Source organism: Ruegeria sp. CDSB022, assembly GCF_059611145.1.
The window spans coordinates 1-56090 of sequence record NZ_JBXWOZ010000018.1 but is presented as its reverse complement, the minus strand read 5'-3'; the positions used below and the strand labels follow the sequence as shown (position 1 = coordinate 56090).

Here is a 56090-nt window from a genome sequence, read left to right as displayed (position 1 = left end):
TGGGGCGCGAACGGCTGGCTGGTACCCCTGGACGGGCTGTCGGATGAATACGACGTAGGTGACATCCTGCCCGCCATGTCAGGCGGCCTTAGCCATGATGGAACGCTCTACGCGGCTCCGTTCTACGGCGAAAGCTCGATGATCATGTATCGCACTGACCTGATGGAAAAAGCGGGTATGGAAATGCCGGACGCTCCGACTTGGGAGTTCATCCGCGAAGCGGCTGCTGCGATGACCGATCGCGACGCTGATATCAACGGTATCTGCCTGCGCGGCAAGGCTGGTTGGGGCGAAGGCGGTGCTTTCATCACAGCGATGTCCAATTCCTTTGGTGCGCGCTGGTTTGATGAAGATTGGAAGCCACAGTTCGATCAGCCCGAATGGGCTGACACGTTGAACTTCTACGTAGGTATGATGAACGAGTCCGGCCCCGCAGGTTACGCCACTAACGGATTTAACGAAAACCTGTCGTTGTTCCAGCAGGGCAAATGCGGCATGTGGATCGACGCAACGGTCGCGGCTTCTTTCGTGACCAACCCGACAGACTCGACAGTCGCGGATAGCGTTGGCTTTGCACTTGCACCCGACACTGGGCTTGGCAAGCGCTCGAATTGGTTGTGGGCGTGGGCTCTGGCAATACCGGCTGGTACGGAACAGGCAGACTCGGCCAAACAGTTCATCGAGTGGGCGACATCCAAAGACTACATCGAACTCGTAGCCGAAAACGAAGGCTGGGCCAACGTGCCTCCGGGCGCACGTACGTCGCTGTACGAAAATCCGGATTATCAGGCGGTTCCGTTCGCCAAGATGACATTGGACTCGATCCTGTCGGCTGATCCGAACAATCCGACTGTAAAGCCAGTGCCTTACGTTGGTATTCAGTTTGCAGCGATCCCGGAATTCGCAGGTATCGCCACGCAGGTGAGCCAGGAGTTCTCGGCAGTTTATGCCGGGCAGCAAACGGTAGAAGAAGCTCTTGCCAAAGCGCAAGCCTTCACTGCCGAAGAAATGGAAGCCGCAGGCTACTAAGGCCTCCTTCCCAGCGGGTGGACAGAGGTCTGTCCCCCGCTTCACCCTTCCACAACTCGCGTTTTTCTCGCAGGCTGAGCTATGCCTGAACAGAGAGGTTTTGCGTCATGGCTACTCAACATTCCCGATCAGTTGCACGCCTGATGATGGCACCTGCAGTGATCCTGCTTCTTGGCTGGATGCTCGTGCCTCTGACGATGACGCTGTATTTTTCCTTCAAGAAATACCTGCCCCTGCGCGGCGGTGATCTGGGATGGGTCGGCTTGGACAACTACGTCCGTTTCGTCTCCTCCAGTTCCTTCTGGCCCGCGGTTCAGGCCACGCTGATGATCGTCGGCGGTGTGCTTGCCATCACGGTTGTTCTGGGCATCCTTCTGGCAATGCTGCTGGATCAGCCGATGTGGGGCCAAGGCGTTGTCCGCATCCTAGTGATCGCACCGTTCTTTGTGATGCCGACCGTTTCCGCATTGGTCTGGAAGAACATGTTCATGGACCCGGTCAATGGCCTGCTGGCCCATCTGTGGCGCTTTTTCGGGGCTGAGCCAGTTTCCTGGCTATCCGAGGCGTCGATGACGTCAATCATCATGATCGTATCGTGGCAATGGCTGCCGTTTGCGACACTGATCCTGCTGACCGCGATCCAGTCGCTGGACAGTGAACAGTTGGAGGCCGCGGAAATGGACGGCGCGCCACCGCTCAAGCGCTTTTACCATATCATCCTGCCACATCTAGGCCGCGCGATTACCATCGTGATCCTGATCCAGACGATTTTCCTGTTGTCGATCTTCGCCGAAATCTTCGTGACCACCGGCGGCGCCTTCGGCACCCGTACACTCACCTACCTGATCTTCCAGCGCGTGCTAGAGGGCCAGAACGTCGGCCTTGGATCAGCCGGAGGTGTCTATGCAATCATCCTTGCCAATATCGTTGCGATCTTCCTGATGCGCATCGTCGGCAAGAACCTGGACGCGTGAGGAGGTAACGATATGAGCCGCTCAGTTACACCCCGTCGCAAGTCGCTTAACACCGCCCTGGCATGGGCCGTTGGTCTGCTGATCTTTTTCCCGATCCTCTGGACCATCCTGACCAGCTTCAAGACCGAAGCACAGGCCATCGCCAGCCCGCCGCTGTTTCTGAACTTTGACTGGACGCTGGAAAACTATGCCATCGTTCAGGAACGCTCGGACTATATGCGGTTCCTGTGGAATTCGGTGATCATCGCGGGTGGTTCGACCATATTGGGCGTGATCATCGCGGTGCCCGCCGCCTGGGCGATGGCCTTTGTGCCATCAAAACGCACCAAGGACATCCTGCTGTGGATGCTGTCCACCAAGATGCTGCCTGCGGTCGGTGTTCTATACCCGATCTACCTGCTGTTCATCCGGCTTGGGCTTTTGGACAGTCGCGCAGGTCTGGTTGTGGTTCTGATGCTGATCAACCTGCCGATCATTGTATGGATGCTCTACACCTATTTCCGCGAAATCCCCGGTGAGATCCTGGAAGCCGCCCGCATGGACGGGGCAACGCTGAAGGAAGAAATCCTTTACGTGCTGACGCCGATGGCGGTGCCCGGTATCGCCTCGACCATCCTGTTGAACTTTATCCTCGCCTGGAACGAGGCGTTCTGGACCCTCAACCTGACCGCAGTTGACGCGGCACCGCTGACGGCCTTCATCGCCAGCTACTCCAGCCCCGAGGGCCTGTTCTTTGCCAAACTCAGCGCGGCATCGACCATGGCAATCGCACCAATCCTGATCCTTGGCTGGTTCAGCCAGAAACAACTTGTCCGCGGCCTGACCTTCGGCGCCGTGAAATAAGGAAAACTCCGCATGGGACGCATTCAACTCAAATCCGTGACCAAGAAATTTGGCGACGTTGAAGTCATTCCGCCGCTGGACCTGACCATTCAAGATGGCGAGTTCACTGTCTTCGTCGGCCCCTCGGGCTGTGGTAAATCCACCTTGTTGCGGCTGATTGCCGGGCTGGAGGATATCACCTCGGGCAATATCGACATTGACGGGGCGGACGCCACCGATGTCCCGCCCGCAAAGCGCGGTCTGGCCATGGTGTTCCAATCCTACGCGCTCTACCCGCATATGACGGTGCGCAAGAACATCGCCTTTCCGCTGCGTATGGCCAAACTGGATCAGGCCGAGATTGACCGCCGCGTCGAGGGCGCTGCCGATGTTCTGAACCTGACCGATTACCTGGATCGCCGACCTGGCCAACTGTCCGGCGGTCAACGCCAGCGCGTTGCCATTGGCCGCGCCATCGTACGTGAGCCTGCGGCGTTTCTGTTTGACGAGCCACTCTCGAACCTCGACGCCGCCTTGCGCGTTGGAATGCGGCTTGAAATCAGCGAGCTGCACAAGCGTCTTGCAACCACGATGATCTATGTGACCCATGATCAGGTCGAGGCGATGACGATGGCCGACAAGATCGTCGTGCTGCAGGCCGGTGTGATCGAACAAGTGGGCAGCCCGCTCGAGCTGTATAAGACTCCGCGAAACCTGTTTGTCGCGGGCTTTATCGGCTCACCCAAAATGAACTTCATTGCGGGCGAAGAGGCCGCGAAACATGACGCCCATACGATCGGGGTCCGCCCCGAGCATCTGGAGGTATCCGACAGTTCCGGCACCTGGTCCGGGGTGGTTGGGGTTTCCGAACATCTGGGCTCGGACACGTTCTTCCACATTCACGAAACCGGCCTTGCGGACACGATCACCGTACGAGCGGGGGGTGAAGTTGGCTTCAACCATGGCGACCGTATCTATCTGACGCCACGCGCGGATGTGATCCATCGGTTTGACGCAAAGGGCCTGCGGATCGAATGACACGTCTGGTCGGTAAAACCGCCCTGATTACCGGGGCCGCGCGTGGCATCGGACTGGCCTTTGCCAAAGCCTATGTTGCCGAAGGGGCCCGTGTCGCGCTGGCCGACATTGACGGCGCGCGCGTGCAAGCCGCGGCCGCCGAAATCGGTGAGGCCGCTTTGGCTATCGAGATGGATGTGACCAACCAGCAGAGCATCGATGCAGCGGTGGCAAAGACGGCTTCACATTTCGGTCCCATCGACATTCTGATCAATAACGCCGCCATCTTTACTGCAGCACCAATCGTTGAAATCGAGCGTGCCGACTACAACCGAGTTTTCGACATCAATGTCTCAGGCGCCTTGTTCACGATGCAGGCCGTCGCGCGCCACATGATCGAACACGGGACCAAAGGCCGGATCATCAACATGGCATCGCAAGCCGGACGACGGGGCGAGCCTCTGGTCGCCGTCTATTGCGCAAGCAAAGCCGCTATCATTTCGCTTACCCAATCTGCAGGGCTGAACCTGATCCAACACGGCATCAACGTAAATGCCATTGCTCCGGGGGTTGTCGATGGCGAACACTGGGATGGCGTGGACGCCTTTTTTGCAAAGCATGAGGGCAAAGAGCCCGGGCAGAAGAAACGCGAAGTAGCCGCAGCGGTGCCGCACGGTCGGATGGGCCGTGCCGAGGACCTGACCGGAATGGCCGTGTTTCTGGCCTCAGATGAGGCGCAGTATATTGTCGCGCAAACCTATAATGTCGACGGCGGGAACTGGATGAGCTGATGGATCCTCTGGCAAACGCAAATCCCCCGGTGCGGCTGCGGCGCGACAGCCTTGCAGATATGCCTGCGACTGTCAGGACACCGAATTACCTGCCCACAGACCTGAAACCCGGCATAGTCCATATCGGGCTGGGCAATTTTCACCGCGCGCATCAGGCCTGGTATATCCACCAGTTGATGCAACAGGGCCAAGCACTGGACTGGGCGATCATCGGGGCCGGTGTCCGCAGCTATGATGCCGAAATGCGAGAGAGGTTGCTGGCGCAGGACTGTCTGACAACACTGATCGAGCTGGACCCAAAGGGAATATCCGCCGAAATTGTCGGAGCCATGATCGACTACCTGCCAATCGAAGAGGGCAATGCGACGCTGATCCGGCAGATGGCCGATCCGTCCATCCGGATTGTGTCGCTTACAGTGACCGAGGGCGGCTATTTTCTGGACGCCAATACCGGCGCGTTCAACGCCGATCACGAAGACATTCGATACGATGCCGCACATCCCAACCAACCCCGAACCGCGTTTGGCGCCATTGTCGCAGCTCTTCGACAGCGCAAGAAGGAGGGTTTGAAACCCTTTACCACGCTCAGCTGCGACAACCTTCAGGGCAACGGGGTGATCCTGCGAAACTGCATTGTTGGTTTGGCGCGTATGTCTGACCCGGATCTAGCCAACTGGATCGACCAATATGGCGCATTTCCCAATTCGATGGTGGATTGCATTGTGCCTGCTACGACAGAGCAGGTTGTTTCGCAATGCCACGGACTTGGAATCGATGACCGCGTCCCTGTCTCACATGAAAACTTTCGCCAATGGGTGATCGAGGACAATTTTTGCGCAGGGCGTCCGCCGCTCGAACAAGTCGGTGTCACACTGACCCACGATGTTCATAGCTATGAGACGATGAAACTGCGTATTTTGAACGGCGGTCATCAGCTGCTTGCGAATGTCGGAGAAATCCTGAACGTCCCGACGATTTCACGATGCATGCAGGACTCTGATATCCTGGCGTTTTTCGCTAAAGTTCAGGCAGAAGAAATCCTCCCGCATGTCGCTGCTGTCCCCGGCGCTAAACCAAGTGAATATCTTGATCTGGTCGAAAAGCGATTTGCAAACACTGCCATCCATGACACCACGCGCCGTGTCGCGTTTGACGGATCCTCACGGCATCCCGGGTTCTTGCTGCCTTCGCTGCGTGACGCAGTTGCCTCGGACCCTGCCCCCAGCGGGCTGGCCCTGGCCGAGGCATTCTGGTGCCGGATGTGTGCAGGCAGGCGCGAGGATGGGTCTGAAATTGCGCCAAACGACCCCCATTGGGACACTCTTCAGCACATCGCGCTGGCGTCCAGAGATGATCCGAAACTGTGGATCGAGCAGGATCAATATTACGGCGAGATTGGCCGTGATACCCGCTTTGGTCAGGACTTTTCTTTTTGGCTGACCAAGATCTGGAGACATGGCAGCCGCGCTGCGATAGCAGACTACGTCGCGCAGACGTCCACGTCAGAGTAACCGGTCAAAACACATGGAGATCAGTCGCGGGCCAAGACCGCGCAGTTCCGTGACGTATCACGTGCAAACGCGGCGCAGGGGTTCTGACACTGCAAATTGGCGCGCACCCATAAAAACTGTAGGTGCTCTCATAACGCTGCATCGCCGCCATCGATTTTACTCACAAAAATTGAAGACTTTTGCGCATGAATTTGCACGATTTGCCCATAACATTGCGCGGTTCGAGAAACGCGCTCAATTGATGGTAGTCACCAAACATCTTCTTCAACTAAAGCCGGGCGTTTCTCAATCAAGAGTAAATTCTTATTGGAAATATTCGACCCTGATCATAGGGAAGCAGTTCTTTCGAGGGCTTGTGATAGATCCTCGCTTCGAGAATGGATATTTCCGTAATTGCCAAGTGAGCGCGCCCAAACCGACGCGCTCACTTTGCTTGGTATTGCTTGTCACTACGGAGTTAAGAGCGATGTATCACTCTGCTGCAACAGCTTCCTCTTCCAGTGCCGGGTAGTCGGTGTACCCTTTTTCATTGCCGCCGTAGAGCGTGGTTGGATCGAGCTCATTCAGAGCGGCGCCTTTCTCCAACCGGTTGACGAGATCAGGGTTGGAAATAAACGGCCGGCCAAAGGCCACCAGATCGACGGCTCCGGTTTCAACAGCTTCAACCGCCATTTCCCGGTCATAAGCGTTGTTGCCCATTTTCGCACCGTCAAACAACTCATAGAGCGCCTTCAGATCGCCACCTTCCGGAATTTCGCGGGGGCCGCCGGTCTGCCCCTCCACAAGATGGAGATAGGCCAGCCCATACCCATTCAGCAATTTGACCGCATGAGTGAATGTCGCCTGCGGGTCGCTGTCGGAGATGTTGTTGGCGTCCGAGAACGGGCTTAGGCGGACACCAACACGGTCGGCGCCCCACACGTCAACAACTGCGTCCATGACCTCTTTCAGAAACCGTGCTCTGTTCTCGACAGGACCGCCGTATTCGTCTTCACGCTTGTTGGATTCGTCCCGCAGGAACTGATCGATAAGGTATCCGTTGGCTGCATGGACCTCGACACCGTCGAAACCGGCCTCCTTGGCGTTTTCCGCGGCCCTCCGGTAGTCAGCAACAATGCCAGCAATTTCTTCGACGGCCAGAGCCCGCGGCTCGGATGTTTCGACGAACTGCTCACCATCAAAGGTCTTGGCCTTAGCGCCGATCGCAGATGGCGCAACAGGGGCACCGCCATCCGGCTGTAAGCTTGTATGCGAAATCCGGCCCACATGCCAAAGCTGGATCACAATCTTGCCACCCTCAGCATGGACGGCCTCAGTCACTTTTCTCCAGCCGTCGATCTGCGTTTCGGAATAAATGCCAGGTGTCCAGGCATAGCCTTTGCCTTGGGGCGAGATTTGCGAAGCTTCCGTGATGATCAATCCAGCACCCGCCCGTTGCACGTAGTACTTGGTCTGCAATTCATGGACGCTGTCATCTTCGGCTCTTGCCCGGTTGCGGGTCAGTGGCGCCATGACAACGCGGTTTTTCAGCTCGATTGCACCAGCTTTGATGCCGGAGAACAGTTTTTCATCAGCCATTGCTGCTTCCTTCTTTGGTAAACTTCGTTCAGATATTATTGGACCAATTAGTCCAATATTAGGGTCACTGTCTCTTGTTTGAGTTTGTGTTACGTTTCATACCCTTATTTTTAGGGGAGGCCTTATGGCGAAATCACCAACCGGGCTTGTTTCAGGGTTTGTGATATCTGATCCGCGGGAACACCCGCTTTGCGCAAGGCTAGTGTGCCGATTGCAAGGGAGGCAAAGGCGCGTGCCTTGTTGAGTACCTGTCCCGGATCCGAAGGCTCAAGCGCTCTTGCAATAATCTCGTCAATACTCTCCAAATGCTGTCGCCCGAGAGCCGCCACTTCATTGTCATGCGGGGCAAGTTCCGTAAGGCAATTGATCAGCATGCAGCCGTCACGACCGCCTTGCGGGTTCGCCAAAGCTTCCATAATCGCACCAACGGGGTCATTTCCGCCCGCATCTGCAACGTCACGCAGATTTTTCAAACCACGCCTTGAATAGTGCCTGAGGGCTTTGTGAAACAAAGTCTGCTTGTTGACGAACGTTCCATAGAAGCTGGACCGGCTCAAACCCATGGCCTTGGTCAGATCATCCACAGATGCGGTCTCGTAGCCCTTGTGCCAAAAAACGCACAAGGCTTTTTCCAAAGCCTCAGCTTCGTCAAAGGCGCGAGGCCTACCCGGGCCTGCGGGTGATTTGATGTCGCCAACTGCGAGAGTTTCTTTGCTCATGAGCAAGATGTGGAATGGTTGGCCCAGAAATTCAAGGTGGCGGTAGGGAATTTTTGGAATGGTCAGTCCGTATTGTGACCAGAGAAAGCAATTTAGGTCCGTGGAAATGCAAAACCTCCCCGGCGCGCTTTGTGTCACGCTAATCTTAGGATCAGGACTGTTAGTCTTCTTGCGGGAGTGTCAGATGAAGAGGATCGTGTTCGTAGAAAAGAGAGGCCACGCTCGGTACTCGTTTCCAACACTTGACAGAGTGACTGGCGGCTTTGTCCAATACGTAGATGTTGATCACTCACAAACCAGAGATTGGTTCGGTAGATCCATGGCCAATGCCCTCAAATTGTGAGGATTACTACCCCAATGAGTAACAAAGCCACGAATTCAGAACTGGTTTTATGAGCATCAGTACGGCGGGCCGTTGTAAGCAAACCAACAATAATTTCAGCGCGCTAGGTTAAAATAGCGAGGTTAGCTGAAGTTTAATTCGCCCAATGTGAACTTCTTAACTTTGGCTAGAACGATTTCTTGTCAGTATCGTTTAATGAGTTGTTAGTGAGTTCGGTGAGTAAGTAGATGTATTTGCATAGTTTCGAGGGACATTGTAGCGCAGTCAATGACATCCGGATGGATGATTTTGCGCTTGAGTATCCGTTGTTGGACGATGCCGGAGTGCACGCACAATGGCAAAATGGCTCCTGGCAAATCACGCGGATAGCCGATATCTGGACAAGAACCGGGAAGGTACTTTCTTTGCCTTACAAAGGGGCCAACGCCTATCCATCTTTCCAGTTTGCTGAGGATGGAACCCCGCTTCCTTTGATGGAAAAAGTGTTGAAAGCCCTGCCACGTGAAATGACGCCGTGGCAATGCGCGTTATGGTTAACCTTACCCAAATTGGAACTCGGAGGGGAAAGCCCGGCAATTCGCATTCAGACCGGCGATGACTGCATAGTCGATATCGCAGGCGAAGCTGGTTGTCTGATGGCAGCTTAGTTTTAGCTTTTGGTCACTCATACGTCGTACAACATCTGGCAAATTCGTGACTCCCCTGCTTTTTCTGCCACCGGCAAGAAAAGCAAGATCAGGGCACTCAACGCAGCACTCTTTAGCGTACTTAACTGAGTGTCTGACGTCAGCGCCAATGGGACAGTTTAGGTTGATTTGATAAGAGAGGGTTTCTGGCTCATCGTAACCGCCAAGGAGTGGAGATGGGAAAGAAACCCGGAACCAAGCAGAGCCACGGCGAGAAGATTGTTAAAGACATCCGCCGCGCGACGCACAAACAGTATTCTGCCGAAGAGAAGAACAGGTTCGTTCTGGATGGCCTGAAGGGCGAGGACAGCATTGCAGAACTATGTCGTCGCGAAGGCATTGCTCAGAGCCTGTATTTCAGCTGGTCCAAGGAGTTCCCGGAAGCCGGAAAGAAACGTTTGGCTGGCGACACGGCACGTGCTGCGACATCAACCGAGGTCAAGGATCTGCGCCGTGAGGCGCGCGATCTGAAGGGGGTTTTTGTTGAACAGGCCCTTGAGCTGCGGCTTCTCAAAAAAAGCATGATCGCGGATGGGGACGACGACGAATGAGATACCCCGCATCTGAGAAGCTGGAGATCATCCAGCTGGTCGAACAATCCCATCTGCCGACCAAACGCACTTTGGAAAAGCTGGGTATCCCGAAGACTACATTCTAACGCTGGTACGACCAATATCTTTCCGGTGGTCCTGAGGCGCTTGAAGACCGCTGCCCCCGGCCGTCACGGGTCTGGAACCGCATTCCCACGCCAGTGCGCGAGAAGATCAGGGATCTGGCCCTGAAGGAAAGTGAGCTTTCCCCGCGTGAGTTGGCTGTTCGCTTCGACGGGCCGCGCTGCACCATTCCGATAGAAGGGTGAATGTCCGGTAAGGGCCGAAACACCAGTTCGGCAGATTGCCACGAACCGCAGAAAAGTCCGCATCTCGGAAACTGCAAAGACTAGTTTTGGATGTCCGCTTCGGGCTAGTAGCGGCTATCCGAAAATCTTCCCCGGTACTACGATTATGCTGCGAAACCAGCCAAGAATGAGACCCGAAGATATCGAACCTCAAACCAAAAAAGTTGTAGGTTAATGCGCCCAATGTTTTGGGCGAGTTGCAAAGCTATGGGCGCACCAACAAAAATTGTAGGGACGCGCATAACGCTGCGCTTCTGCTATTGATTTCAATCATTAAATTCAGATGTTCTTGCCCATAACTTTGCGTGGTATTTGCGCATAATTTTGCACGATTTACCCAAAAGTTTGCACACTCTCCCTATCTGTGTCCAACTACATCCTTCCGAAAGCCTCTTTGAGTTCTGCGACTTGTTCTACATCCAACATCCGGGTTGACATACCCTGCAGTGCCACGAGCAGCTTGGCTGTTTCTTCCAACTCTTCCGCTGCACAGACTGCTGAAAAGAGATCCTTTCCTGATACGACGGGACCGTGGTTGGCCAGCAGAACAGCACTATACTTGCCGCCCAGTTCGCGGATCAAATCACCGGATTTTGGGTCACCCGGCTTAATGTATGGAACCAGTTTAACCGTGCCTACGCGCATGACCACGTATGGTGTAAGCGGCGGAATACATTCATTGGGATCGGTGTCTTCCAGACACGACAGCGCGGTCGCCCAGGTCGAGTGCAGATGAACCACGGCGCCCACTTCAGGTCGCGTCTCATAGAAGGCTTGGTGCAGAAAGATCTCCTTGGTCGGCTTGTCACCGGACAGGTGGTTGCCATCCAAATCAATCTTGGCAATTCGCTCGGGGTCAACATTGCCCAAAGTCGAATTCGTTGGCGTCATGAGAATCCCGTCCGGTAAACGCGCAGAGACATTGCCCGCAGTGCCAACGGAAAAGCCACGCACAAACAGCGAGGCGCACAGCTCGGACATCTGCCGTCGCAGTGCCTGTTCTTCAGAACTCATTTGCCTGCCTCCATCATTCTCAGTGCCTTCGAGAAGAAATCTGGAGCGCCAAAGTTGCCGGATTTCAAAGCCATTGCAATGGGTTCAGTTTTTCCAACGCTCAGGACAGGTACGCCCGGGTCAATCTCTGGCCCGATTGACATAGCCGGTGACCCCAGTGCCTCAGAGACAGCCTGGGCGACAGCTCCCGACGTCTCACCTCCAGCTACAACCAACCGCTTGTAGCCCTTTTGGACAAGTTCTCGCGCGGTATCTTCAAAGAGATTGTCCAGCTTTTCCGCTACGGCTTCCTGACCAAACTGACCTTGGATCGCACGCACATCAGCCGGGCTCCCCGATGAATACGCGAGCGGCGCCTGACCCGAATGCTCTTCAAAGAAATCCAGAAGCGTTTGCGTGGTCACATCCCCGAACATAACACCCGAAACATCAATTGCGAAAGTCGGATGGGACTTCGCGTGAATTTCAATCTGCCTGCGGGTCGCACCTGAACAAGAACCCGCAAGGATCGCGGCAGGCCCTGCGATACCAGTGAACACAGTGCCAGCACTTTTGGATGAAGTCTCTCTCAGGAAGTTTCTTGGTAGTCCCAGTGCTATACCCGATCCCCCAGTAATGAGCTTGGCATCCTTTAGAGCTTCTCCCCAGGCCAACAAATCTTCATCCGAAATCGCATCGCCAATTACAAATCGTTCGCCGGCCTTCTGCAAAGCATCAGCAATCGCCTCTGATCCTTGCTCCACGGCGTCAATTGACACCAACCCGACCGCTTCTTGGGTCTGATACTGCAACCATCGCCTGATGTTAGCATCCGTCATCGGAGTAAGAGGGTGATTTTCCATCCCAGACTCGTGCAACAGCTTACCGAGCACAAATAGGTGACCGTGATAGACGGTGCGCCCGGTTGTCGGAAAGGCCGGGCAGAAAACCACCTTTTGCGCGTCCAGCTCGTCGGCAAGCGCTTTCGCAACTGGGCCGATATTTCCTTCCGTCGTGGAATCGAAGGTCGAACAATACTTGAAGATGAACTGCTGGCATCCTTGATCCGCGAGCCACCGCAAAGCACTCAGACTGTCTGCAATGGCTTCTTCAACCGGTGCAGTGCGGCTTTTGAGTGAGATCACACCCGCTTCGATCTCTTCGTCGACCGGGATATTAGGAACACCCGGAAACTGCGCGGTTCGTATCCCACCTTCTGGATCCATGCCCTTCGCCAAGGTGTTCGCAATATCACTCGCACCAGTAAAATCATCCGCTATGACACCAATTTTCATAGTTCGATGTCCCTCGTCGGCCCTGGGTCTAGCCTATAGATATGCGGCGCTGCACCGACTGGAAAAACCTCACGCACAAGTGGATCATGGCCGGGCACGATAAGTCGAGGATGCGAGGCCAACCTCTCGAGCGTCTCGAAACCATCCATCATGTCCTGTAGGTCGACGACAATGGGAAAGGCTTTGCGCGCCATGAAATTCTCATAGTAATGCGAAGCATCAGAGGCGAGCACCATCCACCCGGCTTCCGTCCTTACGCGAACGCATTGCAACCCTCGCGAATGCCCACCAATGCAGTGCACCGTGACCCCATCTATAATCTCGGCTTCTCCATCGTAGAACACGACGTTCCCTGAATAGAGACGCTTTACGACCTCGCAAATATGGCTAGCCGTGAAAGGTGCGCGCAGATGGTCGTGGCACATGCAGGGGCCTGTGGCGAAGGCCATCTCCGCCGATTGCATATGCAACTTCGCGTTCGGGAACATATGCAGCCCCCCCGCGTGATCATAATGAAGATGGGTCACGATAACCTCGGTTACCGCTTCCGGCGCAATGCCTATGGGCTGCAAAGCCTCGCGCGGGTCCATCGCAATGGGACGACCACGGGCGACTGCCTCATCGGAATCGTAGCCGGTATCGACCAGAATGACTTCGTTCCCGCGCTTCAATACCCAGATGAAATAGTCCATCGCATGAGGTGCGTCATGATTGTCATCCAAGATGAAACTGTCCCGTCGGGTGCGGGCATTTCGATCCGCGTATTTCACGGCGTGGATTTCCCAATCGTTCATCGGATGACCTCGGAGTACTGGTGAACTACCTTGGTAGCGATCATATCAGCCACTGCCGTATCGAAGGCCTGAAAATGCGCGCTTTCCAGGTGGGCGGAGAACGCAGCGCTGTCATCATAAACCTCATAGAGAAAAACTGTATCGGGATTGCCGCCGAGGCAAACGTCAAACTGCTGGCATCCGGCTTCTTCACACAAAGAGGTCGAAGCGTTTTCGACCATCAGCGGCAAAAAGGTGTCTCTCGTACCGGGCTTGAGAGTGAAGGTGACAGTAACCACAAACATCAGACGGAAAGTCCTTTCAGACGTGAGAAAGCGCGCTTCGCAACGGGCAGTTGGCTGAGGATCAGGCCAATGTTGAGCACCAGCAGAATGGCCGCACCCGGGCGTGAAAAGAAGACCGAAAGATCCCCGTCCGACAAGAACAGCGACCGGCGGAAGGTTTCGTCAAACAGGCTGCCCAGAATAACCCCGATAACCAATGGCGCGATTGGGTATTTCATCAGGTTCATGAAATAGGCAACGGCTCCGACGCCAAGCATCAGGTAAAGATCATTGATGCCACCACCGACGCTGAAAGACCCAATTGTTGTTAGAACCATCACAACCGGCAAGAAGATAGTCTGCGGGATGGCGAGTATTCTGATGAAAACCCGAGCAGTGAACAGGCCCATCAGGAACATTGTCAGGGAGGCCAACACAAGTATTGCAACCACGCGCAGAATGATCTCGGGGTCTATCGTCGGACCTGGGATCACGTTGTTGATCTTGAAAGCCCCCATCAAAGCCGCGGCGGGTGGTGAACCGGGAATGCCCAACACCAAAAGCGGGATTAGTGCGCCCCCAATGCAGGCGTTGTTTGCCGTTTCAGAGCACAGCAGACCTTCCAATGACCCTTTTCCAAACTTATCGCCCTCAGCAGATACGGTCTTACCGACACCGTAGCTGACCCAACCGGCGACATCTTCGCCGACGCCGGGAAGTGCTCCTACCCCTGTCCCGATCACCCCTGACCGGCCAATGGTGGGCAGGTAGCGTCGGATGGAGCGTAGATTCGGAAGGATGCGACCTTTCAGGGCCAGAGCTTTCCCGGCCTCAACGTGCCTTAAACCGTCGATGATTTGGGGAATGGCAAATGCCCCCATCAAAACCGGCACGACCTGAAACCCGCTCATCAAGTAAGACCAGCCGAAGGTATAGCGCGGTTCAGACAACAGAGGGTCAAGCCCCACCATGGACATCGCAAGGCCGATCAGACCGGCGATCCATCCCTTGATCACCAGGTCTTCGCTCATCAAAGTGCCAGAAAGCAGAATGCCGAACAGGGCCAGCAGTGCTTTCTCCGGGCTTGCGATGTTTTTTGAAACCAAAAGCAACGCCCAGACAAAGATCAAAAGCGTGATGGTCCCGATAACTGTACCAATGAAACTGGCCGTTGTGGTCAGCCCTAGTGCTTCGCCCCCTCGACCCGCTTTAGCCAGAGGGTATCCATCCATGGCCGTCGCCGCACTGGCCGCCGTGCCCGGAATGTTCAGCAGGATTGACGGATAAGAGCCACCGTAAATCGCGCCGACATAAGCCCCGAGCAAAGCGATCAGCGAATAGTCCAATGGGATCTTGTTGCCGAAGAAACCCGTCAGGATCGTCACTGCCAGCGTTGCGGTCAGGCCGGGCAATGCGCCAAACGTTATACCCAGGAACACGGATGCAATCAAATACAGATAGGTCAGCGGGTCTACTGCCAGGCCCACGAATGTGGTCCCAAATCCAGCCAGTTGCGAAAGGATAAAGTCCATCCGGTCAATCTTTCCATAGCGGACGAAGCGTCACGTAGTAGTGGTACTCGATTTGCTTGAAGATCAGCCCGCCGCGCGCGGGCACGTTCTGTCGGAAAACAAAGGCCATCGCACAAACGAGGATGAGCGGGGCAAGTATTGCCACCAAAGGAACGAACCGCAAAACGTGTTCGGAAGCCGCCTTGCTCAACACCAAAAGTGTAAGCGAGACCCATAGAGCCAGTGTAAACCAATCATCACTGAGTGCGTTCCAGTCCGCCTGCGCGGGGAAAACAGCAAACGCAAATAGCCCGGCAGAGACAACCGCGCTACAGGCCACCAAAGCACGCCGCGCATGACCCCCGTAGTAGCCGTAAGTCAAAGCTGTAATCAGCAACCCAGAACACAGAATGAAGTCCACTCTGGGAACCAGTCCGACGACATATGCAAGAAGGATCAGGCCTATTGTAGAAGCTCGATAGGCTTCCGACTTATCCCATCCGATGCCCAAAGCACTAAGCGCGTTTTGGGCACCACCTGAGCGGATTGAAATAGCAAGCAAAACGAAGGACAAGCCAAGCAATCCACCGAAGATGAACAGCGGTACAATTGCGGCCGAGTTGTACCAATCCGATCCACTTACACCTGCGCGGTTTTCGCCCCAAAGTGGAATGTCCGATGTCTTCCAAAGAAAAAAGACGGACACTGTTATAAGAACAATTGCTGCCCAAAAGTCGCGCGACCGCATGACCAGTGTTTCGTCAGGTTTGTCCATTGCCTGCCTCCTGAGGGAAAGGGCGCGATCAAGCGCGCCCCTTCAAAATTGATCGGATTAGGGCTGCTCGATACCCAGCGAGGCCGGATCCACTGTGGCAGCGCCAAGGTCTTGCAAGGTATAGGCAAAAGTAGCCTCGAGGTTCGCAAACAGTTCTTGAGCTTCTTCACCGTGTTGACCACCGACATCATAATTGTTTGCAGAGGCCCATTCGGCGACGGTGTCGGAGGCAATAGCTTGCTCGAAGGCATCACCAAGCGCGGCCTTTACATCGTCCCCGGCTGAGCTGTGAACTGCAAACCCGATGGCCTGTTTGAGCGGCAAATACTGATCGAGACCGTCATAGATGCCGAAGGCAGAAGGCACTGTTGCCCCTGCAATCTGCGCATCTTCGGGCGTCAACATCGCGAGCGGTTTAAGTTGACCGCCTTCAATCAACGGAGCCTGTTCAGCTAGTGACGTCACAACCAACGCGACTTCGCCCGCTATCGCAGCTTCCTGACCGGGCGCTGAGCCTTTGTATGGAACAAACTTGAATTCTGCACCGGCCCCTTTTTCGATTGCCAGAAGATTCAAGTGGTGGATCGAACCTGCGCCGGAAGCCGCCGCAGGAATAGTGCCAGGAGCTGCTTTCGCAGCGTCGACTAGTTCTTCCAGAGTATTGTAAGGGCTGTCCGCCGGGACCGAGATCAGATCAGGTGATCCACCAACAATGAACGGATACCAAAAATCAAATTTCTTATCCCAACCACCCTGCACAGCAGCGGTGACGTTCGACTCTGACAAACCGACCAATGTATAGCCATCGTCTGGTTGGTTCATCACGTAAACCATACCGTTGGAGCCTGCGACACCACCTGTTTGATTGATCACATTGATCGAGACCGGAAGATGTTTTTCCATCTCGGCCATGATCATTCGGTTGATCGTGTCCGTGCCACCACCGGCCCCCCAGACCACAGCTGTGGTGATATCACGATAGGGATAATCCTGCGCAGCAGCTGCCCCTGTAATCCCGGTCGCCATCACGGCTGCGGCCGCCAACCGCCCTAGCTTTAGTTTCATTTCCAAGTCCTCCCAAACAACTTTGCGTTTATTATTGCATTTATTTGCGTATACATTAAAGAATGCGTTGTCAACGGACTGTAGTGAGAGCTGCAATCGCGCTATGAATGCGAAACGGGAAGGAAGCGGGCTAAGATGAAGAAAAGTTATGATGTGGCAGTGTTCCACGGGGACGGAATCGGCCCTGAAATTATGGCCCCTACGCTTGAAATCCTGCGCCAGCTTTCGGGCAACAATCCCAGCTACGAGCTGGCGTTTACATACGCACCAGCAGGCGCAGGCCACTACGCCAAAACTGGAGATTCGTTTCCGGCTGGATCACTCGAAACTGCACGCAATGCTGACGCAATTCTGCTGTCTGCAATGGGCTTGCCGGATGTTCGATATCCTGACGGAACCGAGATTTCACCTCAGATTGATCTGCGAAAGCAACTGGGACTTTTCGCTGGTGTACGACCAGTAAAGGTAAGCAGCGGACAAATGACCCCCTTGACGCTGCCCCCCGGAAAAGAGATCGACTTTGTCTTGATACGCGAAAGCACAGAAGGACTGTTCTTCACCCAAGGCGCTGGCGAAGTTACTGAACACGAAGCACGTGAAACTCTGCTGATCACTCGTGAGGTGTCCGAAAAACTGTTCCGTTTCGCGTTTGAACTCGCCAAGAACCGCAAGGCATCCGGTCGCGGCCAAGGACGGGTTACATGTGTCGACAAAGCCAATGTTTTCAGGGCCTTTGCATTCTTCAGATCTATCTTTGACATGGAGGCCGCACGCCATCCCGATTTGAAAGCTGACCATGCCTATGTTGATGCCACCGCTCTATGGATGGTTCAAAAGCCTTGGGAATTTGACGTTTTGGTCACTGAGAACATGTTCGGAGACATCCTCTCAGACCTTGGTGCGGGTCTCATGGGTGGTCTAGGACTGGCGCCATCAGCGGATATCGGGTTGAATCACGCTGTATTCCAACCCTGCCATGGTTCCGCCCCGGACATTGCGGGACAGGGTATTGCAAACCCTTTTGCGATGATCCTGTCCGCAGCAATGATGCTCGAATGGTTGGGGTTCACCCATGATCATCCAGACCTGTCCAGCGACGGCGAACGATTGCGTGAAGCCGTGGAAAAGGTGACGGCGAACGGACAGAACCTGACCCGTGACCTAGGTGGAACGGCCGGAACGAAGGGTGCCGCCGCATCGGTATTGGAAGCAATGCGGACATGAATACTCAACAAGCCATCAGTGTCGCGTGTGTGGGTGCGGGGTATTTCAGCAGGTTCCACTACGAAAGCTGGTCCCGAATGCCCGGAGCGGTTCCGATTGCATCCTGCAACCGTGATATCAACAAGGCGAAAGAAACAGGACTGGCCGCTTACGATGATCTGTCAAGAATGTTGGAGGCGGAAAAACCAGATCTCGTGGACATCATCCTTCCGCCTGTGGCGCAGGCCGAGGCAATCCGCTCGGCATTGCGGTTTGGTATCAAGTGGCTGATCTGCCAAAAGCCATTTTGCTTATCTCTGGATGAAGCTGAGAAGATTGTTTCAGAGGCTGAGGCGGTAGGTGCAACTATTGTCGTGCATGAGAATTTTCGCTTTCAGCCCTGGTATCGTGCGATCAAGGTGGCGATGACCGAGGGTCGAATTGGTACACCTCTCCAAGCTACTTTCCGGCTTCGGCCCGGCGACGGACAGGGACCACGAGCCTACCTTGACCGGCAGCCGTACTTTCAGGAAATGCCGCGTTTCCTGGTTCATGAAACAGCGGTTCACTGGGTAGACACGTTCCGGTTTCTATTCGATGCGCCAAGCGCCGTTTATGCGGACTTGCGCCAAATTAACCCCGTTATCACGGGCGAGGATGCAGGTTTCATCCTGTTTGACCACCCAAACGGTTTGAATGCTCTGTTCGATGGCAACAGATGCCTTGACCACAGCGCCAAAAACCTGCGTCAGACCATGGGCGAAGCGCTCATCGAAGGAACGGAAGGATCACTGGTTCTTAATGGCGATGGTTCAGTAGAACTCCGCGGTTTTGGAAAACAGGAGCGACAGCAGATTCTACCTCCAAGCGATCATGATGGATTTGGAGGAGACTGCGTCCACGCCTTGCAAAGTCACGTCATTTCGGGCCTTCTACGGGGCACGCCGCTGGAAAACACGGCCCGAGAATATTTGGATGTGATCCGCATTGAAGAGAATATCTATCTCTCAGCTGCGGAAGGACGAAAAATCAACCTGGAGACCCCGTGAAGGATCAGGACGCAAAAACTCTTTCTAATACACAACGCGCTGTCAGGGATTTGCGACAGATGATCCTGTCCGGCGAACTTGCGGCCGGAACTGATCATCTGGAATCGGAACTCGCCGAAACCCTTGGCATGTCCCGCACCCCGATACGGGAAGCTGCGCTGATGTTGGAAAGTAAAGGGTTGCTTGAAATGCGGCCCCGAAAGGGCGTTCGGATACTGCCTGTTTCATCAGATGATATGCGCGAAATCTACGACATCCTAACGGAACTCGAGAGTCTCGCAGCACAGCGCGCTGCCGAAGCGGGCTACTGCGAAGATGAACTGGCGGTACTTGCCGGATCAATTGCAAAGATGGACCAAGCCATCGAAGCCGAAGACCTTGAAGCCTGGGCCGAGGCCGACGAGTTGTTTCACCAGGAGCTCGTTCGGTTAGGCGGCAACAAACGAGTCGAAGCGATTGTCGCCATGATGAGCGACCAGGTACGTCGCGCGCGCGCAACGACGTTGTTCATCAGGCCCCTGCCCGTTAAATCTAATGAAGATCACCGGGTTGTTTTTCAAGCGATCAGTGAAGGTCGTCCAGATGCCGCCCGTGAACGTCATCGAGAACACAGGCTGCAAGCACAGGCTATGCTTTGCGGGATACTCGAAAAGCATCGGCTCAACAGCCTCTGATCTTCTCGTATCCGGTCGTTAATCACCTAAAATAACTGCCTATTTTCGGCATTAAAGGCGCTCCGAATACTTGTCTTCAACGGCAGTCCGCAGGTGCGTCCGGCTGCAGCCCTAAGGTATATGCTGATCTTGTGGCGTATTGCACGCGCGACACCTGGGCAATGGTCGCAATTCATCAGGAATTGCTGGCGATGTGAACTGTGGCGCGTATCCGCAGGAATTTGAAGCCTAATTTATTTGATCACGCGGGCTTTATCAGTGTTTCCAGATATTCTCGAGTATCGGCGTCCCACGAACTAGGATCTTCTCCATGGGCGACTACCGCGTGCAGTTCCATGAGTTTCCATACTTCGTCCTTAGTCGCTGCAACCACTTTGCCTGGGCAGGCCTCCATGCCCTCGCAATCCTTGCAGGCATATGAGTATGCAGTGATCATCGCTTTCTCCTCCGTGCGCTCGGAAAGTTGGTTAGAACTCAAGAAACGTCGGCAGACCGTCGTCGAGTTTTATCCATGGCTGCTGATGTGACACGAAGACGTGGGCCTTGGGTTTCGCAATCGATGGGTCGTCCAACGTTACAGCAGAAAACCAAGCGTCAGCGCTCCAGTCTTGGCCCTCAATTTCATTTAGGGCGGCATAGGTCAACGTCGTTCCACAGTCCCGACAAAACCCGCGGCGAATACCCGGAGTTTTCTCAATGTGTTGGATTTCGCCTTTGATAACGGCGAAGTCTTCGGCGGCTACCTTAGCCCAAGTTAAAAAGGCGCCGCCAAGGGCCATTTGGCATGAACGACAATGGCAATGTCCCGACCAGACAGGTGGTGTCGCGATCTGGTATCGAACCGCACCACAGTAGCATCCACCTTGAAGTTTTTCCATCGTATGAAGATCTCCTGGCATGCGGCTAGGCTGACATCCATGATGATGCCTATACCTATTTTTCTTGGAACTTATAAACAGATTTTGATATGAATATTGTCAAGAAAACCGATATCATGCGACTCAAATAGTTTAACCAAGCATTAGAAAATCTACAGTATGGATTGGTTGCACCTTCCCCCGATGAACGCTTTGCGCGCTTTCTCAGCAGTTGCGGAGGCAGGGAGTTACACCGTGGCAGCTGAACGCTTGAACGTGACCCAAGCGGCTGTCAGCCAGCAGGTGAAATCGTTGGAAAGACATTTGGGTGTAGCTCTCGTTGCCAGACGTGGGCGCAGCATTGAATTGACAGAGCCAGGCATCATTCTGGCACGTGAACTGGGTATCGGTTTTGAAATTATCGGAAGGGGTGTCGAACGACTGGCGGAACATGCAGGGCACCGCCCCGTTCAAGTGACCATGTCACCCGCATTCGCGGTAGAGTGGCTATTGCCGAGAATGGCAGAGTTTCAACGTCAACATCCAGAGATCACTTTGATGCTGAACCCAACCTCGGAGCTGGTTCAGATAAAGCCAGGTGGTATCGACGTCGCCATTCGGTATCACGATAGACGCATGCCAAGAAAAGAAGAGGATACCGTCCTTGTTTCCGACATGGTCGTGATCGGAGCACCTTCACTGGTGGAAGGCCAAGATCTGCGTGACCCGGCCTCTTTAACGAAGCTTCCCTGGTTGCAGGAACTGGGCACCAACGAGGCGGCCGACTGGTTCACCTATCATGGGGTCGTACCTCCCGAGCCATTGACCATAAATCACATGCCGGGGAACCTGATCATGACTGCGGTTCGCCGGGGTGACGGTATCACGTATTCTGCCAGAGCTTTTTTCGAGGACGATCTGTCATCTGGTCGAATGATTGAGTTGTTCTCTGAGCCACTCTTCGGCGTCTATTACATCCAGACTCAAGCAGAATTTCAGCGTCCCGAGGCTAAGGTGTTCGTCAATTGGCTTAAGTCTCAGTCGCAAGTCGTATCTAGACACAACTCTGGAAGCTGAGAAGTATCTATTTACTCGCCTGCTCTGTTTGCTCAAGACCGTTGGTTTCGCCGTTTTTTAAGGCTGCTTTGTGGAGGAGCCAGCTGCGATCAGAGCCGCCATCCCTCCATCGATGAACTGCACGTTTTGAAAACCCATTGCTGTTAATACATTTGCCGCTGCCGCGCCTCGGTAGCTCGGAGCTCCGCCACAAGTGGTGAAAATTCGCCTTCCACGATCCTGTAACTCTTGAGATCTGTATTCACTTTCAAGGTCTGCCATCCAAGCGACGGCGCGACCAGGAGCCGGAATTGCTCTAGGGTTGATACCTGTAGCCGCCATTTCAGCGCTATCCCTCACGTCCACTACAAGTGCGTTGGGGTCTTCGATCAGTACTGCCAGCGCGTCAGTTGCTGAAATCGGATTTGCTTTGGATATTTCCTGAGCTTCCATTTGCGCGAATGTTAAGACCATATTGCCCCCCGACTGCAAATCCTGCGCTATGCTACCATGCGGCTGATTTACCGCAAATCGGCACCGAAGCGATGCTTGGCAGTCTTGTCGTCGTCCAGACTGTTGCCATCAACGAAGTTAAATAAGTCCCGGTCAACGGCAGAAGCGGGCCTCGCAAATACCCCGGCCATTGCTGTTGATCAGTGATTACTGGGCGGCCAAAGCCTTCTGCCTGCAATAACACGATGCCTTTATCGGCACCTCGGCGCGGGCAGCGGCCTTGTCCAGTTGTAGCTTAATATGGGCGGCTTCGACCGTTTCACCGCGCCGGGTGAGACATTCGTGCAAGCCATGCAGGCTCCAGACGTTGCCCGGATGCTGACAGGCCCGGCTAAGCGTTGCATCCAGGCCAAGGTCTGCACGGTAAACAGCTTCGGCCTCCTCCATCTGGCCCTGCTCAAGAAGAAGAGCACCCAGCGCATGACGGGTGGGTTGCATCCAGCCCCAGGGCTCGTCGTATGGCAAGTTGTCGTCGATCTCGACTGACTTTCGCAGGTGGTCAAAGGCCGTTTCGTGCTCTCCTGCGTGATAGGCCAACTCACCCAGCATCATTTGCTCAGCGACCTTCAGAATGTCCCGGCATGTGTTGTTGAACAGCATTCGGGTCTCAGGAACTCTGGCCAGAGCATCATAGAACTTGGCTTTTTCACTCTCGGCTTCGGCGACCCTGTGTAGGTTGGCCAAGGCAACCGTCCTTGCATACCGCATCATGGCAATGGTCACGCTGTAAAGCTCTTCATCCTCTGGCAGATCCTGATTGAGAATATCCTGCCAGCGACCAAACCTGATCAGCACATGTTGCTTCATTGGAATGAAGCCTTCAAACCAGTCCGCCATCGGCTGAAGAGTGTCTGACGGCAAGGTGTCGATCAGCTCATCGGCAGCTTCGATTGCTGCCGATGGTTGCCCCAAGAACATCGCACCGTATATTTTAAAGTGATAGTTGTGGCACCGATAGACGGAATAGAAATTGTCAGGGCCTTCGCGCTTCAGAAACTTGCGATCTGCCAATATGGCTTTGTGATTGCGCAGTACCACGTTCATATAGTCTCCGCACAACACGTCGATATGGGTCGGCATGTGCAACAAATGCCCGGCCTCGGGCACCAGCGTGCTGAGCACATCGCCCTGACGCAGTGCCCGTTCGGGGTGGGGCGACATTTCCATAAGGTGAATGTACATGTGCAATAGTCCTGCGTGCTCCCATGCTCCGGAAAGTGTATCGAACGCATTTTCGAGCACGGATATTGCCTCGAGCGTATCGGCCCCTTCGGCGGGCTTTCCGGTCGGCAAATCCCAAAGCTGCCAGGGTGTCCGGTTCATGAGCGACTCGGCCAGAATCGCAGACACGTCCAGGTCCTGATCGAATTCGGTGTGAACCTTTCGCATCGCATCAGCGAAGGCGTCATTCCACGGGCTGAAATCCTCAATATCCGACGAGGGTGGATAACGCGCTGGAATGGCATCGATTAGCGCGCGTTCAACAGGCGTCAGCCGGTCCTTTAACGACGCAGCAGCCTCGATTGACGCTTTCGCCAAGGCGATACAGTCAGGCTTCTCGTCTTCTTCGAATGTTTCCCAAGGCTTGTTGTAGTTCGGCCCAATACCATACGCGATGCCCCAGTGCGCCATTGCGCAATTTGGATCCGCAGCCACGGCATTCTGAAAGCATACAATCGCTTCTTCGTGGTTGTACGCGTAAGTCCAAGCCAAACCACGATCAAACCAAAGCTGGGCTTCGTCCGACGAGGTTGTGATCTTTCGGCTGTAGCGACCGAGATCATAGTATTCCATCACAATAACCCCCTAATTAAAGGGAGGAGTTTACCACAATGGGCTGTTTCTCGATACTGGCGACATCAAAGCCGACCTAAGGCCTAGACCCGACTTATATGAGCCCCATTTGATCGAAGCACTCTTCTTGGCAACTGATCAACTTGTCGGCCGCGTGAGTGACGGGCGGTCCAATCCCTCCACAGTAGCCCGCCGACAAGACCACAATCACCGCTTGCACACCTAAGACGGGCATTTGAGAAAGCTGATGTCAGCAGTCAGATTGTTCTTTTCCGCCAACTAACACTTTTGGGACCTAGTAGCGTCGTGCGACAGCTTACGTTCAAAGTGGCGTTGAAAACCTGTAATTTGCGCTCATTGCGGGCGTCAAAAATACGGGGGACCCTATTCTTCTAGCGTGGCAACTGCATGGTCGTGAGAGGTATGCGGTCGATGCATGTTGAGAATGCGTTGAGCTTCATTCGATTGTCCCGAAATTGCCAGCGCATGCGCCAATGAAAACTCAATAATGTCGCGTTGCGCCCGGCTACCACCAAGGCGTTCGTGCTCAGACATGACACTTACGAATTTCTCAATCGCTTCATCCGCATTTCCATCCGCCAACGCACGGAATGCGCCTGCGACAGAAACAACGGTGGGGCCTGCGGGTCCCTTTGCGCCGTCAATGGTTGATTCCAGACGCTCTCTGTTTCCAGCCATCGCATGCGCAAGAGCAGCGTGAACATCCGCAAAAGCCAAGCCAGGTGAAGGAAAGAACTCAACAGCATAGTCGCTGAGTTGTTGCCAACGCTCCTGGGGAATTTGCTCGCCAGCCAAAAAGGCGCGGTGAACAATTGCCACACTATCAGTCAGAACGTTCAGTGGTGGCGCAGGAGGTCGGTCGGGGGAAACATAATCATCGAACAGCTTCCACATACCCGCCACATCGCCGCTCTCAAGCGCCCACAGAGCGACGTGCCAACTGAGATGGCAGTGCAGATACGCTGTGGAGGGATAGTCTTGCCAAAACTCGCGCAGATAAGCGTAGCCAGCGTCCGTCTCACCGTTCTCATAGTAGAGATGGGCCCTGACATGTGCAGTGTGTGCGCTGTCTGGCATCAACTCAAGTGCGCACTCGATGTTTTCCGCGGCCGGGCCAATCTGTCCGGCCTCCATCTGGGCAAATGCATGCTGACAGAGAAACCACCAGTCGTCGCCATAGTGTGGCTTTAACATGGTCGTGTACGCAAGCTGCTCCGCCTCGCGTCCAGCCTGACCTGAAAACCCTATTAAGCCAAATACGCTGGTACAGGTCTGAGCAAGCAAAATATCTCGTGGATGGTCAGCAACGTGATCCCGGATGCGCCTGTAAGCCTGCGGTGCACGCCCCTCAATGAGATCGCTGATAATGTCGATCTGGGCGGCTTCGCGCGAGCTGACGCCATGCGACAGTTCCTTTGCGACGGCTATTTCACGCTTTGCATCTTGTCCACGCCCGACGGTAACAAGGTATCGCGCAAGCCCAACATGGGGCATGGCAAAACTATCATCTGCCTGCATTGCAGAACGGTAAGCTTCTTCAACATCATCAAAAGCACCCAGAAAACGATCGATGCCTTCAACGTAGGCGTCTCGCGCAGCTTGTGATGTGGTCGTTAGCGGGCTTCCGTACCGATCTTCAAGCATCCAAACCTTCCACTATCTGTACCAAACCTGTCCGTCAGTGAGCTATATGAGCATGCCTAGCCATAAACGAGTCAAAGGAAATCGACGTTGCGAGGCGCCCTGATTTCAGCATCCGTTTCTTTCAGAAGTCTCATGAAATCATCGAAATGCCAATCAAACCATAGTTGCATCATCAAATCCCAATTTCCTAAAATTGGACTCCGAAAGCAATTTTGGGGATTATTCCATACGGCCCGGCCCGCGTCCGGTTAGAGGAGAACGTAGGTATGACAACCCAAACTCGCCCGCTCATTGATACGGCTTGGTTGGCAGATAACCTGACTGACCCGAAACTACGCATCATTGATGTTCGCTGGAAGTTTAGGGAGGAAAACGGCAAGGGCTTAGCCTATGACGATAGGAGCGAGTTCCAAGCCGAGCACATTCCCGGCGCCGTGTATGTAGGCATGTCGACGGAGCTTGCAGACAGCAATCAGAACGTTCCCGATATGATGCTCGGGCCAGAGGATTTTGGGAAAAAGATGCGCGAGTTGGGTGTTTCCAACGACAGTCATGTCTTGGTCTACGATGATTCCGGGCTTCCGTTGGCTTCAGCGCGTCTTTGGTGGGCACTTTCGCACTATGGCCATAAAAACGCGCAGGTCTTGGACGGCGGCTTGCAGCAATGGAAACTCGAAGGTCGACCCACTGAAACTGGCGATCCATCCGTTGAGCCTGGCGACTTCGCTCCCAAGGTGCAGAGCAATTGGATTGCCAGCAAAACTGACGTTCTGGACGCGATAGGAATGCCTGAGGTCAGAGTTGTGGACTTTCTGCCAAACGACCTCTTCCGAGGCGACGGTGTTCACACATGGGGAGGTCGCTCGGGACATATCCCCGGTGCAGTTAACATACCGGCGATATCGAACATCGATCCGGATTTGGCACACACACCCATTGCTGAGCGGGCAGCGAAACTAAAGGAACGAGGCTCATTCAGGTTGGCGGATCGCCTCCGCCTCCTTCAGCACTATCAGGACAAGGGAATTCAAACCGACGACGAGGTTATCGCGTATTGCGGTCGCGGTATTGCCGCCTCTTGCGGTCTCCTTGCGCTTCGCCACATGGGGTTCGACAAGTCGCGCCTCTATGATGGTTCCTGGGCTGAATGGAGCGCCGATGAGAGCCTTCCGGTTGAAACCTCGTGAGACTACGATTTTGGGTCACTTTGGGTGATCCAATTATTGACGCGTTGCTAGGAGGATATTTTTGATGACGGACAATTTCCGGCTGACCAAAGAAGCTGCGCAGAAGTACAACAACCATAGTGTGCCTGCGATGTTCGGCCCATTGGCTGAAGCAACAATGCAGAAGGTTCAGCTTCGAAGCGGCACTTGTGTTATCGACATTGCATGCGGCACCGGGGCTTTGACGCGAGAGATTGCAAGGAAACTGACGGGCGAAGGCCGGGTTGTTGGCGTAGATCTGAACGAAACCATGATTGAGGTCGCGCAGTCCAATCAGCTGGATTGTCGTCATGTGCTCGAGTGGTATGCAGCAGATGTAACCGAGTTACCTTTCGGAGACGCTACGTTTGACTATGCCTTCATACAACAGGGGCTTCAGTTCTTCCCCGACAAATCCGCCGCGTTGAAAGAAGTTCATAGGATCTTGCGCAATGACGGTCAGCTATTTTTGACATGTTGGCGCGCTGTGTCGCCCTTCAATGGAGCACTTGCAAAAGCTCTCGAACAGCATGTTGGAACAGATGCCGCAGTCAAGGCCAGAGCGCCTTTTTCGTTTCGAGATGGGGACCTCATTTCGAACTTGTTGGTCGATGCAGGCTTTAAGATAGCTCGTCACGAGCCATTGGTACTAGAGCGAAGATTTATTGACCTTCGTGCGCAAATCATGGCGCTGCCAATCGAAACTGATCTTAGGGATGCAGGTGATGACGTCACCAACAAGGTCGTGGAAGAGGTTGCAGACGTTTTGTCTAGATATGACAATGAAGGCGTATTGCACGTACCGCAAGAAGCGCACCTTTTTGTCGCCGCGGCATAGGTCAACGACCACTGGCTCAGTTCTCAATTACGATCTTTGCCATAGTCGAATGACAATGCGGCATTAGTGGCTGCCGAGCGTGGCTCCGCGTTGACGGTAGAGTGTGCATCAAACTATACTTTTGCCATGGCCAGCGGAAAATACATCGACGATTTGTCGGTTGGCGAAACTTTCGAAACCGGTGGCGTTACGCTGACCGAGGGAGCGATTGTTGACTTCGCACTGGTTCATGACCCGCAGCCCTTCCACGTTAACAAAGTGGCTGCTGCAAAGTCGATTTTCGGCGGTCTCATCGCCAGTGGATTTCAAACAATAGCGCTTACTTTCAGGTTGTTCCGCGACACTGGTGTACTTACCGGCACCAATCTGGGTGGACATGGTATGGACGAGGTACGGTGGCTGGCTCCGGTGTATTCCGGTGACACGATCAGCGTGCGCGTCACGGTTGAGGCAATTACACCATCACGTTCGAAGCCAGACCGGGGAACGGTCAAATTCCGATACCAGACATTTAACCAGAACGATGTTGAAGTTCTTAACCTGGTCATGCACCATGTGATGGCATGTCGGAGTTAAGGCGGTTTGCAGCGACTTGGGCGCGGCGATCAATTCGACCTCCCTTTGTCATCTTCAAGAGTATCCTTGGGCTCGCCACATAAGGCTTCTATTCGCAATTGCGGTCGTGGCGTACATGCAAACTAGCTTGTTCGCGTGTTCTCAATCCTTTTTTGCCTAAATAACTACTTGTAGATTGCCGCATAGCGAGGTGCGAAGAACTTAACGAAGGCTCTAACCTCTGGCCGACGATAGGCTTCCAGCGAAATGAGCATTAGGTGCGGCACCGCAAGTTCGGGGATTTCGTCGAAACATCGGATAAAAGACATGTCTGTTTCCACCAGCTTGACATTGCTGATCCCAAGGCCTTGCCCTGACCTGATCGCCGCATGCATTAGCTCCAGTTCAGTGAAAGACATGACGATCTGGTCCGGCTCCACGTGATTGGTCAACCATTCGTGGAATACATTTGGTACATCGTCCCGCTGAAAGGTAACAAACTGATGCCCGGCCAGATCATTCGTTGACCCCGGTAAGCCAAATTTGTCCGCGTAATTTCTGCTGCCGAACAAAGACCAGCGGGCCGTGCTGATCTTACGACAGATCAGGTCAGGATCAGGTTCAGTTCTTGCAAGGCGCAAAGCAATGTCGGCCTCGCCCGCCATCAGGTCCAGCGCCCGAACGCTGGACAAAAACTCGAATGCGACATCCTGATTGTCGGCGGAAAACTCGTTTACGATTTCAATCATGCGTGCAGAGAAGTTTGCTGAGTAAGCGGTGATACGGATGGGTTGTGTCGACGTCAATTCTTTCGCGCAATCGGCAAATTCAAGGACTGAAGTCTCGATTGCTTCGGCGAGGGGAACGAGGCGAAGGGCTTCTGGGGTCGGTTTGAACCCGTGCGTACCGCGCTCAAAAAGCGTCAAGCCTGTTTCTCTTTCGAGAACATCAATGCGTCGGGCAACCGTTGGTTGGGAGACCTTTAGCTTTCTAGAGGCCGCAAGCGTCGACCCTTCTCTGAAGACAGAGAGGAACACACGAATATCCGACCAATTTCGGAACCCGTTCTTCATTTTTGTAGAACAGCACAATTTTGTGCCGGATACCAGAAAAACGGGAGAACAGTTACTGTTGTTGCGACAGCGCAATTAACTCGGAAAGGACCATGAGATGGCTTCCCATACAATGTCACCCAGCCTCTGGGCCGTATTTGGTGGACTGTTCGGTTGGACCAAAAGAGCCTTCCCCGAAACCCGGAAGCTGCGGCCTACAGCCAACGATCTTCACGCGGAACGCGACTATATTAATGACGTGATCTGGAGTAATCCCGATGCGTTTTCGAGTGAGCTTGACGTGCAGAACATGATGAACCTGTATCCAGGAAAGTTCTGACAACACTTGGTGACAATCGGCCGAATAAGGCGATTAGATCGCACCAAAATGCAGCTGCAAGCTGGAAGTGACAGCCACGCACCTGTGTTGTCGCCATAGAGTAAGTAGCAACACGAGACCTTCTGTCATCACACCTATCACTGCGGTCGTTCGAACGTCTGATCAATGCCTGCACGTCTGGCACTTCCTTGGGGCATCACCGACGACAATTAAATATGGACAAAAGATTTGCAGCACCAATTGGGGCGACTGTGACACCAATGGGGGTCTCTTCAACCGCGACTTTCAGGAAGCCTGCGGAAGAACCTATGCCGAGTTACTTCGCTCGATCACCCTTTTCTACGCGCCACGACGACAAATTGGGTCATCGAAAAGAAGAAGCGTCCAACTTTTGCAAGGCTGAACTGTTCGTCAAACCACGATTGCGCAACTGCGGGATCAACATAGTCATTTGCGACAGCGTATTGCTTCATGAGGTGCATCATCATGATTGCGAGGCCATCAGGCTTTAGCTGGTGATCTGTCATAGTGAACGACAAGACATCTTCCACATGGTCGCCGCGAGCCTTTATCAGTGCGGGCAGTCTTTCCGGGAGGGAACCACTCACAAAGTGCTGGTTCCAGGAAGTCAGCATCTTTTGCATTCTGTCGGGCTCATCGCTGAACCAAATCAAGCTACCAAAGTGCAGATCACTGATGACAAGCCGCCCGCCGGGTTTGACGCACCGCAGCGTGTCAGCCAACGCACCGTCTACGTCTTCGATGTACTCAAAGACTTGTACCGAGACCGCTTTGTCAGCACTCTCATTCTCAATGGGCAAGCTATTTGCAGCACCAGCACGAAACTCCACGTTTGCGTAGTCGCTGCATCGTTCTTTAGCGGCTGCTGTCATGTCAGTGCTTGGGTCGATCCCGATGACACAGCCATCCGAGCCAACTGCGCGAGCCAACTCTGCTGTCAACAGCCCGTTGCCACATCCGATGTCCAAAATAGTTTCACCGGGAGAAGGGCACAGCGCATCAAATGACACCTGTCGTCGCCGCGTCAATTCGGCTCCCTGATAGGCGGTTTCTAGTAATTTCGTTGTTTCAGCGTCAAACTTAAGCAACTCTCCACCCTTACAAAGCCCACCAGTCCCCGAAACTCTAGTCCGAAATGGCCCACAACATGGGGGCTAGACAGCTTCTTGGCAAGTTCGAGGTTCAGTATGGTAGATTCCTTTCAATTTAGCTCGGCTCGGTTGGTTTAGATAAAAACTATTTAACATCGGCAATTCGACGCATGGGAACAGACGGCAGCAAGCTGTTTAAATTCTAGGGATGCGTCTCATTAAGACTGCATAGGGTGATTAGCCATCGACCATCTGGTTGTCGCTCAAGCACATTCAGCGAAACGCCTTCACCTGTCGTGCCTTCGCTAAATTCTGCAAGACACCAGCCGAGTTCGCCGTCTCGACCTGCACTAGAGACATTGATTTTTTTGTCTTCTCCACCTTCCGCGACCCACTCTGCATGTGTGTCTTCAATAGCTTGCCTTCCAATGGAAGGTGGGCCGAAGGGAGAGTACATCTCTGCTTGCGCTGCAAACACGGAAGCGCATCCATTGGCGTCCCCTTGTCGGTAGCAGGCGACATAGTGGTCGAATACCTCCTGGCAATGTTGTTTGAAGGACATACAAACACTCCTAATTTCGCTGTCCTAGCATCAGGTTCTGCAATTCTACTGTCAAATCAACCTCGATCAGATTGTTTGCGTCGCTTCTACCTAGGACAAACCCGTCTTTGGTTTTGCGCCTGGGAACTGACATCTAAGCAAGATGCAGCATTTGACTCTTTGGGCTCAAGTAGACAATCGCTGTACAAGGCATAAATGACTGCTATGCGGACAAAGCAGGCATTCGAAGACTGGTCTCGCGACCCACATGTCAACTATGGTCGGAGTTCATCTTGCGATAGTCAGAGGGCGCCAGTCCCGTCAAATTCCTAAATGCGCGGCTGAAATTGTTTGCGGTTTCATATCCTAGCATGGAGGAGATACTGGAGACTGTCTCGCGCGTATCCGTTAGGAGTTCCTCGGCCCTTGCTACCCTAACATCGTTGACGATTTCGCGAAAACGAACCCCTTCGCTTGCTAACTTCCGTTGTAGTGTGCGAACGCCAAGATCGAGCGAACGCGCGGTGGCATCAATCGACATTTCCTCCCGATGAAGTTGTTGCCAAACCACCTCTTCGACTTGTCCTCGAAGTGTTTGGGGGGGGCCGCCCAATCGTTCACGAGAAATATCTCCGACAGTTGTCGAGCCGCCGCTAAGTTTTTTGGGCGTGGCTTCGGCTCGCAAAGTCGATGCATCAAACTCAACCCCAAGCCGGGTGGCGTTCCAGATTACAGGACAAGCGTAGGTGTCTTCTGCCTCGACAAATCCAGGAACCTTCGGGAAGTCCAAGAGCACGGCCGATGGCTTCCAGTCGTTTCCTAAATACGCGCGGAATATGCTCAGAAAAACCCCAACGGCCGAGAAACCGATGTCCGGATACGCGAAATGCGAGCGAAGTCCAAAACGATAACAGTAACGCGCGCTACTGCCCGTAGTTTCAAGCCACGCGCGATCCGCGGACGAATGAAATGGCATGACGGCAGAAGCTCGTATTAGCGCTGCCCCCAGCGTTGGAGCAGAAAGAACGTAGCTCCCCCAGGCGCCGTAATCAGCGACGGTGAGATACGGTGACCACAACAATCCGATGTTTTGTTGTCCCGCGGATCGTGCGGCTTCGTGCACAAAGGTCGCCAAGGCATGCTCCGAGATGTAACCGCCTCTTTCCTCAATGAAGTGAACAGGAAGATCGGCCGAGTCAAAAGCACGCAACAGGCGCCTTTCCCCTGCGGCCTCAAGCACAAACTGGGGCATCGCGCCCAAGGCCTTGGCCGAAATCATCGGTGGTAGGTTCAATCCGTCAACCCGCTTGTTTGCCCGCGTGTCGTGAAATGATACGCATCGGCTGAACGGATGTGCAAGCTTTCCCTAAACAGCAGGGAGCATTGCAATATGAAAATACTTCGGCCATTACACGGCGGTTTTTCGATGCATTTTTTGGGAATGGTGCTCGGCGCAGGTATTTCTGCTTCACCAGTTTTCTCCCAGTCCTTCAACGACACGGGCGACATCCTTGCACGATCAGCCGAGGTCGAGGACATCGAGTACAAGATCATGGTGCAGCGCGCCACTCAGACGGCCATCTGGGGAATGCCCGCCGCTGGTATGATCGATTTTCTGAAGGGCATTCGCCGCGACCTCGGTGGCGACTACAACGACATCATTTATCTCAACAAGCCGTTCGATTCCAAACATGGGTTTCTTACGGCTAACGATGTTACGGCCTATGCTTGGGCTTCAATGACCTCCGAACCCGGTCCCCTTGTCATTGAAGTGCCCGCAGCTACCGACAAGGTGAACTACTTCGGTACAATCGTGAATGCTTGGGATGTTCCTATCGTGGACGTTGGTCCCGATGGTTTCGATGAAGGTGCCGGCGGCAAGTACCTCATGCTACCCCCAGGCTACGAAGGGGATATGTCCCTAGAGGAATTAACTGAGGCGGGATACCTTCCCTTTGAAACAGATACCTACGAGTATGGTTTTTCGTTCCGGCCAAAACTGACGAATGGCGGAACGGACGCCGATGCGGCCGACTACGCTCAGACAATAAAGGTCTACTATTTGTCTGAGGCCGACAATCCACCGCCAAACAACTATTTCGAAGCGTCCGAAGTCCCGTACGACTCGCTTCCTTATTACAACGAGACCTTCTTTCAGGACTTGAACGATTACGTTCAAAACAACCCGATACGTCCACAAGACAAGGTTATGGTGAATTTTTTGAAAGATCTCGGGATCGAAAAGGGAAAGCCTTTCGAGCCAAGTGAACTTCAGATGCAGGCAATGAACGAGGGCTTGCTGCTCGCATATGCCTCGATGCAGAATTACTTTGTGACGCCTGGGAAAGCCATGATCCCACTTTGGGTCGACGATAGCGGCGAGATGAGGAGCCAGTGGCTGATTTGGGACTTCGCCGAAGGTCAACCGGAGGCTGGTTTCCCGTATGAGACAGAGACCGAAGTCCTTGTGGATGCGCGTGCGGGCGGCAGTTATTTCTGGATTACATACCTGCCGAAACAACTGGGCGGAGGTACATTTTATCTGACAGGTCTGCGCGACAGCGACGGAGAAATGTACGATCACAATCAGACCTATAGACTGAACGTCCCAGCGGACACACCTGCCGACGATTTTTGGTCCGTGATTGTTTATTCGATGGAGACCAAGAGCTTCATTCGGAACGTTGATCCTGTCGGTTTGTCCGAGCGCGACACTGATGCGATGCAGGCTAATGAAGACGGCTCCTACGACATTTATTTTGGCCCAGAGGCTCCGGACGGAAAGGAAAGCAACTGGGTACCAACCACAGAGCCGTACTTCCTGTTATTCCGCCTTTACGGGCCGCAAGACGGTTGGTTGGAAAGTGGCTGGATGTTGGGAGATCTCGAAAAAGTAAACTGACCACAAAACCAAAAAAACCAATGGAGGTAATAGTGAAAGCAAAGTCAGTTGCCTTGCTGTTCGCACTAGTAGTCGGATCGCAATCTACAGCCCAAGAGTTCAAAGCCGACGTGCCTGACAATATTCTAACTCCAGACCGAGTCGAGACCCAGACGCTTGGTGATCTTGAATTCTTCGATGGTATGCCATCGCCCGAGACGGTGGAGAAGGTCTTCGATAACCTTGATCTGATTAGGGCTACGACGGCGTTCTTAGATGGTATGAAAATCGCTTCGCTTCGGGCTATGTTTCAGGGGTACGAGGACTTAGGCGTCAATCCTAATGACGTCGTGATTGCAGAAGACCTGCTGGACGCGCGATCCATCTGGCTGACGCCCAATACCACCACAATCTACATTGGTTCGAATGTCGATATCTCTGATGGCCCGATGGTGATTGAGGTTCCGGCAGGTCTGCTTGGGTTGCTGGATGATGCCGCATTTGACTACGTGACGGATATCGGGGCGCTCGGCGCGGATAAGGGAGAAGGCGGCAAATACCTACTCTTGCACAACGATGATAAAACGCCGGTGCCCGACGGGTTCTTCGAGCTTCGCACCAAGACAAACGAGCACTGGTTGTTGCTGAGACGCTCACCGGACGCAGACGGAGATACAGCTGGGCCCGTTGCCGAGATCAAGGCGGGTCTGAATGTATATCCGCTTAGTGAAGCAGATAATCCACCCGCGGAAACTTTCCTGAATATCTCAGGCGTCCAACACAACACCGTTCACGCGAACAACGAAGACTTTTTTGAAGAGATCCACGTCGCGCTCGAAAACAATCCAATTGGTGCGTTCAGTCCGGAAATTGTAGGAACGTTTGCTTCCATAGGGATCAGGAAGGGCGAGCCCTTCGAACCCGATGCCCGTATGCAGGCCATTTTCAAGGAGGCGGCAGCGATAGCAAACGCCACGGCGCGAGCGATTACGTATGCCTCGCGCGATCCGGGAGTTTTCTTTTATGAAGACCGGCAATGGAACTCACCGTTTCAACGTCAGAGCTATCTGTTTCTTGAGGACGGTGCACGCATACTCGATGACCGTTCATACTTTTTCTATATGGCGACGGGCATAACGCCTGCGATGACCTCGCCACCGGTCGGTACGGGGTCTGTCTATGCGATGACGGCGCGAGACAACAACGGACAGTACCTGGATGGCTCAAAAACCTACAAGGTAACTCTCCCGGCACCCGTTCCCGCGAAAAACTTTGCGTCGTTTATGTTGTATAGCGGACAGACACGGTCGATCCTTGAAACTGACCTGGAATCCGGTGGTATCGACTCTAATCGACTGGGGATAAAGCCGAATGAGGATGGGAGTACCAGCATCTATTTTGGCCCGGAAGCCCCAGAAGGTTGGGAGAACAACTGGACGCAAACCATGCCCGGGCAAAGCTTCAACGTGATGATGCGCCTCTACGGACCGCTCGAGCCTTGGTTCGACAAGACCTGGCGTCCTGGTGATCTGGAACTGGTAGAATAAAGCGACAGCCGCGACTATCGGGCGACGCTACTTTTTGGCGTCGTCTTGCATTTTCTTCGGTGTCGGTTTTGGGCTCAAAGCGGTCGTCGGCGGCGGCGTGTCAGAATGGCGGTCTGGACAGTCTTACAAGGGAGCGTGGTGTGGGGAATGGACTTCTACCGCGGATCTGGACGTACTAGGCAACGCAAGGAGCGTGCCAACGGATCGAAGGCAAATGTTGTGATAGCACGACATGCTTCACGCCTGTCCTAAGCGGCGCTAGTCTCCCGTCATAGCAACGCTGAAAGGAGCCGCCCAATGTCCTCTTCTCTAAACTCTTCGGTGGTGGTGAAAAGTCGGAGCCGGAGCCAGTCTCTTACAGAGGGTTCGAAATCTTTCCGGACCTGATGCCCGAAGGTGGCAAGTACCGCCTTATAGCCCGTATCGAAAAGACCATCGGCGGAAATCGCAAGACCCATACAGTGATCCGGGCGGATGTTTTTGAGACCCGGGATCAGGGCGAAAGCTTCAGCATCGCAAAGGCGAAACAGGTGATCGACGAGCAGGGCAACCGCATTTTCGATTAAGCAAACAGACAGCCTAATTTATGCGATGCAATCGACGGATGGTTCCGCAAATTAGACATCCGCCCCGATCTGGTGAAAGAACGCTAAGCAAGCCAAGCAGTCATTGGAAGTCTTAGATGCCCGATACATGCAGCTGCAATCTGGGTCCCAATTTCGTCTATTTTACAGCATGTGCTACCCTGTTGCATTTATCGTATGCAATTGAGGGCTGAAGATATGTGGAACATGGAACAGTTTGTAGCGGACTGCCGGACCGCAGTAGATCAGGACGCGTCTCACAAATCGGTGGCTGAGGTGGTGGACCGGGCGATGCGCGATCCCGCGGGCGTGACGCAAGCCTTGGGAGAGCCGACCGAAAGCGGTATCTTTCCCATTTACAAGTCAGGTGATCTGACAATCGTCAACGTCGTATGGAAGCCAGGAATGACCATAATGCCCCACAATCACGAAATGTGGGCCGTGATCGGTATTTATGGTGGCCGAGAAGATAACATTTTTTGGCGGCGCGTAGCAGATGACCCTAACGGACGCATTGAAGCGGCGGGGGCTCGAGCATTGTCGACGGGTGAATATGCTCCGCTTGGTAAGGACCTCATTCACTCGGTTACAAACCCTATCCCCAAGTTGACCGGAGCAATCCACTTATACGGCGGGGATTTTTTTGAAGCTGAGCGAAGCGAATGGGATCCTGAAAACCTGACGGAACATGCCTATGACATGTCGAAGGTTCGCGCGTTATTCGAGGACTAGTTTGCAGTTTGACAATCTGCGCTGGCAATGCCTTAGGCATGTTCCGTCTATATGTCAGGCTTCGCTGATAGCCGATTACTATCTCGTTGAATTGACACGGGGTGATGATCTCGGATTATGGACAGATGAGCAAATTACAACGCCCCCCGAAGCCTCGGCCACGCCCATTTCTTCCTAATCCGGACCGCTACGAGCAAATGGTCTATCGCCGTTGTGGGCAGTCTGGCATAAAGCTACCCGCGATAAGCCTTGGGCTATGGCACAACTTTGGTGGGGATACCCCGCACCAGACAAAGCGCGATCTCTGCCGCACTGCTTTTGACTTGGGTGTAACGCACTTTGATTTAGCAAATAACTATGGCCCACCACCGGGATCGGCGGAAGAAGCATTCGGTGAAATTTTAAAAACTGATTTCGCAGGCTATCGGGACGAACTCATCATATCTACCAAGGCAGGGTATGATATGTGGCCGGGCCCCTATGGGGAGTGGGGATCACGAAAGTATCTTGTGGCCTCTTGTGATCAGTCGCTCAAGCGGATGGGGTTAGAATACGCAGATATCTTTTATTCCCACCGTTACGATCCAGATACCCCTCTGGAAGAAACTATGGGGGCCTTAGACTATATAGTGCGCTCTGGGCGCGCACTTTACGTCGGAGTTTCAAGCTACAACTCGCAACGAACGCGCGAAGCGCTGGCCATCTTGAAAGACCTTGGCACGCCGTGCCTGATTCATCAGCCGTCGTATAACCTACTCAACCGTTGGGTTGAGCGGGACGGGCTGTTGGATACGCTTGACGAATTGAACGTGGGATCGATTGCGTTCACGCCACTTGCCCAGGGTATTTTGACATCGAAGTATCTGAACGGCATTCCCGAAGACAGTCGTGCGACCCAAGGCAAGTCTTTATTGGACGGCATGATCAACGAACGTTCATTGACGAGTGTCAGGGCTCTAAACGACATAGCGGCGTCACGCGGTCAATCATTAGCTCAGATGGCGCTTGCTTGGGTGCTGAGAGGTGACCGGATTACGACAGCCCTTGTTGGCGCTTCGCGACCTGAGCAGATCGTGGATTGCGTAGGTGCGGTCCAGAATTTGGAATTTACCGAAGCGGAACTCGCTAAGATTGACGAGGTAAGCTCGGAAGAGGAAATCAATCTCTGGGCGCGATCCTCGGAAATTGAGTAAGATTGTTGACCACTGATTTTTGGTGCTAGCAGGTTCTTCTGCTTAATCGCATGGCGTTTCTGCTTTGGGCTCGAAGCAGACGTTCGGTTAATTCCGCTGAATGTCCGCCTTGCGGACCAAGCCGCCCTCAGATGGTATCGCTTGCATGTCTGCGTTACATTGGAACGGTCGTCGCCTAGAACAGCTTGCAATTCTATCGCGACGGAAACCCGAATAGTGGATGTCCATGTCCGACACAATCCTAGCTGCTGAACCAACTATCCGCATTATTGCCTTCCTATCCGTCCTGGCGGCGATGGCACTTTGGGAAGTGGCCGCACCCCGGCGAAGTCGGGATATTCCGCGCGTTATCCGATGGACAAACAACCTTGCGCTCGTGGTGCTCGACACCGCCATCCTGCGGCTGACCTTTCCAATCCTCGCAGTTGGTCTCGCAGCCATGGCCGAGGATCGCGGATGGGGGCTCTTCAATAACATCGAGGCGCCGGTTTGGGTTGCCATCGTGGTCTCCATGCTGCTTCTAGATCTCGCAATTTATCTTCAGCATGTGATGTTCCACGCCGTACCGGGGCTTTGGCGTCTGCACCGGATGCATCACGCCGACCTTGATTTTGACGCGACTACTGGCTTGCGTTTCCATCCGGTAGAAATCCTCATCTCGATGGGGATCAAGCTAGCGGTCGTAGCAACCTTGGGGCCACCCGCTGTCGCCGTGCTCCTTTTCGAGGTGACCCTGAACGCTACCGCGCTCTTCAATCACGCAAACATTGAATTGCCGCGTCCTGTGGATCGAATTCTCAGATGGATCGTCGTCACACCAGACATGCACCGAGTCCACCATTCAGTCGATCCAAGCGAGACCAACTCGAACTTTGGCTTTAATCTACCGTGGTGGGACCGACTTCTAGGCACTTACGTTGCGCAACCCAAGAAGGGGCACAAAAGCATGGAAATCGGCATCAAGCAGTTTCGCACACGCCGAGACCTCTGGCTCGACCGAATGCTGATTCAGCCGCTGCGCGGCCCGGCGAGCGGAGGTGCCCTCGACGCCGCGGGCCAACAGATGCGATCTTCATCTGTCTCGTCCGGGCAAACCAAGCTTGGCAATGACCAAATAGACCAATAGCGCTGAACCAAAGACTGCTTTGCCGCGCTTGAGTGTTATGCGCAAGGCTTTAAGCGTCGGCAGAAAAGTCCGCAAAGTGGACATACATCGCGATATTGCAAATGACCGCGTGGAGCCCATACCTGTGTAGTTTGCCCTCCGCAGCGAATGTCAGCTTGTCCCAGCTGTTCTATGCTCATGCGCTGCTTCCTCGTGCCGTTCCTCAAGAGCCTGACGAATGATCTGGTACGAAGATGACAAGAAGAGGCTTGCCATGATCGCAGCAACTATTAGGTCAGGCCAACCTGTTGCCGTGCCCCAGACTCCTAACGCGGCAATCATAACAGCTACGTTGCCGATGGCGTCGTTCCGCGAGCATAACCAGACTGATCGCACGTTGGCGTCTCCATCCTTGTAGCTAACAAGCAAGAATATGGCTCAAGTTCACTCGAGCGCTCGGCAATGGACCTCGCGATCAACGTCGTGGTGAGGTCCATAGCAACCTTCTAAGCCGTGGCCATGCCAATTGCCTTGATGGTGCCTGCCCATGCACCCTGACAATGCAATCACTATGACCAAGAATGCCGCTCTGCGCGGGTGCATGATCCAACAGTTCTGTTCCATGTGCAAACCAACCTAGTAACAATCCGGCTACCTTTGCTTTGACGCAGGTCAACACCCCATTGCGGCAGCTTCCAAATAGCGGCAGTTAGTCTATCGTGAACAGCTCCTGTTTTTCAGCAACACCGCGCAATCTGTATTGCCCCAGGGAAACAAGACTTGGAATGGAGCCCACCAAGTCGCCCGCCACCTTGTCGGAAACAACAATGTTCTGATCAAGCGCACTGCACATGCCTAAAATGCGCGAAGTTGTGTTTACCGCTGGGCCGACCACTGTGAAATCTAAGCGAGATCTACCGCCGATGTTGCCGTAAAGAACATCGCCTGCGTGCAACGAAAGAGTGAAGCCGGTCGTTGGCAAACCATCCGCTTGCCGTCGTTGGTTGAGTTCCTCAAAAGTATCTCGCAACTCCGCTGCCGCGTAAATTGCGACGCGGCGAGCGTCCGGAACTTGATTGATATCGAAGATGGCAAGCATTCCATCTCCCATGAATTTCAGAACGTTACCGCCATTGCGTTCGACTACGTCAACAGCTTCCGCGAAGTAGTCGTTTAGCAATTCTATGATTGAGTCCCCCGGAAGCGCCTCTGACAATTTGGTAAATCCTTGCAGGTCAAAATACCAAATCACCGCTGAAATAGTTTCCGATGAACCTCGGGTGATGTCCCCGGAAAGAACGCGCCTACTGGCGTCTTTGCCCAGATATGCGGCTGTAATGTCTTCAGCCATCAATCGGTTCGCCCCACATTTCAGCGTCAGGCAAAGTGGAGATATCAGTTGACGCAAACCATCAAGTTGCTCGCTCGTGAAGCCCCCGTTCGCGTCGGTTGTCAATGAGATTATAGCACCTTCATAGGCCTGCATTGGATCGACTGGCGTAGTATTGTCCTGAATAAGGAAAAACCGTTTAACAGCGAAGTAGTCAGTTGCACCGCGCTCGCGAAGTTCGTCGAAGATCGGAAAGTTGAGCGCGGGTTCTTCGACTGTCAGATCTTGTCTGATCTCTTCAACGTTGTTTGCCAAAAGATAATAAATTGGGCTTAGAACGTATTCCTCAGGCGCATCCGTTCTTCGGACAAAGTTCTCTCGCTCATGACCGCCATCCCTGTGCCAGCGAAAAGCGACAGTCCCAATTTCGGGATGATGAGCGCGAACAGTGATGTTTGCTCTTTGAAGCGGAATTCCTGCCGAAACAAGACGGTTGCAGAATGCTTCAAGCCAGAGCTCCACAGGCGCATTCTCTAAGCCCTGTTGAACCAGCCAATCTGCTATGTCCTGGATGGCGGCAGTCAGTTCCCAGTTTTGGACTAAAGGAGCTGCCATGATGTCCTCTTAATGAGCTATCTGAACAGTTGGCTCTTAGTCTAATTCACTTCAAGGACACATCAAATTCAATTCTCCCACTGCGCTTGCAGCCCTAAGGTATATGCTGATCTTGTGGCGTATTGCACGCGCGACACTTGGGCAATGGTCGCAATTCATCAGGAATTGCTGGCGATGTGAGCTGTGGCGCATACCGCAAGACTTTTGCGACTGAGCTCTGCGGGGTATCTGTGTGATCTGTCGGCGTTGAGGCAACCGAAATACTCAATCTTGCCACTCCAACCGATACAAGACGTGGTGACCGCGTAGACCTTTCAGAAGTCTGGGTTCAATTTCAGAGCAGCCTGATCAGATCATTTCAATCTTCGCCGTCGGATAGGTGTGTTTGGTGTAGCAGCATCTTGGCTGACATGGCGAAGTCTGCCCGCGGAGCCGAAAGCGGCTACAGACGACGAAATTGGAAACGAATTCTTAGATAAATCCAAGACTCGAGCAATTTTTGCTGATGACATCGAATATCAGAAGAGGATTCGAGAGGAATTCTCTGAAAACGACGACGAGTGACTTTTTCATTTTCCTTTTGACAGTGGATTCTTAAGTCAACCAAGCCTTGGCGAGTACGCTCGTTTTCGTTGTTCCAAATCATATTCCTGAGACTGCGGAACCAATGAGAGCTACTCGCATCAAGCGTTCTCGAGGTATTTTCCCTGATGCTGCAAGTACGAATAATGTGAGCATTAGTATCGGTCGATTCTTCATTTAGCGAAGTCATGTGAGCCGTTGCTTAAACCGCACATTCGTAGAAATGCTGATGGAAATAAGTTATTATTTTCAATCAGCTATAAGTAACTTGACTTAGCGCGTCAGTTTCCGTCTTGACGTGGGCGCCGGAATTGGATCAGCCTTAGCGCATGTCAAACGCACGCACCATCTGCCAACGAATATCGACCTGAGGTCGATAACCCACGCGAAATCCGTGGGAGGCAGCATTGGTATGCGGGCGAGGCTTATATCCTTGTAATTGCTCCAGATTAGAGTGCACGAGTCGGTTCGATTCCGACGCCTCCTACCATCCTCAGGAGGTGTCCGACATGGCGGACGAAGTTACGAACGCAATTGATTTCGACGACATCAAGCAATCGGTCGAGGAGAGCCTCGGACGCACACCCGAAGGCTGGTCCGGCTTGACCACAAAGCTCTTCACAGAGGTTAAGGAATACTGCGAACTGAAGGGTGCCACCTACCCCTTTGTCCTCCAGATCAAGGAGAAGCTGGGAGAGCTCCGCATCTACCACAGGTGTGATGATCGACACATTCAGTCGATGATCGCTGAGACGATTGCGCGTGCAAATCACAGCTGTGAACGATGCGGGAATAGTGCCGAGACCCAACTTCTGGACGGCTGGTACACGACCCTGTGCTGTTGGTGCGCGCATGATGTCGCGAGCAAGCGCCATCCGGAACGGCACCGGCTGTTTGGCGTTCGAAAGAAGCCCATTCGAGATCAAATGACGTGCTCGGTCTGTGGCTTTTTCGGTCAGATCGACCGAACGGATGACCGTAATCGGTGCCCCGCGTGCGTGAAGAAGAACTGGTGATGACCGCCGAACAAAAAGTGAACTTCGATAAGATTATGGAAGACTACGACGATGAGGACTACGCCCGGAAGCTCATGAATACGGGCTCACTGGCCACCGGTCATGTCCCGCCGATTGCCCTTTGCCATATCCCGGGAGGGGTCTTCCATCTCAACAAGACCAAGTTCTGGAGAATGTGAATGATGGATGATGTCGAAAAGAGCTGGAAGGAATTTCGGGAAAAGGTCCGAGGTGTGATCGAGAACCATGGAGCGCCAGATGATCTCCGCTCATTTGACGCCTGGTACGCCGAAGAGATGCGTTTGGTGATGGCGCACAACTACCCAGCTCCGCACGTCTCTGACGTCACATGGTCGACCGAGGTTCTGCATGCCGAGTGTGATGACCGCGAAGTGGTCGACCGTATGATGACTGCTATGGCGGAGGTTTCACATGATCTCAAAGAGGCGCGGGCCGGGAGGTCAGTGATGAGCAGTGTTGTCGACTGGAACGATATTCATGGAAGCGTCTTCAAGCAGCTTGGTGAGTATCGTGCCGGGTGGGCGGAGCAGCTTACGCTTGCACTTGAGAAAGTGAAGAGGTTGATCGACGAGCAGCCCGACCTGTTTGGTGATGAACACCCGTCCATCGTTCAGATCAAACAGAAATGGGGAGGCTTGCGCGTCTATGAGGGCCCGGACTGCAACCAGGCTGCGAGTGAAGAGATTCAATGGCGAGTCGATCAGATTGAGCAAACCTGTGAAGGTTGTTCTAATTCTGCCCAACGCCAGAACTTCCTTGGGTTTGTGACGACGCTTTGCAGCTGGTGCTACAATGATGCTCTGCGGCGGCGATTTGAGGGCGCTGAAGAATCCTGGCCCGACAGCCTGAGGCTGGACATTGTGGAAAACTATCCAGACCTCGTTTCTCCGGATTGCGCATCTCTTGTTCCTGCTGTCGGAAAGGGCTGGCTCGTCATGATTTCGCAAGCACTCCACAAGCTTTCCTTCAGTCAGGATTTCAGGGCACTGGACCTTGGAACTATTCAGATCTCGGAAATTAGGAAAGGCCGGGATGGCAAGATTTCCATCGGTTTCAGTCGATACCACGATCTCATTCAGGAGTACGCTGACTGGATGGAATTTCGATGCGGTGTGACGTGTGAAGAGTGTGGCCACGTTGGTGACATCGTTCGGACAGCCGACGGGTCTCAAGTGCTCTGTTCTCACTGTTACTGTACTCGGGAGAAGTCTGATGGGTGATGACGACGACGTTGAGCTGGATGAACAAACCTTGCGTTTGCTTAGGCTTCGGGAGGCTGAAATTGCGGCCGGTCGAGCGAAACTAACCAAGCCGATCTCAGCGGATGAGATCCGGGCGCGAAAGGTTACTGAGCCGAAAGACAAGACAGATGAGTGACGAACTTTCTAGCGATGACCTGATTACCGAGATTCGCGCGCGCTTGAAAGCGGATGAAGATTTTTGGCCAGCATTGCTGGAGGTTGTGCAAGAGCACGTGGTGGAAGTCGTGCCAAAGCCCGACGAGGTTCCCGAGTGGACAGACGAGTGGATCGCTGAGAACAAAAGAGGCGAAGTTTGTTCAGTAAAAGAAATCTTCGGACGCCCGTTACAGGATGTTCCTCTGGATGACTTGATCGCAGAGTTGCAAGCTCGTCGCAAAGAGGGTCCGGAGGTCTGGCTTGCATTGCGCAAAATGATTTTCGAGCAAATCGCCGATTTTGCACAGCGTCCGACCGATGCGCCCAAATGGCGGGATGAATGGGTCAAAGAGAACACCTGGGATCTAGTGACGGACATCGATGATGTCGAGATCACTGATGGCAGCGGCAACGTGTTCGACGACCTCGGGATCGAAGACCCAAGGAAGAAGACTTAGTGATGGGGCCTGAGCATTTCAGCTTGATCTTATCCGCCGTGATCATTGTCGCGTTGGCGATCTACGTCAGATACATCGTCCATACTGCCGGAAAAGATCGCGAAGTCGATCCAGAGCGAGTTCAAAGGATCATGCGAGATCTGGACTACAGCCACCTGGACCGAGTGATGAAACGGCGAAGGAAGGGGTAGCGGGATGTTGAAAGTGGTTGTCTATGTTGGTGATCAAGAGGTAGCCCGAGCTTTGGCTGAGAACGATTCAGAACTCGCGGACCTGTCCGACTACAATATCCGGATGAACGAACGTTCTGCCGAGCAGTTTGGCATTCAAGAAAGAGGTCTCGGCGGCCGGATTAAAGGACACCCTCGAAATCAGACGGCCTGGGCGCTCGTCCGCAAGATTGCGGACCTTTGGCTTGCAGGGACTGGTGTAGGTGAAGAAAGCGTTCAGGCCGAGCTGCTGCCGATGATCCGCAAGCCTATCCGCGAACTAGATGAGAGGGTAGAAAAGGAACCGAACCAGAGTGATGATTGGAATGCGGTGGTTAAACAGATTTCTGATGACCAGCCGTATTCGATGGGCTTCTACGCTGACAAATTTGAGTCGTGGACAGCGGACGAGATCGAAGCTCTTCGATGTGATGTGGTTGAGACAGCCACAGAGGAAGAACTAATGGCCGAGGTCGAACGCCGGCGAAGAGCTGGTCTAATGCCCAAGGAGGCCTCGAATGATGGCTTCTCAGATATGGTTGATGATCTCAGGGGCAAACTCGATACAGACCCAGTACGCTAGAACAGCTTACCTGGCGCCATTACCCAATACTTAATATAAGATATCCTATATGGCGACTGTCGTTGTAGTAGTGCGCGCTTCTTCTAAGCGCCTCTTCTGCTAGGAACCAAAGCGCCCCGGATAAGCATTTCCTCAACTCTGCTCTGCGGAACCATGTACTATCAGTCTCTGCGATGAGCATGGTTGACCGCAACCAGCCCAAAGCGGACCTTCGTAACAAGACGTTGCAATTTCCGAGACCGGATGTGGGTACGCTCATAACGCTGCGTTTCTGACATTGATTTCATAAAAGAAAAGCTTGGAAGTTTGCCAACAGGTTTGCATGCCACTGAGGAACCCGAACATACAGGCTCTCAGGCTTATATGCGGTGCCCAATTACAGTTTACTCCCAATCACCAGCAGACGAGCGCCACGTCTTTGCTTCCGCATCCCAAACACTGGCTGTTGCGCAAGGCGTCGGGTTTATTCCGTCACAATTAGTTCCGTGGACATCTGCAAGGACAATGCGTTGACGCCCGAATTCGACGACCGTCCAGCCTCGATTTAGCAAGGAGTGAACTTCCTCTTCAATCAAGAAGTGCGACATGCATCCACCAGTTCCGCAATAAAGAGATGCAGCACTCGAACACGCGAATCCAGATTCATTCAGAACCCAGTCGGGTTGTAGATCTCCGTCGAGATCGACCCTCTCAACCGCACCCCAATCTAAGTCAAACTGACCGTCGTTGAACTCTGCGCAGGCTTGTTCTGCCAGATCAACCTTAGCCCGCAAACCAGTTGGAAGTTGCGAAACATCAGCCGCGACAGCTGGTGAGGTCCATACTGGGCTCGAAACCAGCACAATCCCGGAAACCAACCCTTTCAACAGGCCCACTAATTGGGAAGCCGGTTGGAGGGTGGCATCAATTGCACTGATCATACCTGTAGTCCCCGTATTCCAGCCAGTTTGACGAGTCTTCGCTAAAAATCAGAAACTCGGACCTGTCTTCCCCAAGCAGGGCGACGACAAATCCGGCCGGCGGCTCAGAGTATCCGAAGTAACTGTAGGCCGTCATGGCTCTGATCGACTCGCCGCTGACTGCCACTCGCGCGTCCCACTCCCCCTCCGGGTTTTCCAAAATCATGGGTTCGATCACGCGTTTTATCGCACCGCCTCCACAATAGACGATGCCTTCGGGTGCTTCATAGGAGGCTCCCTGGCTGGCATCCGAAGCGCATTCAGAACGAAGGGACCGAATTGCCGCGCGGGAACCTTTTAAGTCGAAGATTCCATAGCTGACATCTTGATCAATCATCGACAAATTAACCGATGCATTGGCCGCAAGCTGGTCCAATACAAAACCATAGTCCTGCTGACTATTGAAACTGATCTCGACGGGATAATTGTCAACGATCTGCAACACAGCGTTTTCAGCGCCAACCTGAAATGCCCCAACCTCGGTGGTGCCGTTCTTCAAAAAACGAAAGGAAAGCCCTTGCTTCTCCGCAATGTCCTGGCTGTCCTCATATCCAGCTGGAGCAAAGCGAATACGGTTACACTGAAGCTCCAGCGTCATGTTTCCGGTCTGAATAAATGCATTGGAATTAGGCCCGGAACTGAACGACCACTCCGCCGCTGCTGTGGTCGCCATTGCCATCATTAGCGTTCCAATGGAAATCGGTCTGAAACTCATTTTCTCTCTCCATGGCGTTGCGGTTTGCACTTTCATTCAGCAGAGATTCCGACCTGTTGCCCGGACAACGAGGTCAGGAAGCAGGTGCGCCGTATTCGTTTGCGCCCTCTTGGGAAGGTCGTGTCAGCCACCAGATCATCAGAATGGACAGAACGAATTGCAGAATTGAGACAACAACAATACCGGTCACGCCCAAAACTGCCGCGGGTCCTCGCAATGCATCGGGGTTTTCGGCCCCTTGCTCCAATGCCGAGAAGAACGCCACGCCACCCAGCATAACAAAAAGCGTTGTAATGCTGAGCGCCATCGGCAGCAGCAAGTACCAGCCAGGTCGCCCTGTATCATGCAACCTCCGCCAACCGGCGGCCAGCATAGGGATGATAACGGCCAGTTGGAAAACAGAGGACAGAACTCGAGATCCTTGCCCTGTTTCTGGGTTGGTCCCGAATATGATCGCATCCACCACAGCTAAAGCAGCACTCACGAGAACCACAAACAAGAAGAACCACCAGTATTCTGAGCGCATAGCCCGACCGGAGAACTGGAAGTATTTCGAGAAACACGTCTTAACGGATTCAACAAAACCCATTTTCAATCCTTTCTTGGTTTCTGCGCGACCTCAGAACGCCTCGCCGACCCAAAAGAACACATTCGCCCTCATGGGTGCTCCCACCTACCTTTTTGTTTGAGGGCAGACGCCTATCGTACGAGAGCGTAATGAAGTTTAAGCGCGGAAAAAATGTTGATTTATTAAAAATTAGATTCAAACATGTGAATTTGACACAACTTTCATTTTACCTCCGTTGTGATCGCTGTCGCCCGACTTGTCGGGCCCTACCGGCCGCTGGAGTGAGTGCTGGCGGTCGGAAGGCACTTTACAATGATTGAGCGTTGGGAGGACGCGATGCTTATACTTAGTGTACTCGGCCTACCTCCAGAATTCGCTCGAGCTTCTGCCATTGTCGTCATTCAGCCTTCACACGTTGTCGGCGGTCTCGGTTGTCAAAGTAATATAGCTCCGCCCGCCACCCCCCGCGACAAGTTGTTGGGAAGGGAAGTTACAGGGCCGAAGTATGTTTCATAGCCTGCTCTGACGCGAGAACTTCAAACAAGCCATCCAATTTCACCAATTTCAACGGAACCAGAGGGAGAAGAAAATGTCTAAAAAGATGGTGATGATTGCGGGCGCAACTTGTTTCGCACTGCTTGCGGCCTGCGACGATACGAGTACATCCAGTGCGTCCGCCGAACTCACACCCGCTCAGCAGGCGTGTTTGCGAGATGTAGCCAGCACAACGAACAATTCGCAAGTCGTGGTGCTCTCATCCGCGTTTAGCGAGGCGGGGACACAGGTCACTGTAGGCGTTGGCGAGGATCGTGCTCCTTGGAATTGCATTGCTTACAGTGATGGCACGACAGCTGGTATCGAGTTCCTGGGCGACGAAGGCGCATTGTGACCAGTCTGCTGCGTAGCCGAAAACGGCTGCGTAGCACTGGCTTGATTTGCTGAGGCTCGACTTGGTTTGTAGAACCACTATCATTGTATTCGCGATCCTTTACCTGTTGGCGTTGATTGCATTCTTGACGGGCACATTTGGCTGGTTGGGACAGGAAAGAGACCCTTTGTCCGGGGTGTTCCTTCTGCCGTTGGGACTACCTTGGATACTTGTAGCGGACTCGATCTCAGAGTCGGCCAAACCGTGGTTCGCGGCGCTCGCACCGGTGCTCAACCTGTTAGCGCTGGTCTTGATTTGCAGATGGGCACATGGTTTGCGCCGGTAGTGAAAGCCGCGCTTATTCTCACCAAAAGGGAGGAAAACATGGGAAAAGTGATCTTGGGTATTGTGATCGGGCTCGCCCTCGGCGTGGTTGGGGCGATGACCATGGGTGGCGGTGCCGCGATAGGTGTCGGCGTTGCGACTGGCTTGTCCGCCGGTGTCTGCACCACATTGAAAGGAGCACAAGCCGAGAATCTGATCACCGCCGAGCAAGCGGATCAGATCCTCAATCGCGTTAATTCCGAGATGGCGTCACTGCAAGGAATTGAAACGACAGGCGAGATCGTCGGCAGCGCACAGGCATGCGACGAGTTTCTGTCAAAGTTACGAGTAACTAAGTGAGGTTCCGCTTTGTAGGGAACAAAACTCTAAGGATTAGCCAGCAAGGGACCATCTGATGAAATTCGCTGTACTTAAATTCCTCGCACCGATGTTCGCAATCGCAGGCACGGCTTCGTTTGCAATGTCTGAAGCAGACGACGCGTGTATCGACCACTTGCGGCAGGTTGGTGGACCAGACGGTCAATCCGGAACGATTGAAAGCTCAGAGTTCTCAGAGGCGGGTACGCTCGTCATGCTGCGAGACGCAGGTGGAACACTTTGGCGCTGCATCGCGTACAAGGATGGAAACATCGGCGAAATGGCGGTTGTCGAGGCGATGGATGATGGCGGTGGAGCAGTGGCAGGCGCCGCCGGTTCTACCGGTAGCCAACGTGTCAAATTCGATGGTGGTTCCACCGGCGCCGAACTCGTTGGTGAACTCGCGCCCGGAGCGTCACAGCAATATGTTCTCGGTGCCAAAAGCGAACAGTTCCTTTACGTTCGCGTTGCTCCGCGAAATGGCTCCTTGGACTACGTTATTCGCAACCCCGATGGTTCTGAACTGTTGGGATTGATGTCGGCGGACAAGGAGTATCGAGGACAGCTTTGGCAATCTGGTGATCATGTTGTGGAGGTTATCAATCGCAGCAACTCTTCCGTCGACTACAACGTCATTTTCGGAATTGAATAGGTGATCAATCAGAAACCCTGGAACGCAAGTATAAAAAGAGAGGGAAAAACAAATGAAACCCAAGGTCCTATTGGTGATCGGCACGGCGTGTACTACTGCGCTTGCAGCATGCGACGACAGTGGCGGATCAGTGGATGCAAGTGCACCAACTGTGGGCAGCTCTAGCGATCTTTCGTCATTTGAGGGGGCAAGAGCGGGCCAAGCTGAAATGGGTATTCAAAGTCTCGGGTTTGAACTCATCCGAAGCGAGGGGCTAACCTCGTACTGGTTTAACAAGGATACCGGTGCATGCGCTCGGATCACGACCTCCGAGGGAAGGTACTCAGATGTAGCTATGCTGCCATCAGGTGACTGCTGACAGACTTCCATCAATCCCAAATCTGAAAGAAGGTGTTCAAACTTGCAATTCGACCTGGCACACGCGGCGGTCATCGTTGTCGCCTTAATCATCACTAACCTGGCATTGAAATCCGCTGGCGTGATCAATGAAGAAAACAAGCACCAATGGAACTGGAAAGTTGTTCTAGCTTACTTCGTAGTCGTCGTTATCATCAATCTGGTGTGGCCCATTTAAAGTTTCACAGCGGAAAGCTAACTGCCCACTTGATATGGTTGTCGTGAACTAGCCTTTCCGAGAGACTATCAGGTCGCAAGAGTTTGAGCATCAAAGGTTCAAGTATAGAAAGGAGATGGCATGCGGTTTTTGGCGTCCCTCATATTCATTGGTGTTCTCGCAACCACTGCGAATTCTGACGTGACCAGTCGAAATGGCGGTCCAAGCAACAGTCAAATGCTGTCAAAGGGTGGTGACGGAGGCGTTGATGGTGTCGATTTCTTTCGCCCAGTCTTAAGCGGAGTGTTGTATCGATCCGGTTTCAAGGGTGGCGACAAGGATCGAACTGGCCTAAGTGAGGGTCAACGCGAAACTCTGTGCGGTGAAGGGTTTTCAACCGGGTTTTATGCCGACTTTGGCAAAAACACTGAATACGGTCGCACCAGTTGTGGAAACGGATCCTTTGACTATCAAAGTGCCAGATCCTCCCGACCCAGTGCTGTCATGGCTTCCATACACGAGGTGATTCAAAACCCTGGAAAAGGCCCTGTCCTGGTGCACTGCATGTGGGGTGTTCATTCCTCGGGAGCATTGTCGGCAATGGCGCTCGTTCAGTTTTGTGGTTGGACGGAAGAAAGGGCCAAGGAATATTGGAATGATGCCCGAAACGGGGCCCCATGTTCAGGCGGGTGCGACCAGTGGATTGACTCAAAATTCTCCAACTTCAGCGTCGACCCCAAGTTGAAAATCTCCACCGAACAACAGGCAGCGATTTGCCCCAAATGATATTGGGAGGACTATCCAAATGAAGTTCAACCTTCTGGGGTCACTTGCTTTCATTGCACCCACCGTCTTATGGGCGAACGACGATGTTCTAGGTGAAGCCACGACATTTGATAGTCCCAACGGCATTACTGAACGCTGTATTCGGATCGAAAAAATTCCAATGGGCGAGTATAAGAACAGCGATCTTGAGGAAGAAACAACCTATTGCGAGATCGATTTCTATGCCTCCGAAATTGCGATTTGCCCAAAAACGTGGAGCACCAGCCCAGGAATGGCCGTCTACGATATTTCGGAAGGACCCTACACGGGGAACCGTTCCGAATTCGAGAGAAACGCTTGCAAAGAGGGGAAGGCAGCAAAAGATCTGGCCAAGGACAGGGTGGCTAAGTTCAAGTCCACCATGAACCAAAAGGGCACCAGTGGAACGTTTTCAACCTCGTCGCTGCTTTACTATCATTTCTCCAGATATTTCGACACGACTGTCAAAGTTCCAGTCGCCGTTTGGCGTAGCATGGACGCCCAGGCGCATTTTTCCGAGGTCGCAGAGCCTGGCCTTGCGATTTCTGGCGGCTCTCATGGCGGGCGCATGAACCATGAAGGCTGGCGGGTCTTCGCAGCTGCGGATGCCGACCCGAACTCATACCAACCGACAGATGATCTGTTCACATCGGATCGAACGCAAATATACGGCGTGCTGCTTGATAGCCCTGGGCATCGATACGGCTCGGAAATCAACGGCACCCGTAAATCTGGTTGGGGGAAAGGTCAGAACCGCGATTTTCAGGAAACGCCCGCTTTCTTAGCTTTGCGGTCTTCAAAACCATTGTCAGAGGCAATCGCAGAGGGCGTCAGAGAAGGTCGAAGAGACCGGATGATCAACAAGGATCTCGGCCCCGATGTCAGCGACCAACAGATGGCATTTTGGATGCAAGAACTTACCGAGATTGTTCTCCTAGATTTCATCTTTAGCCAGCAGGACCGCGTAGGAAACATAGACTTCACACCCTATTGGTATTGGGTCGAAGACGGAGACCTGAAGCATAGGAAGGCCAAGCACCATCAGCCAAACGATGGAGACGTTCCCGCCGACGCATTATTGATCCGTCGCAGCAATCTAAACGACAACGATGCTGGTGGGCGGGTTGAGTATGCCAACTTCGCGAAATCTACTCAAATGCTAGAGAAAATGCGGCATTTCTCTCCAAGCACATACCGACGCTTGGTTGCGCTGAATAGTGAGCTTCAAACTCAAGGCCCGGTTTATAACTGGCTGTCGCAAAGCCTTGGGCTGTCAGACAGTCAGATTGCACAAGTCGTCAAAAATACCGCGCTGGCAACGTCCATCCTCCAGAGCAATTGTTCAAATGGTGAATTGATATTCGATTTGGATCCCGCCGCATTTTTTCTGACAAGCGACGCCGAGCAAGAGGCCTTAGACTGTAGTGACCCGTAACCTTTCTACCCTTTTTGCGGCGTGCATTTGGACAGCTCTGCTAGCCTGCAAGGCCGCGGCATTGGATGTCATCGTCATATCGGATCTGAACGGAAGCTACGGTTCGGTAAAATACGATGCCCGCGTCGACAAGGCGATTGAGCGGATAGTCGAGATTGATCCAGATCTGGTTATTTCGACCGGAGATATGGTTGCGGGACAGCGCATTCCCAACTTGTCCGACAAACAGGTCAGGGAAATGTGGAAAGCGTTTCATGAGGCGGTATCAGATCCTTTAACGGCTGCCGGAATTCCGTTTGCGGTCACGCCGGGAAACCATGACGCCTCCGCTTACCGAGGGTTCGAGCGTGAAAGAAAAATATACGCAGAGGAATGGACGCCGAGAAAGCCAGACGTCGACTTCCTGGTTTCAGATGACTACCCGTTCTTCTACGCATTTGAGATGCAAGGCATTACGTTTGCGTCTCTGGATGCTACGACCCTAGGGCCGCTGTCCGGCGATCAGCAGGACCGACTTGTGGAACTGGGTACAAGTGGAGACCCGATTGTCACTTTCAGTCACCTCCCACTTTGGCCCTTCGCGATCAAGCGTGAACGCGAAATCATCGGTGACCCAACACTTGAAAAAATCTATTTGGAAAGCGGTGTGGTTCTGCATCTGTCAGGCCACCATCATGCCTTCTATCCGGGTTGGAAAGATGGTGTTACTTACGTCTCCCAAGCTTGTTTGGGAGGTGGCCCGCGACGGCTTATCGGATCAAAAGCCAGATCACCTCACAGCTTCACTCATGTTACGTTCCAGCCAAACGGAAAATTTGGGATAGCAGTATATCGAGGACCTGACTTCGAAAGGTCGGTAAATTTCAAGTCGCTTCCGGAAGAGATCAGATCCCCGAATGCAGTGTTGAAACGTTTGGACCTTGTGAAATGACTAGAGGTTGAGTTTCAGCTCAACTTTATCAGGGACCAGATCGTTTATCATCTCTTCTATCCGGGCTTCTGAAAGCCCTCCCGAGGTGATGAAAAGCAATGAGACGCGAGACTTTCCGGGGACGTGGTGTTTTCTGACCAGCTTCCAGCCAGCGTCTGCGGCCATGGCTTCAATGTCCCCGCTGACTTTCAATGAGTGCTCTTCGTTTGAAGCCTTGAGCGAAATTTCCACGCCCTTGTTTCGCCCACCGAGCCAAATGAAACACCAACATACAACCGCCACCAGTGTGGCCATCAAGGGTAAGCCCAGCCCTACCGCCAGCCCAAGCACGGTGACTATAATCATTTCCACCGTGTCGACCGGGTCATCCATATTTGATCGGAACCTTAACAGAGCTCCTATTCCAAAAATCACGAACCCGATCATCGATCCGTGCTGTACGACCAGAAACCCAACCGCCATGCCGACAAGCGCATAAAGGAAGAACAGTCGCGGCATGACGATATCGCTGACACTTCTACGGGCTTTACGTCTCACCGGATGATAGACGATCAAGCCAGCCAGAATGATCGTGACGATCACATCGAGAGTAAAGAAATACAGTTCCTGTTTGCCACGAAACTGCGTCCACTGGCGTTCGATGAGAATTTCCGATTCCGAAGCCCCGGCCAGCATCGTCGCAGGGTCGACTTGTGACACCGCAGCACCTGGCAACAGCAGCATCAACAACACGGTCACAAATGTGAGGGTCGTATTCAACTTGTCTTCCTTCCTGCTCACGCCAAAGGCTTACGCTTCACCAAAGGCACATCGTGCCCTATTCAATTCAATCGCAACAGGCGGGATCAGGTAAAGAGATTACCGTGCATTCTTCGGACATCGCGTCCGGACTGTGATACGAACGCTGATACAAGGATATGGTCCAAGCGCGAGAAAATTGAATGGCAGAAAACAAAGTGTTTCCGTCAAAACCTACAATTTCACGGTGTTTCTGCAAACTTAGACGACTCGCTTTTACGGCCAGCTTGGTTGCGGCAGCCTTCTTGCCTTGGACCGATTTTGCCTACGCCGAAAGTGCTGGTTTGGTTCTGGTCGATAAATTCAAGGTGGCAGACAAATCAGAGGGATTTTCAGAGCCTTCCGGTTTGGCAATGTCTAACACTGAAGGCTTCTTGTGGTCTGTAAGTGATGCCGAACCTAAACTGCACCTACTCGGAGTCGACGGGGTATTAGGAAACTCTTTCAAGTTGCCAGCATTGGCAGGATCAGATTTGGAGGGTGTTGCACCTCGAAAAGATGGGTCTGTTTTGGTGCTTCAAGAAACTGACCGATCAATCCTAGTCGTTCACCCAACTGACCCCATTCAACTGACGACAATACCTCTCGCATCTCTTAAAGGTTACCCGACCGCCGCTGAATTACTCGTCGGCAACCCTTTGAATAAGGGACCCGAAGGTATCGCCGTTGACCCGGAATCCGGGCGGGTCTTCGTTGGCATTGAGGGACAACCAAGGTTGTTAATGGTCGTATCACCAGAGCTAGATGAAATCGTTGAGATGATTCCTTTAGCCCGCGATGCAGGTTTTATCTCCGAGCGTGTAGATAACGATGAACTGGATTTGAGCGGCCTAGCATGGTCCCCGTCTTCACGTTCTCTTTGGATTGTAAGTGACAAAGGCCGTCAAATTTTCGTCTACAATCCAGAGTCCAAGTCCGTAAAATCTATCAGTTTGACGTTCACAGAAGATGCCAAACAAAAGGAAGTTAAACATCCCGAAGGGATCGCTCTCGATGAGACCAAAGGGCTTCTCTATATCCTGACAGACGACGCCAAGAAATCGCGGCTTTATGTTTTTGAGCAACCGGAGTTGTGAGGACTGTCCTACTAGTTCTCTACTCTGCATGGTTGAAAAGCGGGGTTGTGTAAATGAGTGCCGTCTTATGTGCAGCATATTAAGTAAATCTGCGCTCTGTTCGATATGTTTCTAAAAAAAAACATCACCCATCAATATATTCGAATAGCGTCAGGTTCACACATGCGAACCATGTAATAACATTGGGTTTTAACATGCTCAGTCACCTTAAGGTTATCGATAATGCCCGTATCCAATTCGGTTGTAATTGCGATCATT

56 protein-coding genes, 1 tRNA gene and 3 pseudogenes (1 of these 60 running past the window's edge) are annotated in these 56090 nt (G+C 53.2%); 36 read left to right on the top strand and 24 right to left on the bottom strand.

Translation table 11 applies throughout. The features are described 5' to 3' along the window. The 6 genes from AC2FIZ_RS18580 to AC2FIZ_RS18555 all read left to right on the top strand — a co-directional run. Positions 1 to 1029: the 3' portion of an ABC transporter substrate-binding protein gene (locus AC2FIZ_RS18580; RefSeq protein WP_271951885.1), read on the top strand. 273 nt of this gene lie to the left of the window's left edge; the window shows 1029 of its 1302 coding nt (coding positions 274-1302); the start codon falls outside the window, past its left edge; it ends in the stop codon at positions 1027 to 1029. Between the two features lie 107 nt (positions 1030 to 1136). After that, the gene (locus tag AC2FIZ_RS18575) at positions 1137 to 2003 is read left to right on the top strand and encodes a carbohydrate ABC transporter permease (RefSeq protein ID WP_496791451.1); all 867 of its coding nucleotides are present in this window, start codon (positions 1137 to 1139) and stop codon (positions 2001 to 2003) included. 12 nt (positions 2004 to 2015) lie between these two features. Continuing rightward, complete coding sequence (locus AC2FIZ_RS18570; protein WP_142639541.1) at positions 2016 to 2846, top strand: carbohydrate ABC transporter permease; 831 nt, start codon at positions 2016 to 2018, stop codon at positions 2844 to 2846. A gap of 12 nt (positions 2847 to 2858) precedes the next feature. Beyond that, the gene (locus tag AC2FIZ_RS18565; RefSeq protein ID WP_142639543.1) at positions 2859 to 3863 is read left to right on the top strand and encodes an ABC transporter ATP-binding protein; all 1005 of its coding nucleotides are present in this window, start codon (positions 2859 to 2861) and stop codon (positions 3861 to 3863) included. After that, positions 3860 to 4633: an L-iditol 2-dehydrogenase gene (locus AC2FIZ_RS18560; RefSeq protein ID WP_281973689.1), complete on the top strand. Its 774-nt coding sequence runs from the start codon at positions 3860 to 3862 to the stop codon at positions 4631 to 4633. Before AC2FIZ_RS18565 ends, AC2FIZ_RS18560 begins: the two co-directional genes overlap by 4 nt. Next, positions 4633 to 6144 (top strand): mannitol dehydrogenase family protein, encoded by a 1512-nt coding sequence (locus AC2FIZ_RS18555; protein ID WP_496791450.1) that lies wholly within the window; start codon positions 4633 to 4635, stop codon positions 6142 to 6144. Before AC2FIZ_RS18560 ends, AC2FIZ_RS18555 begins: the two co-directional genes overlap by 1 nt. Positions 6145 to 6615: 471 nt before the next feature. Here the strand turns inward: AC2FIZ_RS18555 and AC2FIZ_RS18550 are convergent, their stop codons facing one another. Continuing rightward, on the bottom strand, positions 6616 to 7722 hold the full coding sequence (locus AC2FIZ_RS18550; protein ID WP_496689818.1) for an alkene reductase: 1107 nt from the start codon (positions 7720 to 7722) through the stop codon (positions 6616 to 6618). Positions 7723 to 7844: 122 nt separating this feature from the next. Beyond that, positions 7845 to 8441: a TetR/AcrR family transcriptional regulator gene (locus AC2FIZ_RS18545; RefSeq protein WP_496689819.1), complete on the bottom strand. Its 597-nt coding sequence runs from the start codon at positions 8439 to 8441 to the stop codon at positions 7845 to 7847. Positions 8442 to 9062: 621 nt separating this feature from the next. Between AC2FIZ_RS18545 and AC2FIZ_RS18540 the strand changes: the two genes are divergently transcribed. After that, a complete protein-coding gene (locus tag AC2FIZ_RS18540; protein ID WP_496791449.1) occupies positions 9063 to 9431 on the top strand; it encodes a hypothetical protein in 369 nt (122 codons plus the stop codon). A gap of 215 nt (positions 9432 to 9646) precedes the next feature. Continuing rightward, positions 9647 to 10305, top strand: a pseudogene (locus AC2FIZ_RS18535) (transposase); the annotation flags it as partial. A 435-nt stretch (positions 10306 to 10740) separates the two neighbouring features. Here AC2FIZ_RS18535 and otnC read toward each other — a convergent pair. The 7 genes from otnC to AC2FIZ_RS18500 are packed head-to-tail and all read right to left on the bottom strand — an operon-like array spanning position 10741 to position 17064. Next, a complete protein-coding gene (otnC, locus tag AC2FIZ_RS18530; protein ID WP_281973685.1) occupies positions 10741 to 11382 on the bottom strand; it encodes a 3-oxo-tetronate 4-phosphate decarboxylase in 642 nt (213 codons plus the stop codon). Next, on the bottom strand, positions 11379 to 12656 hold the full coding sequence (gene otnK / locus AC2FIZ_RS18525; RefSeq protein ID WP_281973684.1) for a 3-oxo-tetronate kinase: 1278 nt from the start codon (positions 12654 to 12656) through the stop codon (positions 11379 to 11381). The genes otnC and otnK overlap by 4 nt, the downstream gene beginning before the upstream one ends. Beyond that, positions 12653 to 13450 carry an N-acyl homoserine lactonase family protein gene (locus AC2FIZ_RS18520; protein ID WP_281973683.1) on the bottom strand — a complete coding sequence of 266 codons (798 nt, stop codon included), beginning with the start codon at positions 13448 to 13450 and terminating at the stop codon, positions 12653 to 12655. The genes otnK and AC2FIZ_RS18520 overlap by 4 nt, the downstream gene beginning before the upstream one ends. Then, positions 13447 to 13734 carry a putative quinol monooxygenase gene (locus AC2FIZ_RS18515; protein ID WP_142639562.1) on the bottom strand — a complete coding sequence of 96 codons (288 nt, stop codon included), beginning with the start codon at positions 13732 to 13734 and terminating at the stop codon, positions 13447 to 13449. Before AC2FIZ_RS18515 ends, AC2FIZ_RS18520 begins: the two co-directional genes overlap by 4 nt. Further along, complete coding sequence (locus AC2FIZ_RS18510; RefSeq protein WP_271951903.1) at positions 13734 to 15245, bottom strand: tripartite tricarboxylate transporter permease; 1512 nt, start codon at positions 15243 to 15245, stop codon at positions 13734 to 13736. The genes AC2FIZ_RS18515 and AC2FIZ_RS18510 overlap by 1 nt, the downstream gene beginning before the upstream one ends. A gap of 4 nt (positions 15246 to 15249) precedes the next feature. Continuing rightward, positions 15250 to 15999: a hypothetical protein gene (locus tag AC2FIZ_RS18505; RefSeq protein WP_281973682.1), complete on the bottom strand. Its 750-nt coding sequence runs from the start codon at positions 15997 to 15999 to the stop codon at positions 15250 to 15252. 57 nt (positions 16000 to 16056) lie between these two features. Then, complete coding sequence (locus tag AC2FIZ_RS18500) at positions 16057 to 17064, bottom strand: Bug family tripartite tricarboxylate transporter substrate binding protein (RefSeq protein WP_281973681.1); 1008 nt, start codon at positions 17062 to 17064, stop codon at positions 16057 to 16059. Positions 17065 to 17199: 135 nt separating this feature from the next. Between AC2FIZ_RS18500 and AC2FIZ_RS18495 the strand changes: the two genes are divergently transcribed. The 3 genes from AC2FIZ_RS18495 to AC2FIZ_RS18485 are packed head-to-tail and all read left to right on the top strand — an operon-like array spanning position 17200 to position 19990. After that, positions 17200 to 18288 (top strand): isocitrate/isopropylmalate dehydrogenase family protein, encoded by a 1089-nt coding sequence (locus AC2FIZ_RS18495; protein WP_281973680.1) that lies wholly within the window; start codon positions 17200 to 17202, stop codon positions 18286 to 18288. Continuing rightward, a complete protein-coding gene (locus tag AC2FIZ_RS18490; RefSeq protein ID WP_271951910.1) occupies positions 18285 to 19316 on the top strand; it encodes a Gfo/Idh/MocA family protein in 1032 nt (343 codons plus the stop codon). The genes AC2FIZ_RS18495 and AC2FIZ_RS18490 overlap by 4 nt, the downstream gene beginning before the upstream one ends. Next, complete coding sequence (locus AC2FIZ_RS18485; protein ID WP_142639574.1) at positions 19313 to 19990, top strand: GntR family transcriptional regulator; 678 nt, start codon at positions 19313 to 19315, stop codon at positions 19988 to 19990. The genes AC2FIZ_RS18490 and AC2FIZ_RS18485 overlap by 4 nt, the downstream gene beginning before the upstream one ends. 241 nt (positions 19991 to 20231) lie before the next feature. Here AC2FIZ_RS18485 and AC2FIZ_RS18480 read toward each other — a convergent pair whose 3' ends face one another. Both AC2FIZ_RS18480 and AC2FIZ_RS18475 read right to left on the bottom strand, forming a co-directional pair. Next, a complete protein-coding gene (locus tag AC2FIZ_RS18480) occupies positions 20232 to 20426 on the bottom strand; it encodes a DUF1059 domain-containing protein (RefSeq protein WP_496689825.1) in 195 nt (64 codons plus the stop codon). A gap of 31 nt (positions 20427 to 20457) precedes the next feature. Continuing rightward, the gene (locus AC2FIZ_RS18475) at positions 20458 to 20868 is read right to left on the bottom strand and encodes a GFA family protein (protein ID WP_496791447.1); all 411 of its coding nucleotides are present in this window, start codon (positions 20866 to 20868) and stop codon (positions 20458 to 20460) included. 159 nt (positions 20869 to 21027) lie between these two features. Between AC2FIZ_RS18475 and AC2FIZ_RS18470 the strand changes: the two genes are divergently transcribed. Beyond that, positions 21028 to 21924, top strand: a complete 897-nt coding sequence (locus tag AC2FIZ_RS18470) for a LysR family transcriptional regulator (RefSeq protein WP_345741767.1) — start codon at positions 21028 to 21030, stop codon at positions 21922 to 21924. A 57-nt stretch (positions 21925 to 21981) separates the two neighbouring features. Here AC2FIZ_RS18470 and AC2FIZ_RS18465 read toward each other — a convergent pair whose 3' ends face one another. The 3 genes from AC2FIZ_RS18465 to AC2FIZ_RS18455 all read right to left on the bottom strand — a co-directional run bounded on the left by AC2FIZ_RS18465 (position 21982) and on the right by AC2FIZ_RS18455 (position 25875). Then, positions 21982 to 22356: a rhodanese-like domain-containing protein gene (locus AC2FIZ_RS18465; RefSeq protein ID WP_281973677.1), complete on the bottom strand. Its 375-nt coding sequence runs from the start codon at positions 22354 to 22356 to the stop codon at positions 21982 to 21984. A 207-nt stretch (positions 22357 to 22563) separates the two neighbouring features. Next, positions 22564 to 24210 (bottom strand): tetratricopeptide repeat protein, encoded by a 1647-nt coding sequence (locus AC2FIZ_RS18460; protein ID WP_281996001.1) that lies wholly within the window; start codon positions 24208 to 24210, stop codon positions 22564 to 22566. Between the two features lie 384 nt (positions 24211 to 24594). Continuing rightward, on the bottom strand, positions 24595 to 25875 hold the full coding sequence (locus AC2FIZ_RS18455) for a tetratricopeptide repeat protein (protein ID WP_281996002.1): 1281 nt from the start codon (positions 25873 to 25875) through the stop codon (positions 24595 to 24597). A gap of 266 nt (positions 25876 to 26141) precedes the next feature. On the opposite strand from AC2FIZ_RS18455, the gene AC2FIZ_RS18450 reads away from it, so the two are divergent. From AC2FIZ_RS18450 to AC2FIZ_RS18440, 3 genes are all read left to right on the top strand, one after another. Then, positions 26142 to 27062 (top strand): sulfurtransferase, encoded by a 921-nt coding sequence (locus AC2FIZ_RS18450; protein ID WP_142639587.1) that lies wholly within the window; start codon positions 26142 to 26144, stop codon positions 27060 to 27062. Positions 27063 to 27126: 64 nt separating this feature from the next. Next, positions 27127 to 27918, top strand: coding sequence for a class I SAM-dependent methyltransferase (locus tag AC2FIZ_RS18445; RefSeq protein ID WP_496689830.1), 792 nt, complete (start codon positions 27127 to 27129; stop codon positions 27916 to 27918). A 66-nt stretch (positions 27919 to 27984) separates the two neighbouring features. Then, positions 27985 to 28494 carry a MaoC family dehydratase gene (locus tag AC2FIZ_RS18440; RefSeq protein ID WP_496689831.1) on the top strand — a complete coding sequence of 170 codons (510 nt, stop codon included), beginning with the start codon at positions 27985 to 27987 and terminating at the stop codon, positions 28492 to 28494. A 164-nt stretch (positions 28495 to 28658) separates the two neighbouring features. On the opposite strand, the gene AC2FIZ_RS18435 is transcribed toward AC2FIZ_RS18440, so the two are convergent. Then, positions 28659 to 29621 (bottom strand): LysR family transcriptional regulator, encoded by a 963-nt coding sequence (locus tag AC2FIZ_RS18435; RefSeq protein WP_496791446.1) that lies wholly within the window; start codon positions 29619 to 29621, stop codon positions 28659 to 28661. Positions 29622 to 29643: 22 nt separating this feature from the next. Here AC2FIZ_RS18435 and AC2FIZ_RS18430 point away from each other — a divergent pair, with 22 nt between their 5' ends. Beyond that, positions 29644 to 29865 carry a hypothetical protein gene (locus AC2FIZ_RS18430; protein ID WP_271951927.1) on the top strand — a complete coding sequence of 74 codons (222 nt, stop codon included), beginning with the start codon at positions 29644 to 29646 and terminating at the stop codon, positions 29863 to 29865. 329 nt (positions 29866 to 30194) lie between these two features. On the opposite strand, the gene AC2FIZ_RS18425 is transcribed toward AC2FIZ_RS18430, so the two are convergent. The 3 genes from AC2FIZ_RS18425 to AC2FIZ_RS18415 all read right to left on the bottom strand — a co-directional run bounded on the left by AC2FIZ_RS18425 (position 30195) and on the right by AC2FIZ_RS18415 (position 32797). Then, complete coding sequence (locus AC2FIZ_RS18425; protein WP_281973673.1) at positions 30195 to 30974, bottom strand: methyltransferase domain-containing protein; 780 nt, start codon at positions 30972 to 30974, stop codon at positions 30195 to 30197. A gap of 205 nt (positions 30975 to 31179) precedes the next feature. Next, a complete protein-coding gene (locus AC2FIZ_RS18420; protein WP_281973672.1) occupies positions 31180 to 31539 on the bottom strand; it encodes a YybH family protein in 360 nt (119 codons plus the stop codon). 250 nt (positions 31540 to 31789) lie between these two features. Beyond that, positions 31790 to 32797 carry a helix-turn-helix domain-containing protein gene (locus AC2FIZ_RS18415; protein WP_281996007.1) on the bottom strand — a complete coding sequence of 336 codons (1008 nt, stop codon included), beginning with the start codon at positions 32795 to 32797 and terminating at the stop codon, positions 31790 to 31792. A 111-nt stretch (positions 32798 to 32908) separates the two neighbouring features. On the opposite strand from AC2FIZ_RS18415, the gene AC2FIZ_RS18410 reads away from it, so the two are divergent. From AC2FIZ_RS18410 to AC2FIZ_RS18385, 6 genes and pseudogenes are all read left to right on the top strand, one after another. Continuing rightward, on the top strand, positions 32909 to 34420 hold the full coding sequence (locus tag AC2FIZ_RS18410; RefSeq protein WP_496689834.1) for a DUF1214 domain-containing protein: 1512 nt from the start codon (positions 32909 to 32911) through the stop codon (positions 34418 to 34420). 32 nt (positions 34421 to 34452) lie between these two features. Beyond that, the gene (locus tag AC2FIZ_RS18405; RefSeq protein WP_281973668.1) at positions 34453 to 35946 is read left to right on the top strand and encodes a DUF1254 domain-containing protein; all 1494 of its coding nucleotides are present in this window, start codon (positions 34453 to 34455) and stop codon (positions 35944 to 35946) included. 314 nt (positions 35947 to 36260) lie between these two features. After that, positions 36261 to 36512, top strand: a pseudogene (locus AC2FIZ_RS18400) (HlyU family transcriptional regulator); the annotation flags it as partial. Between the two features lie 216 nt (positions 36513 to 36728). Further along, complete coding sequence (locus tag AC2FIZ_RS18395) at positions 36729 to 37262, top strand: cysteine dioxygenase family protein (protein ID WP_496791445.1); 534 nt, start codon at positions 36729 to 36731, stop codon at positions 37260 to 37262. Between the two features lie 125 nt (positions 37263 to 37387). Further along, a complete protein-coding gene (gene mgrA, locus AC2FIZ_RS18390; RefSeq protein WP_142639603.1) occupies positions 37388 to 38455 on the top strand; it encodes an L-glyceraldehyde 3-phosphate reductase in 1068 nt (355 codons plus the stop codon). A gap of 226 nt (positions 38456 to 38681) precedes the next feature. Then, on the top strand, positions 38682 to 39581 hold the full coding sequence (locus AC2FIZ_RS18385; protein WP_496689894.1) for a sterol desaturase family protein: 900 nt from the start codon (positions 38682 to 38684) through the stop codon (positions 39579 to 39581). Positions 39582 to 39731: 150 nt separating this feature from the next. Here AC2FIZ_RS18385 and AC2FIZ_RS18380 read toward each other — a convergent pair. Together AC2FIZ_RS18380 and AC2FIZ_RS18375 are read right to left on the bottom strand one after the other, a co-directional pair. Then, a pseudogene (locus AC2FIZ_RS18380) lies at positions 39732 to 39989 on the bottom strand (cation efflux transmembrane domain-containing protein); the annotation flags it as partial. 280 nt (positions 39990 to 40269) lie between these two features. Continuing rightward, positions 40270 to 41505, bottom strand: coding sequence for an adenylate/guanylate cyclase domain-containing protein (locus tag AC2FIZ_RS18375; RefSeq protein ID WP_010443174.1), 1236 nt, complete (start codon positions 41503 to 41505; stop codon positions 40270 to 40272). Positions 41506 to 42483: 978 nt separating this feature from the next. Between AC2FIZ_RS18375 and AC2FIZ_RS18370 the strand changes: the two genes are divergently transcribed. The 7 genes from AC2FIZ_RS18370 to AC2FIZ_RS18340 all read left to right on the top strand — a co-directional run bounded on the left by AC2FIZ_RS18370 (position 42484) and on the right by AC2FIZ_RS18340 (position 45771). Then, positions 42484 to 42577: transfer RNA gene (locus AC2FIZ_RS18370), tRNA-OTHER, on the top strand. 19 nt (positions 42578 to 42596) lie between these two features. Beyond that, positions 42597 to 43103, top strand: a complete 507-nt coding sequence (locus AC2FIZ_RS18365) for a hypothetical protein (RefSeq protein ID WP_281996008.1) — start codon at positions 42597 to 42599, stop codon at positions 43101 to 43103. Next, on the top strand, positions 43082 to 43282 hold the full coding sequence (locus tag AC2FIZ_RS18360) for a hypothetical protein (protein ID WP_281996009.1): 201 nt from the start codon (positions 43082 to 43084) through the stop codon (positions 43280 to 43282). Before AC2FIZ_RS18365 ends, AC2FIZ_RS18360 begins: the two co-directional genes overlap by 22 nt. Then, the gene (locus AC2FIZ_RS18355) at positions 43283 to 44344 is read left to right on the top strand and encodes a hypothetical protein (protein ID WP_281996010.1); all 1062 of its coding nucleotides are present in this window, start codon (positions 43283 to 43285) and stop codon (positions 44342 to 44344) included. It begins immediately after the preceding gene. Beyond that, the gene (locus AC2FIZ_RS18350) at positions 44337 to 44501 is read left to right on the top strand and encodes a hypothetical protein (RefSeq protein ID WP_281996011.1); all 165 of its coding nucleotides are present in this window, start codon (positions 44337 to 44339) and stop codon (positions 44499 to 44501) included. The genes AC2FIZ_RS18355 and AC2FIZ_RS18350 overlap by 8 nt, the downstream gene beginning before the upstream one ends. Continuing rightward, positions 44494 to 44979 (top strand): hypothetical protein, encoded by a 486-nt coding sequence (locus AC2FIZ_RS18345; RefSeq protein WP_281996012.1) that lies wholly within the window; start codon positions 44494 to 44496, stop codon positions 44977 to 44979. Before AC2FIZ_RS18350 ends, AC2FIZ_RS18345 begins: the two co-directional genes overlap by 8 nt. A 195-nt stretch (positions 44980 to 45174) precedes the next feature. Next, complete coding sequence (locus tag AC2FIZ_RS18340; protein WP_281996013.1) at positions 45175 to 45771, top strand: hypothetical protein; 597 nt, start codon at positions 45175 to 45177, stop codon at positions 45769 to 45771. 383 nt (positions 45772 to 46154) lie between these two features. Here AC2FIZ_RS18340 and AC2FIZ_RS18335 read toward each other — a convergent pair whose 3' ends face one another. From AC2FIZ_RS18335 to AC2FIZ_RS18325, 3 genes are read right to left on the bottom strand one after another with little or no spacing between them, the layout of a single operon-like run. Then, the gene (locus AC2FIZ_RS18335) at positions 46155 to 46691 is read right to left on the bottom strand and encodes a hypothetical protein (protein WP_281996014.1); all 537 of its coding nucleotides are present in this window, start codon (positions 46689 to 46691) and stop codon (positions 46155 to 46157) included. Next, complete coding sequence (locus AC2FIZ_RS18330; protein WP_496791443.1) at positions 46675 to 47481, bottom strand: hypothetical protein; 807 nt, start codon at positions 47479 to 47481, stop codon at positions 46675 to 46677. The genes AC2FIZ_RS18335 and AC2FIZ_RS18330 overlap by 17 nt, the downstream gene beginning before the upstream one ends. A gap of 37 nt (positions 47482 to 47518) precedes the next feature. After that, positions 47519 to 48034 (bottom strand): DUF805 domain-containing protein, encoded by a 516-nt coding sequence (locus tag AC2FIZ_RS18325; RefSeq protein WP_496791442.1) that lies wholly within the window; start codon positions 48032 to 48034, stop codon positions 47519 to 47521. Between the two features lie 568 nt (positions 48035 to 48602). Here AC2FIZ_RS18325 and AC2FIZ_RS18320 point away from each other — a divergent pair. The 6 genes from AC2FIZ_RS18320 (at position 48603) to AC2FIZ_RS18295 (ending at position 53958) form a co-directional block, all read left to right on the top strand. Further along, complete coding sequence (locus AC2FIZ_RS18320; RefSeq protein WP_170790054.1) at positions 48603 to 48902, top strand: hypothetical protein; 300 nt, start codon at positions 48603 to 48605, stop codon at positions 48900 to 48902. Between the two features lie 363 nt (positions 48903 to 49265). Further along, positions 49266 to 49565 (top strand): hypothetical protein, encoded by a 300-nt coding sequence (locus tag AC2FIZ_RS18315; protein ID WP_281996017.1) that lies wholly within the window; start codon positions 49266 to 49268, stop codon positions 49563 to 49565. 55 nt (positions 49566 to 49620) lie between these two features. Beyond that, positions 49621 to 50235 carry a hypothetical protein gene (locus AC2FIZ_RS18310; protein ID WP_281996018.1) on the top strand — a complete coding sequence of 205 codons (615 nt, stop codon included), beginning with the start codon at positions 49621 to 49623 and terminating at the stop codon, positions 50233 to 50235. A 400-nt stretch (positions 50236 to 50635) separates the two neighbouring features. Beyond that, positions 50636 to 50809: a hypothetical protein gene (locus AC2FIZ_RS18305; RefSeq protein WP_157054209.1), complete on the top strand. Its 174-nt coding sequence runs from the start codon at positions 50636 to 50638 to the stop codon at positions 50807 to 50809. A 784-nt stretch (positions 50810 to 51593) separates the two neighbouring features. Further along, complete coding sequence (locus tag AC2FIZ_RS18300; protein ID WP_281996019.1) at positions 51594 to 53027, top strand: hypothetical protein; 1434 nt, start codon at positions 51594 to 51596, stop codon at positions 53025 to 53027. Then, positions 53017 to 53958, top strand: coding sequence for a metallophosphoesterase family protein (locus tag AC2FIZ_RS18295; RefSeq protein WP_142639634.1), 942 nt, complete (start codon positions 53017 to 53019; stop codon positions 53956 to 53958). Before AC2FIZ_RS18300 ends, AC2FIZ_RS18295 begins: the two co-directional genes overlap by 11 nt. Here the strand turns inward: AC2FIZ_RS18295 and AC2FIZ_RS18290 are convergent, their stop codons facing one another. Next, on the bottom strand, positions 53959 to 54717 hold the full coding sequence (locus AC2FIZ_RS18290; RefSeq protein WP_142639636.1) for a DUF4956 domain-containing protein: 759 nt from the start codon (positions 54715 to 54717) through the stop codon (positions 53959 to 53961). 182 nt (positions 54718 to 54899) lie between these two features. On the opposite strand from AC2FIZ_RS18290, the gene AC2FIZ_RS18285 reads away from it, so the two are divergent. Next, positions 54900 to 55832, top strand: a complete 933-nt coding sequence (locus AC2FIZ_RS18285) for an SdiA-regulated domain-containing protein (RefSeq protein ID WP_281996020.1) — start codon at positions 54900 to 54902, stop codon at positions 55830 to 55832. Positions 55833 to 56090: the final 258 nt, after the last annotated feature.

Excerpts from the sequence above, each read along its gene's own strand:
- AC2FIZ_RS18575 (WP_496791451.1), top strand. The coding sequence starts at position 1,137 with ATGGCTACTCAACATTCCCGATCAGTTGCACGCCTGATGATGGCACCT.
- AC2FIZ_RS18570 (WP_142639541.1), top strand. The coding sequence starts at position 2,016 with ATGAGCCGCTCAGTTACACCCCGTCGCAAGTCGCTTAACACCGCCCTG.
- AC2FIZ_RS18565 (WP_142639543.1), top strand. The coding sequence starts at position 2,859 with ATGGGACGCATTCAACTCAAATCCGTGACCAAGAAATTTGGCGACGTT.
- AC2FIZ_RS18560 (WP_281973689.1), top strand. The coding sequence starts at position 3,860 with ATGACACGTCTGGTCGGTAAAACCGCCCTGATTACCGGGGCCGCGCGT.
- AC2FIZ_RS18555 (WP_496791450.1), top strand. The coding sequence starts at position 4,633 with ATGGATCCTCTGGCAAACGCAAATCCCCCGGTGCGGCTGCGGCGCGAC.
- AC2FIZ_RS18550 (WP_496689818.1), bottom strand. The coding sequence starts at position 7,722 with ATGGCTGATGAAAAACTGTTCTCCGGCATCAAAGCTGGTGCAATCGAG.
- AC2FIZ_RS18545 (WP_496689819.1), bottom strand. The coding sequence starts at position 8,441 with ATGAGCAAAGAAACTCTCGCAGTTGGCGACATCAAATCACCCGCAGGC.
- AC2FIZ_RS18540 (WP_496791449.1), top strand. The coding sequence starts at position 9,063 with ATGGATGATTTTGCGCTTGAGTATCCGTTGTTGGACGATGCCGGAGTG.
- otnC (WP_281973685.1), bottom strand. The coding sequence starts at position 11,382 with ATGAGTTCTGAAGAACAGGCACTGCGACGGCAGATGTCCGAGCTGTGC.
- otnK (WP_281973684.1), bottom strand. The coding sequence starts at position 12,656 with ATGAAAATTGGTGTCATAGCGGATGATTTTACTGGTGCGAGTGATATT.
- AC2FIZ_RS18520 (WP_281973683.1), bottom strand. The coding sequence starts at position 13,450 with ATGAACGATTGGGAAATCCACGCCGTGAAATACGCGGATCGAAATGCC.
- AC2FIZ_RS18515 (WP_142639562.1), bottom strand. The coding sequence starts at position 13,734 with ATGTTTGTGGTTACTGTCACCTTCACTCTCAAGCCCGGTACGAGAGAC.
- AC2FIZ_RS18510 (WP_271951903.1), bottom strand. The coding sequence starts at position 15,245 with ATGGACTTTATCCTTTCGCAACTGGCTGGATTTGGGACCACATTCGTG.
- AC2FIZ_RS18505 (WP_281973682.1), bottom strand. The coding sequence starts at position 15,999 with ATGGACAAACCTGACGAAACACTGGTCATGCGGTCGCGCGACTTTTGG.
- AC2FIZ_RS18500 (WP_281973681.1), bottom strand. The coding sequence starts at position 17,064 with ATGAAACTAAAGCTAGGGCGGTTGGCGGCCGCAGCCGTGATGGCGACC.
- AC2FIZ_RS18495 (WP_281973680.1), top strand. The coding sequence starts at position 17,200 with ATGAAGAAAAGTTATGATGTGGCAGTGTTCCACGGGGACGGAATCGGC.
- AC2FIZ_RS18490 (WP_271951910.1), top strand. The coding sequence starts at position 18,285 with ATGAATACTCAACAAGCCATCAGTGTCGCGTGTGTGGGTGCGGGGTAT.
- AC2FIZ_RS18480 (WP_496689825.1), bottom strand. The coding sequence starts at position 20,426 with ATGATCACTGCATACTCATATGCCTGCAAGGATTGCGAGGGCATGGAG.
- AC2FIZ_RS18475 (WP_496791447.1), bottom strand. The coding sequence starts at position 20,868 with ATGGAAAAACTTCAAGGTGGATGCTACTGTGGTGCGGTTCGATACCAG.
- AC2FIZ_RS18470 (WP_345741767.1), top strand. The coding sequence starts at position 21,028 with ATGGATTGGTTGCACCTTCCCCCGATGAACGCTTTGCGCGCTTTCTCA.
- AC2FIZ_RS18465 (WP_281973677.1), bottom strand. The coding sequence starts at position 22,356 with ATGGAAGCTCAGGAAATATCCAAAGCAAATCCGATTTCAGCAACTGAC.
- AC2FIZ_RS18460 (WP_281996001.1), bottom strand. The coding sequence starts at position 24,210 with ATGGAATACTATGATCTCGGTCGCTACAGCCGAAAGATCACAACCTCG.
- AC2FIZ_RS18455 (WP_281996002.1), bottom strand. The coding sequence starts at position 25,875 with ATGCTTGAAGATCGGTACGGAAGCCCGCTAACGACCACATCACAAGCT.
- AC2FIZ_RS18450 (WP_142639587.1), top strand. The coding sequence starts at position 26,142 with ATGACAACCCAAACTCGCCCGCTCATTGATACGGCTTGGTTGGCAGAT.
- AC2FIZ_RS18445 (WP_496689830.1), top strand. The coding sequence starts at position 27,127 with ATGACGGACAATTTCCGGCTGACCAAAGAAGCTGCGCAGAAGTACAAC.
- AC2FIZ_RS18430 (WP_271951927.1), top strand. The coding sequence starts at position 29,644 with ATGGCTTCCCATACAATGTCACCCAGCCTCTGGGCCGTATTTGGTGGA.
- AC2FIZ_RS18420 (WP_281973672.1), bottom strand. The coding sequence starts at position 31,539 with ATGTCCTTCAAACAACATTGCCAGGAGGTATTCGACCACTATGTCGCC.
- AC2FIZ_RS18415 (WP_281996007.1), bottom strand. The coding sequence starts at position 32,797 with ATGATTTCGGCCAAGGCCTTGGGCGCGATGCCCCAGTTTGTGCTTGAG.
- AC2FIZ_RS18410 (WP_496689834.1), top strand. The coding sequence starts at position 32,909 with ATGAAAATACTTCGGCCATTACACGGCGGTTTTTCGATGCATTTTTTG.
- AC2FIZ_RS18395 (WP_496791445.1), top strand. The coding sequence starts at position 36,729 with ATGTGGAACATGGAACAGTTTGTAGCGGACTGCCGGACCGCAGTAGAT.
- mgrA (WP_142639603.1), top strand. The coding sequence starts at position 37,388 with ATGAGCAAATTACAACGCCCCCCGAAGCCTCGGCCACGCCCATTTCTT.
- AC2FIZ_RS18385 (WP_496689894.1), top strand. The coding sequence starts at position 38,682 with ATGTCCGACACAATCCTAGCTGCTGAACCAACTATCCGCATTATTGCC.
- AC2FIZ_RS18375 (WP_010443174.1), bottom strand. The coding sequence starts at position 41,505 with ATGGCAGCTCCTTTAGTCCAAAACTGGGAACTGACTGCCGCCATCCAG.
- AC2FIZ_RS18365 (WP_281996008.1), top strand. The coding sequence starts at position 42,597 with ATGGCGGACGAAGTTACGAACGCAATTGATTTCGACGACATCAAGCAA.
- AC2FIZ_RS18355 (WP_281996010.1), top strand. The coding sequence starts at position 43,283 with ATGATGGATGATGTCGAAAAGAGCTGGAAGGAATTTCGGGAAAAGGTC.
- AC2FIZ_RS18350 (WP_281996011.1), top strand. The coding sequence starts at position 44,337 with ATGGGTGATGACGACGACGTTGAGCTGGATGAACAAACCTTGCGTTTG.
- AC2FIZ_RS18345 (WP_281996012.1), top strand. The coding sequence starts at position 44,494 with ATGAGTGACGAACTTTCTAGCGATGACCTGATTACCGAGATTCGCGCG.
- AC2FIZ_RS18340 (WP_281996013.1), top strand. The coding sequence starts at position 45,175 with ATGTTGAAAGTGGTTGTCTATGTTGGTGATCAAGAGGTAGCCCGAGCT.
- AC2FIZ_RS18335 (WP_281996014.1), bottom strand. The coding sequence starts at position 46,691 with ATGATCAGTGCAATTGATGCCACCCTCCAACCGGCTTCCCAATTAGTG.
- AC2FIZ_RS18330 (WP_496791443.1), bottom strand. The coding sequence starts at position 47,481 with ATGAAAGTGCAAACCGCAACGCCATGGAGAGAGAAAATGAGTTTCAGA.
- AC2FIZ_RS18325 (WP_496791442.1), bottom strand. The coding sequence starts at position 48,034 with ATGGGTTTTGTTGAATCCGTTAAGACGTGTTTCTCGAAATACTTCCAG.
- AC2FIZ_RS18320 (WP_170790054.1), top strand. The coding sequence starts at position 48,603 with ATGTCTAAAAAGATGGTGATGATTGCGGGCGCAACTTGTTTCGCACTG.
- AC2FIZ_RS18315 (WP_281996017.1), top strand. The coding sequence starts at position 49,266 with ATGGGAAAAGTGATCTTGGGTATTGTGATCGGGCTCGCCCTCGGCGTG.
- AC2FIZ_RS18310 (WP_281996018.1), top strand. The coding sequence starts at position 49,621 with ATGAAATTCGCTGTACTTAAATTCCTCGCACCGATGTTCGCAATCGCA.
- AC2FIZ_RS18300 (WP_281996019.1), top strand. The coding sequence starts at position 51,594 with ATGAAGTTCAACCTTCTGGGGTCACTTGCTTTCATTGCACCCACCGTC.
- AC2FIZ_RS18285 (WP_281996020.1), top strand. The coding sequence starts at position 54,900 with ATGGCAGAAAACAAAGTGTTTCCGTCAAAACCTACAATTTCACGGTGT.